The sequence below is a fragment of the Frankia nepalensis genome (genome assembly GCF_016786325.1).
In the GTDB taxonomy this organism is placed as follows: domain Bacteria; phylum Actinomycetota; class Actinomycetes; order Frankiales; family Frankiaceae; genus Pseudofrankia; species Pseudofrankia nepalensis.
In genome coordinates this window covers 1-44,242 of the sequence record NZ_JADWYU010000147.1, presented here as the reverse complement: position 1 = coordinate 44,242, position 44,242 = coordinate 1, and the positions used below count along the sequence as shown (strand labels likewise).

Below are 44,242 nucleotides of genomic sequence, written 5' to 3'. Positions count from 1 at the left end.
GCGCCGGCCGAGGACGTCGAGGACGCCGGGCTCGGTACCGCCGCGCGGGTCGTCGACGACCCGGCCGAGATCACCCCCGCGGGGGTTAACCCGGCGCCGGGCGGGGGGGGCGGAACTCGCCGACGCGAGCGCGCTGGTTCGTCGCGGAGTCCGGGACCTGACCAAGTTCTGCCTTTTCCCGGCGCGGTTCCTGTACACGGCGGCGACGGGTCACGTCGGGCGCAACGAGGCCGCGGCCGACTGGTACATCGCCGGGAACCGGCCCGCCGCCGAGCTGGTGGCCTCGGCGATTCGGTGGCGGACCGAGGGCTGCGAACCCGAACCGGCGGCGCGGGCGGTGGCGGAGCACCTTCCGGCGCTGTACCGGGAGTTCATCGACGACTACCGGCCGCGCCTCTCGGTTCTCGGCGAGCACGGCCTCTCTGATCGGCTCGCCGACTGGGGCCGGCGTCTACCCGTCCCCGGGCGCGCGACGCAAGGCGCTCACCACTCGTGCGGCAAATGAGGAGGAAAGCAGATGAAGAAGATCCACGACTATATTGTCGAGCACCAGTGGCGCTTTGGTGGCCATCCGTTCTTCGTTCGCCTGGAACGACCGGCGCCCCTGTCCGAGATCCTTCCCTTCCCCACTCTGCTGACGTTCTGGGTGATGGGGTTCCAGGACGCGCTGCGACTGAACGCCGGGATGATGACGGAGCCTCGTTTCCAGGCCATGGCGCGCCAGCACGTCCGTGAGGACAGCGGTCACGACCTCTGGTTCCTGCGTGATCTGGAGCTGATCGACGGATCGTTGCCGGACCTGCGCATCCTGTTCGGCGAGGAGCACTGGGCCGCCCGCGAGATGACCTACGGACTGCTCTCCGACCTCATTCTGGCGGAGGACGACGTCGAGCGCACCGTGGTCGTACTCGCCATCGAGTCCGTCAGTGAGATATTTCTGGAGCGGATTGTCCCGTACTTTCAGGGTGCCGGTGTCGAACGTGCGCTCCGATACTTCGCGACGAACCACTCCGAGGTCGAGAAGGACCACGAGCTGCGGGATCTCGACACGCGGGAGATGCTCGACGCGATCGAGCTCTCCCCGTCGGCCGAGGCTCGGTGCCGGAGCGCGGTGGACCGCTGCTACGCGCGTTTCGAAGATCTCTTCGACCGGATCGACAAGAAGATCGAGGAGTGCCTGGCCGCCGGCGGCGGGCGCTACGACGAGCGCGCCGCCCTCGTGCGAGACGCCGCCCGGGCCACGCACCGGCCCGGCCGAGAGCCCGTGGGCCACCCGGCGCGGTGAGCCGTCCCGGAAGCCGTGCCGTCATGCGCGAACTGAACGGATCGAGTAGCCACCGCCCATGTGAGTTCGCGCGAATCCTCACATGGTCGCGCGAAATGACCTTCCGAGAAACGCCGCGACGAGGGGTGAGTTCCTTGGGTGCCAGCTGGGCGGGACGACGTCTGACAGCCGCGGCCGCGCTGACGGCCGCCGCGTTGGTGGGAGGCGGTGATGCCGGAGTGGCCGCCGCCGGCCACAGCCCGGGCGAGCTCGCTGCCGCCAACGAGGCGATCGAGTCCGCCCGAATACCGGGAACGGTGTGGTACGTGGACGACGCGCGGGCCGTCGTCACGCTGGTCGTCGACCCCTCGGTCGGTGACGGCGACGTCGCGAGAATCCGGGAGCGGGCGGGAAGCGCCGCGGCGGCCATCACGGTCGAGCGCATGGACAGCCGCCTGGTCGACTACGTCGCCGGCGGCGACCCCGTCTACCTGGCCGCCGGCCGGTGCACGCTGGGATTCAACCTGACCGGTTCGTGGAACCAGTACTTCCTGACCGCGGGGCACTGCGTCGACCCGAGTTCCGGGGCCGCCGCGTACACCGACGCGGCGTTGTCGACCGTCGTCGGGCTCCCGGTGAAGTCGAACACCATGCGGGACTACGGCCTGATGGCTCACGCGAACCCGGCGGTGGCGCAACCGGGCACCGTCGGCGCCGTGGACGTGGCCGGCGTGCTGCCGCCCGTTCCGTCGATGATGCAGGTCCTGCTCGGCCTGCCGGTCGCGCACCACGGTGGTGTCAGCGGCGTCCGTGCGGGCAAGGTGACCGCTGTGAACGTCAGTTCAGCGAGCATCGCCGGCGGCCTCCGGAAGGGACAGATCATGACCAACATCTGCGGCCAGCCGGGTGACAGCGGGGGGCCGCTGCGGACGAACGTCGGGGGCGCCGTCGAGCAGGCGGTCGGCGTTATCTCCAACGGGCCGATGACCCTCGACTGCTCCGCGCCCGGAAACAAGAAGAGCTTCACCCTGTACGCGCCGGTCGTCTCGGCGCTGGCGGAGTACGACGAATACGGCCTCAGCGTCCACTGAGGCGTCGCGGCCGGCGGCCCAGAGAATCGGCGCGATCGCCACCAGCTCGGTTCCATCGGCTGCTCGTTCCGAGGTACGTGATCGGGCCGGTGATGACGGCGTGGCGCATTCGTGTGAGCGGTGGCCCACCGTGCCCCGGTGGGTCACCATTCCCGTTCGGTCCGCGGCGGTCGCCGTCACCCGCCGAGGAGCCAGAGCGCGGCCGGGCCCCTGGACAGCGCGATCGGCTTGTACGCGGGCGGCTCATCGGATTCCAGGCGCGCGTTCGGGAAGCGCTCGGTGAGCAGCTCGAGGGCGATGCCGAGGATGAGCCTGGCCAGCGGGGCGCCCACGCAGATGTGGATTCCGTGGCCGAAGACCAGACGCGGCGCCTCGGCACGGTCGAGTCGGAACTCCGCCGGGGACGGGACATGCTCGGGGTCGTGGTTGCCCGACGGGAAGAGCACGACGACCCGCTCGCCCGCGCGGATGTCGACCCCGGCGAGTGTCACGGCACGAGTCGCGATGCGGACGACGCCCATGGTGGGACTGTCGTAACGGAGCCCTTCGGCGACCAGACGGTCCAGGGCGACCTCGCGGCGCGCCACCGCCGACCAGAGGGCGGGCTCGCGCAGCAACGCCAGGATGATGTTCGCCAGCGCGTTCGCCGTGGTCTCCCAGCCGGCGAGGACGAGACCGAGGGCGTTGTTCGCGGCCTGGCCCGGGGTCAGCCGGGTCCCCTCCACCTCGCGGGTGGCCATGAAGGTCAGGAGATCGTCACGGGGGTCGGATCGACGCTCGGCGAGGATGCCCTCGATGCGCCCGAAGCCCGTCATCAGCCGGGCGCCGACCTGCGACAGCGTCGCGGGGTCGACGAACGCGTGGCCGACGAGGATCACGGTCGCGTCCTGGAGCCAGGTCCGCAGCTCGTCACGGATCTGCTCGGGGAAGCCCACCACCCGCATGAGGACCGCGAGTAGGGCGGGATCCGCGAACTGCCCGACGAGGTCGAACCGCGTGTCCGGCAGCGCGGCCACGTGCCGGGCGATGACCTCCCGAATGGCCGGCTCCAGCGCGGAGATCATGCGCGGGCTGATGCCCTCATGCACGACGCGCCGGATCGGCCGGTGCCGCGGGGGGTCGAGCGTCAGCAGGCTCGAGTTCTCCCACAGGTAGTCGGACGCGCGTTGCGCCTCCGGTGGCAGGGTGGTCGGCCGGGGAACGGGCTCGGCGGAGGAGAAGGTCTCCGGATCGGCCGTGACCGCCCTGATGTCGTCGTGGCGGGTCACACACCATGATCCCATCGCCGCGGAGAAGAACACCGGCTCGGTCCGCCGGGCCTGCTCGAAGTAGGAGTAGGCATCCGCGATGTCCGGCCCGAACGCGTTGAAGGTGCTCAGGTCGTGCCGCGGCTGCTCGGTCCAGGTGTCCTGGGTGGTCATCGGCTGCCCTTCGTCTGGAACCAGCTCCGGCCCGACCGGCCGGCACGTGCCGCGCCAGTCAACGGGTTCCCGAGCCTCCGGTCGTGAGCAGTGGCTACTCAAAGACGACCGCCGCCACCGCGGCGCTCGCGGGGACAGCGTCGTCTAGCCGGCGACACCCAGTGGGCGGCTCCAGGGCCGCTGGTCGGAGCCGTGTTCGCGCGTCGTCGCGACCACGATTGGTGGAGGAGCCCTGCGGCGGCGGTACGCGCTCTGCTGGCATACGCGCGAGCAGTACTGGCGCCGCCGCCCCGTCGCTGCCACCTGGACGAGGTCACCGCACTCCGCGCAGGCCAGGCCGCGGCCTGGCGGGGCCGCGGCCCCCTCCGCCATCGCCGGTGCGCGCGCGCCGGCGGCCGGCCGCGCTTCGTCGTCCGCCTGCCCACCGGGAGCCGGGGGGACATCCTTGCCTGCCGGGTGGAGGAGGCGGCCGTCGGCGGCGACGAGACCGCCGCCCGGCGCGGGTGGCGGGAGCAGACCGAGTCGCTGGGCGCGCAGGACGGCCGTGAGCCGGTCGGTCACCCCGAGCTTGCGGTACAGCCTTTCCAGGTGCTTGCCGACGGTCCGTTCGGAGATCGCCAGCCGACGCGCGGTCGCGCCGGCGGTCAGCCCTTCGGCGAGTGCTGCCAGGACGACGGCTTCGCGTGGCGTGATCGTCAGTTCCTCGGCGGCTCGCGCGCGGGGTGATGCAGGTGGCGGCTCATACCCGCGAGCAACGGCGCGATCCGGTTGGCCACGTCGAGGTCCTGGTCGCTGAAGTCCCGATCGGCTCGCAGGAGCGACAGCCCGGTCGAGACGCGCCCGGGGATCTCGGCCAGCGGGATGTTGAGGTGGTTCGCCGCGCCCATCATCTCCCGCATCCAGGCGTGGGCACCGGTGCGCCGCCACTCCCGTGAGGACACCAGGTCGGTCACCCTCATCGTCGGGTGTGTTCCGGTGGTGAACACATGGTGGCTGAAGGGATGGTCGGCGACCAGGTCGCCGGGCATCGCCGAGCCGCGGGGCATCGTCAGCGCGGCCGGATCGGGCAGCATCTCGATCACCGTGCCCGCCCGGGCCGCGATGTTTATCTCGATCACAGCGGCGACGTCGGCCCCGAACAGCGAAACCTGAAGCTCCTGGCAGACGAGCCGCCAGACGTCCTCCGGCTGGTGCGCCGCGAAGACCACCTCCGCCAACTGCAGCATCTGGTCGTAGGCACGAGCGGGGACCCGCGGCATCCAGACACACCCCGTGAACGCGTCGGCGAGCGGACCACGGCGCTTCCGCATCCGTGGTCCCCTGATACCGCATTGACGGGTGCCGTGTGCGCACAACGCGGCCGAAGTGGCACGGCTCGCGCGGCGGGCGGCGCGACCCGAGTGCCGCCCGTCGGCGGCCGCCCGCGACGCGGCGTGTTTCGTCACGCGGACTGGCGAGGCGTACGTAGTTCAGCGAATACCTTGCGCGCGCCCAGCTGGCCTACATTCGGCACACATCGCGGCCGGGGCGCCGGACACACGGACGAAGCGTCCCGGGCGCGGCACGCCGGGCACCGCGACCGCGAGCTCGTCCTCGTCAACGTGGACACGGCGAACCAGGACCTCGAGCCGCGCCGCTCTCGCGTCGGCGCACCCAGGAGGAGGAGTGTGGTGTCGGGGCCATCGGCGACGTCATCCACCGCGACACGAACGGCGGCGGACGACCGGGTTCCGCCGCCGCTTCGGCGTCACGGCGGCGTAGCGATCACAGGAGTCGGTGTCCGAACGCCAGCCGCGCCCTCGGGCGGGCCGACCGGGCGCTGGCCGCTCACAGGGCGCGACCGGGAACTCGCGGCGTTCCGGCGGACTGTGCGGGATCCTGGCCGGGCGGCGTTCTGCGCGAGCGCCGCGGAAGGGGTGGGCAAGACCAGGCTTGCCGACGAGTGCCTGACGTGGGCGGCTCGGGAGAACCTGCCAGTGCTCAGGGTGGCCGCGAGCCGCGCGGCGGCGAACCTCCCGCTCGGGGCGCTGCGCCATCTGGCGCGACACGGTGCGGCGACTCCCGGCGACGGGCCGCCGCCAACCGTGGCTCCAGGCGTGGACGCGGCGGGTGTCGGCGGGCCGAGCGCCAGTCCGGGGCCCGACGTCGTGGCCGTCATGGCCGAGGTCCGGGCGGCGATGCGCGCGGTGTCCGGACGGCGGCGTCTGATCCTGGTCGTCGACGACTTCAACCTGCTGGACTCCGCCTCGGTGTGCCTCGTCTCCGAGCTGGTCGCCGCCGGCGAGGTCTTCCTGACGGCGACGCTGCGGCGGGGTGAGGAGCCGGTCCCTGACCTGCTCGAGCGGCTGTGGTCGGGTGATCGGGCGGAGTGGATCGACCTCGCGCCCCTGGAGCGCGCCGACGTCGACCTCCTGCTGGCGCGGACCATGGGCGGCCCGGCGACGGCGGACACCTGCGCCGTCCTGTGGGAGGCGAGCCTGGGAAACCCCCTGATCCTGCGGGAGCTCGTCCTCGGAGCGCTCCGTGGCGGCTGCCTCGTCGTCGAGGAGGGCGTGTGGCGGCTGACGGGCGAACCCGCGCCGACGCCCCGGCTGCACGGCCTTGTGGAGGGCACGCTCGCGGCCGTCACCCCCGCGGAGGTCGACCTGCTGGAGCGCCTGTCGGTCGTGGGCCGGCTCAGCATGGCGGCCCTCGGCGCGGCCGGGTCGGTGGAGGCCCTGGAGTCGCTGGAACGGCGGGGCCTGGTCCAGGTGCACCAGGACGGCCGACGTAGGCCGGTGACGCTCGCGCACCCGGTGTTCGCGCGCTCGATCCAGGACCGCATGCCGCGCGCCGCCGTCGAGCGCATCCTCGCCGAGACCGCTCGGCACACGCGCGCGACCGGCGCCCGGCGCCGGGACGACGCCCGGGAGCCCAGCGCGCCGTCGCTTCGCCCAGCGCCTTCGGCGTGGTCCGAGCCCCTGCCGGCTACGCCGCCCGCCTCCGTCTGGTCGAGCTCGCGAGGATCGACTCCGGCGGAGGCGAATCTCGCGCGGACAGCCGCGATGTCGCCGCCCGAACCGTCAACGCCACCCAACGCCGTCGCGGTCCCGGCTGTCGAGGCGGTCTGGGACGTGCACCGGAGAGTGTCCGACCTGCTGGATCGCGGCCAGGTGGGCGACGCGGTGGCGGCGGGACTGCACGGGCCGCGCCTGGCCGCCGAGGCCCGCGCGAGCGCGGCCCACGTCGCCTGCGCCGACCTGCTCGGACGCTGCCACCTCGCCGCCGGGCGTCCCGTCAGCGCCATCCGCTGGTTCCGGGAGGCGGCGGTGATCGCGCGCGTCGGCGAACTGGAGGCGGCAGTCGAGCTCGTGCACAGCGGTCTGGCCCTGGCGCACGCCTATCTCGGTGACGAGGCCGAGGCGTCGCGCGCGCTCGAGCGCGGCGGCGCCCCGGCCGGCCGGGGGCTGAACGCCCGAGCCCACGCCTGGCATCTGGCGCTGCGTGGGGACTCCCCGGGCGCGATCGCGTCGCTGCTCGCCGCCGCCGACGCGGACGACGCCGACGGTGATCCCCGAGCGGCGGCCGAAGCCCTGTACGACGTCGCGCGCCTGGGCCGGCCGGCGGACGTGGCCGCGCGCCTCCAACGCCTGAGCGAGACGGCCGGCAGCGCCCTGGTCACCACGGCGGCTCGGCACGCGGGCGCGGCGGCGAGCCGTGACGCGGCGGCGCTCGCCGCGGTGGCGACGGAGTTCGAGGCGGTCGGGGCGTATCTGTTCGCGGCGGAGGCCGCCGCGGACGCGCAGCGGTGCCCGTGCGACCCGCGCCGCCGCGCGGCACTCGTCGCGCGGGCCGCGACGCTCGCGCAGCGGTGCGAGCACGCCCACACCCCTTCGATGCTCGGCCTCGCCACGGTTGTCCCGCTGAGCCGCCGGGAACGGGAGATCTGCGCGCTGGCGGCTCGCGGTCTGAGTAGCCGCGATATAGCCGCCCGGCTGGTGCTGTCCATACGCACGGTGGACAACCACCTCCAGCGGGCGTACCGAAAGCTGGGGGTGACGCGACGCGACCAACTCGCGGACGCGCTCGCCCTGCCCTCCGCACCGAGGTAGACAACCGCCCTGTCATGGGTTCCCCCGGCCGTCACCGCGGGCCGGGACCGGCCGGGGACGGCACGGCCACGAGCCGATGCTCGGGACCGCGCTCGACGCGGGCACGGACCTCGGGCGAGTCGAACCGCGCGTCGGTCCGGCGGGTCGCGGCCGCCCAGTCCGCTATCGTCCGGACCGGGTCGAGCGCCGCGCGGCCACCGGTCCGCCGGGAGATCCGCGACCTGGTCCTACGTCTGCCCGGGAGAACCCGACCTGGGAACACCGCGGGATCCACGGAGAACTCGTCGGGCTGGGCCATCGGGTGGGAGTGGCCACCGTGTGGCGGATCCTGCACCGAGCCGGCGTCGACCCCGCGCCACGGAGAGCCGACACCTCCTGGCGCGCGTTCCTACGCGCCCAGGCCTCCAGCATCCTGGCCTGCGACTCCTTCACGGTCGACACGGTCCTCCTTCGACGGATCTACGTGTTCTTCGTCGTTGAGCACGCAACCCGACATGTCCACGTCCTCGGCGTCACGCGGCATCCGACCGCGGCCTGGGTTACCCAGGCCGCCCGGAACCTGCTTATGGACCTCGAGGAGTCGGGCCACCGGTTCCGTTTCCTCCTTCGCGACCGCGACGCGAAGTTCACCGCCTCGTTCGACGCCGCCTTCACTGGCGCCGGCATCGAGGTCGTACGCACCACCACAGGCACCCCGGGCGAACGCAATCGCGGAACGCTGGATCGGCACCGCCCGCCGCGAATGCACCGACAGGCTACTGATCGTCTCCGAACGACACCTGACGTCGGTACTCGGCAGCTACGTCGAGCACTTCAACTCCCACCGACCTCATCGGGTACTCGGCCAGCGCCCACCCGACCCGCCAGCCCCGACCGCCCCAGCCGTGGGGACCACCGTCCGACGCACGAACATCCTCGGCGGCCTCATCAACGAGTACCGCAACGCCGCCTAACCACACCCCCAGGCAATCAAGCGTGCCGCGAAGGGCCAGCTCACAGGCCGAAACAGAATTTCGGAGCCCCACAGGCCCGAAAGTTGCGGGTGACCTCGACGACGGTGAGTCGCTGGTACCGGGCCTGGGAGACGGGCGGGACGGCGGCGCTGCGCTCGGTCGGGCCGTTGTCGGCGTGCCGGCGCGGCGGGAGTCCTGATCACGGAGCCCGGCGACTGCTCGCGCGGGCCGGTCGATGGCGGCCGCGGCAGTACGATCCGACTTGGGGCCAACACGGCCAGTCGTATCGCCAGCGACTTTTCGAGAGAAATCCATTTCGATCAGGAGAGTACGGATGACAGGAATCGACCTGAACCGGGCCGCCATCGAGTCCGCACAGCTCCAGAACGGCTACGCGTGGGCCATCGACACGCGCGACTGGGATTATTTCCGGACCCTGTTCACGCCGGACGTCGTCGCGGCCTACCCGAACGAGACGTACCAGGGAATGGACAGCTGGCTGGACTTCTTCATTCCCTTCCACGACACCTGCGCCTGGACCCAGCACATGATGACCAACCACCTGGTGGGATCCGACGGCGACGGGGTGTGGGCCACCTGCTACGGCCAGATAGCGTGGACCTTCCAGGGCCAGCCGGATCGCCTCCTGCGCGCCGGGGCCGTCTACCGCGACCGGCTCGTGCTCCACGGCGGCGCCTGGCGCATCGCGCGCCGTCGGCTGGACCTGGTCCTCACCCAGGTCGCCACCCCGCTGCCCGCGGGCGTGACGCTCCCGATGTCCGTCCTGGACGTCGCTGACGTCTCCTGACCACGGTCGCGCGCGGACGGCCGCACCTTGTTCTCCAGGGGCCCGTCGGGGACCTGGTCGCCGGCGGGGAGCCGCTGGAGCCGGAGTACGACGTCGTCACGGAGATCTGGTACGACGACCTGGCGGCGTTCACCGACGAGCAGCGCGACGCGCGTCAGCGCCCCGAGCTGGTCGCCGCCGTCATCGCGGACGAGAAGGTCCTGTTCGACCGGGCCAGGACGCGTGCCGCCTTCGCCGAGGACCGGGTCTCCGACCTCACGACCGTAGAGGTAGCTGAGTGGTCAGGGTAGCTTTGGCGTGGAGCCGGCCGTGCCTGGCGGCGCGGAGACAAGGCCCAGCCGGGTCATGTCGTCGAGGCATTTGTGAATGAACGCCCGCGTCAGGTGGGGGATCTCCGGGCCGACCGGCAGGTCGCGGACCGCGGCCTGGAACCGCGTTGTGGCGACCATCGGCTCCGCGGGCCGGGGCTGGCTCATCGTCCCGAGCACGGTGAGGGACGAGTGTTGGCGCTGGGTCTCCGGCAGGGCCTTGATCTTGGTCTCGAAGCGCTCGAACCAGGTGGCGTAGTCCGGCACCCGCTCAACCGGATAGCCTGCGTCCACGATCCAGTCGACGAACGTGTCGAGTGAGATCCCGTCGTCCGAGTGGTGGTTCAGGGCGTGGTAGTTGCGGAAGCCGCCGTGTGACTGGGCGCTGATTCCCACGATGGCCGCGGCGACAAAGTCGACCGGGAGGCCGTCGTAGTGCGCGCACCCGGGCGCGCCGGTGTCGCCGAGCGGGTAGAAGGAGGCTGGGGCAAGGCCGGTGAGCACGATGCTGGTGAGCAGGCGGGTGAAGACATCGGGCACGTTGATCTGGCCGTGGTAGGTCCGGTGCGCGAGCATCATGTCGCCGCGGAAGACGTTCACCGGCAGGCCGACGGCGCGGTGCGCGGAGAGCAGGACCTGCTCCGCGGCCCATTTGCTCGCGCCGTAGCCCATGCGGTAGTGATCCAGATCGATCTCATCGAGAAGCGGAGCGTCCTCGTCGCGCGAGACGCCGCGGTCGAGGAGGTAGGTGGTCGCGGCCGAGGAGACGAAGTCGAACCGCTTCTGCCGGTGAGTCAGCGCTAGCCGGACGAGTTCGGCGGTGCCGGCGACGTTCGGGCCGAACAGAGCCTCGTACGGAAGGACATGGTTGACCAACGCGCCCGGGTGCACGATGCGGTCGACCTGGCGCGCGAGACGGTCGAAGGCCGCGGCGGGCAGCCCGAGACGGGGTTCCGCCACGTCGCCGATGACGACCTCCAGCCGGCCTTCGCTCAGTGCGGCGAACCTCTGGCGCAGGTCCGGATCCGTGCCGAAGCCCGCGGCCAGGCGGTCCCAGGCGGCGGCCTCGTCGGTCGCGCGCACGAGGCAGATGAGCCTTCCGCCGGTGGCATCGAGGCGTTCGAGCCACTCGAGACACATGAAGCGGCCGAGGAAACCGGTGGCGCCGGTGAGCAGCACACAGGTCGAGGTGGCTGGCGGCGGTTCGCTCGGTGCCTGCCTGAGGACGTCTGCATCGAGGAAGGCGGAGATGTCCAGGTCCGCGGCACGCAGGAGTCGGCCGCGGGTGCCGTGGACGCGCTCGAAGGTCGCCAGTCGCCCGCTGGACTGGTCGAGAGTGGACTCGATCAGCCGCGTCCAGGCCTGAGGGTTGCCCGTGGGGCTGAGGATCGCGTTGACCGGGACCTCGACGCCGAAGATGTCCCCTAGCGTCGTCGAGAAGGCCGCGGCGCCGAGCGAGTCCCCGCCGAGATCGATGAAGCCGAGCGATGCCGCCGGATCGATGTCCTCCACGCCCAGTGCGACCTCCAGCGCCCTGACGACCTTGTCCAGGACGCTGGTGGCGCTGTCGAGTTCCTTGAGGGCGGCGAGGTTCTCGGTCTGTCGGCGCTCGAGGTCGGAGTAGAGCTGCTCGAGGCGGTCTCGGTACCTGGCCTCGAGGGCGGGACGCATCCTTTTGTGGACGCTGGAAAGCAGCCCGTTCTCGTGCGTGAACGGTTCATGCTCAACAATGAAGTCGCGCGGCACCTCGAACGATCGGAGGCCCTCCTTGGCCGCGATGTCGCGCAACTCGGACCGGATCAGGTCCCGCACCGACGTCTCCGTGGGGTTGTCGCCGAGCCGGTCACGCATCACGTCTGGATTGGGAACGACGACGGCGAGCACATAGGAACGCGCGGAGTTGCCGTAGACGAAGATCTGGTCGATGAGTTCGCTGCCGTTCTCGAACGTCGTCGCCAGCGCGCCGACGGCCACGAACTCGCTCTGGGCCAGCTTCAGCACGTCGTTGCGGCGGCCGATCCACTCGATCTGGTCCGGTCCGCGTTCCTCGACGATGTCACCGGTGCACAAGTACCCGTCGGCGTCGAACAGGGCGGCGGTCGCCTCCGGGCGCTTGAAGTAGCCGGGTGTGGCCCGCTCGCTTTTGACGCAGAACTCTCCCCGGGGATAGGGCTTGTCCGTCCGGAAGTAGCCGAGCTCGGGAACGTCGCGCAGCCGGTAGTCGGTGACCGGGGGACGCAGGACACGTCCCATGACCGCCATGGTGCCTGCCTCGGTCGAGCCGTAGCCGCCGCCGAGGCGCACCTGAAAGCACTCCTCGATGAACTGCCGCACCTGGGGGGTCACGGGCGCGCCGGCGCCGCCGATCGCGCACACCCGGTCGCCGAGGAACTCGGTGCGCACGGCTCGCATCGCCTCGGCGCGCGCCGAGGCGGCGTGGGCGCCCTCCGCCACGCGCCGGACGACCTCGCTGAGGAAGTGCTGGTAGATCAGGTCGAGGATTCGCGGGAAGACCGAGACCTCGGTCGGGCGGGTCAGCCGGATGTCCTCGAAGACGGTGGAAAGGTCGCTCCTGGCGGTGATGTTCACCCTGCCGCCGTGCGCGAACGCCGAGTAGATCATGTGGCGGCCTGCCATGTGGTTCAGCGGGGCGAGGGCCACCCGGACGACGGGACCGGGCCGCTCACCCGGGTCCCACTGCGCCGCCGCCGTGTGCTCGGTGACGATGACGCCCTTGGGAGTGCCTGTGCTGCCTGAGGAGTGGATGAGCAGGGCCATCCGGTCAGCGCCGGCGGCGGATGGGGGAGGAGGCTCCCAGGCCGGTAGGTCCCTGCCGGCGGCGATCAGTTCGTCGAGCGTGACGAGCCGGGCGCGCGAGCCGTTGCTCGCGAGCTCGTCCCGGGCGGCGGCGAGGCGCTCACGGTCCTCGTCGATCCGGGCGTCGTGACGGAGCGCGATGATCGTGTGGATGGAGGCCTGCGTGCCGGCGAGCGTCGCCGCCAGGTGGAGATCGGTCATCTCCGCCGCGACCGCGGTCGGCGCGGTGTCCGCGATGATGCCCCGTAGGTCGGTGGTGGCGAGCGTGGCCTGCAGGGGCACGCTCACCGCGAGCTGGTAGGCGACCGCCAGGTCCACCGTGACGTAGTCCGCGCTGGCGAAGCCGAGGATGCAGACGAAATCGCCGGGTTCCACCCGGTATCGCGGATCATCTCGCCACGCCGCGGCGAGGTACTTGATCCGACGATGAAGCTCGCTATACGTGATCGAGTCGAAACCGGGCTGGTGGACCCGGCGGGCGCGTCCTGCGTCGTCCTGGACGACCTCGTACCGCCGCTGGCCCAGCGCGGAACGTCCGGCATAACCGTCAAGCACCGTCGCGATGATCTGTTGGTAGGACAGGCCCGGGCGGCGGGCGGCGGCGGTGACCTCCGGATCGGGACTCAGTGCTCGCAGCTCGTGGTCCGCCTCGGCCATCTCGGCCAGGCGTTCGGCCGGACGCCGCACATCCGTCACTGACATCGTCTTCCTCGTCCCCAGTTGGACCTGCGATTTCGACAGCTACTGGTGTCCCTGGAACCGGCGAGCCCCACAGGGGATGGGTATCCGGCCGTGGCGGACGACCCTCCGGTCGCCCTTCAGCTGGAGGCCGCTGCCGGGGCAGCCGCTCCTGCGCATCCCAACGGCCCTGCGCATCCCAACGGCAGCGGTCCACTTCCTCCGCCGCGGCGACGAGATTAATCATACTGACGAGGTTGATTCTGGGTCAAGCGCGGACGTAGCCTGCCGGCGTGATCTCCTCGGACGAGCCCAACGCCCCGGTCGTCGGTGACGCCGTCGGCGTCGAGCGGGCGCCGCCGGGCGCATGCCGCCGGCACCGCCACCCCGAGCCACCCGCGGGCCGCCCGGGGGGACGACGGTGCCTGAACCCGCCGCGCCGCCACCGCGGCGGGCGCGTCAGGCGAGGCGGTCAACTCTCCATGCGTCGTACTGGGAAGCGTTCCCGCACCTGTTCCTGCGACCACGTCCAGAGCCGCTCGACCGCCTCGGGGTCCGTCGCGTGAGGGGCCGCCATCGTGACCGCGCAGTCGGCGACATAGCTGCCGGAAGCCACACCTTCGACGGTGGCGGCCCAGGCGATGGTCGCCGCGCCCTGCGCGATTGACTTCACCGTCGCCTCGGACCCGGCGGGTCGGTTCTGTACCGCCGCCTGATCGGCCTCGCCGAGGTGACGGTACAAGTCTGTGGCGACCATGCCCGGGTGCACGGCGTACGCCGAGTAACCGTGACGTGCCAGGCCGAGCGTGAACAAGATGTTCGCGGTCTTCGACTGTCCATATGCCTCCCACTTGCGGTACGGACGACCGAGGTAGTGCGGGTCGTCCCAGTTCATGCCCGACACCAGGTGGCCGCGCGAGGCGACGTTCACCACGCGGCCGTCAGCCGCCAGTCGGGGGGCGACCAGCGCGGTCAGCAGGAAATGACCCAGGTGGTTGGTCCCGAGCTGCAGCTCGAACCCCTGAGCGGTGCGGCCCAACGGAGTGGCCATGACGCCGGCGTTGTTCACCAGCACATCGATGCGCGGCCATCGCTCGAGCAACCGGGCAGCCCCCGCGCGGACACCCTCGAGCGTGGCCAGGTCGAGCGTGATCAACTGGCCCGAGCGGCCGGTCACACGGAGTGCCTCGCCGCAACGAGCCGGGTCACGAACCAGCAGCACGACCTCGGCACCACGGGCCGCGAGCGCGCGAGCCGTCTCGAGCCCGAGGCCACCCGACGCTCCGGTGACGGCCATCACCTTGCCGCGCAGGTCGACGTCCTTCAGGACCTCGTCCGTGGTAACTGCGTCCGGCGTCACGGATTGCCCTCCTCGTGAAATAGAGCACGCACCGAGAATGTCACTCACGGTGCTGAGCGGAATGAAGACGGGAGCGTATTCGGCTCCTCGCGCGGCGTTAAAGCGATGTCACGCCACGACGCTACCGCGGCACTCTCGCTGCGGCCCTCCCACGTCGGAGTCCATAGATATTCCCATGATGGTCCGCGTGCAGCGACGTGCCTTCCGGCTCAGTCGGGCCGCAGGGCTCGCAAGAACAGCCGGACGGCGTCCTCCACGCGACGTCGCTGCTCTTCGGGGCTGTGCTGGATCCCGAAGGACGCCATCCGCGCCGGGGTTACCGCCACCATCCCGAGAAAATGTTCAGCAGCCAGGTCGGCGTCGTTCACCTGAATCGTCCCGGAAGCAGCGTGCTCACGCAACAGATTGGCGACGGCCTTCTGGCGTGGCCACATACGGTATGTCCGGCGAGCGACCTCGGGGAACCGATCCGCCTGCGCGATCGCCAAACGGGTGAGGGCGACCATGCGGGGATCGAGGACCCTGCGCACGGCTGACTCCGCGACCGCCAGCAGCGCGGCCTCAAGATTTGCGGGAAGGCTGACTTCTCCCGGTTCAGGGATTGGCCAGTCGGGCCGTTCCGTAGCCCAGCTAAGCACGGTGGCGAACAGTTCCTGCTTGCTGCGGAACCTCGCGTAGAGCGACTGCTTGGTCGTGCCGGCGAGCGCGGCGATCTCGTCCAGCGAGGTGGCTTCGTATCCTCGCTCCAGAAACAGCCGCAGGGCTGCCTCCTTGAGAGCCGTGTCGAGCCGTGCCGCCTCCGCGCTTGTCGGGCGCCCACTGCGACGGGCGGAGGTCGACGAGGATGCCATCACGTGGCCAGTCTGACAGGCTCCGCGGGACTTACAGGGAGTTACCCGCGCGAGATCTGAGCGTCAGACAGGGCGCCGAAGTGGTCACCCTACGTAGGAAGGCAACCGCGGGACATGAGGCGGTGCTGGGCCGGCGCCCATCGCCTGCCTGCCGTGCTCGCCGGCGATGTCGACGCTGGCCAGGCTGTACGCGCTGTTCTCGTCGGGCTCGAGCGCCGGCACGTCTGGCCTGTTGGAGTGACGGCACACCCGACCGCCGCCCGGGTCCCGCGGCAGGCCCGCGACCTCACCTTGCAGGTCGGCGACCGCCAGCCCGACAGGCTCCTAGGAAGTCCGGCCGGCTGTCGGGCGGAGCGAGGAGATGTCCCTGGCTATAGCCGATTCCGGCGTCCCGAACGGTGGCGAGTTCGCCGGGTTGTGCTGGTGGTCAGCGGGAACGCGGTCTGATCAGGCCTTTGCCAGGTGGCGGCTGATGACCAGGCGCTGGATCTGGTTGGTGCCTTCGAAGATTCTGCATGACCTTGGTCTTGGAAGATCGATATATACTTTGAACTGCGATGATGCCTCGGAAGGGGCGACGGTGGTTACGCGCTTCCCCGTCCGAGCCACGTGCTCGTGCGGGGCCGTGGGGAAGACCTCGACGTGCGTGGCCGGGCGCCGCCACGGGCGAGCGCGGCCTCTTCGCCGTCACGGGTCGTGTCCTTGTGCGGGACTCGACCAAGGCCGTCCGGCGGTTGGCCGTTGGGCCGTCGTGCCGCGGGGCGTTTCCTGAGGCCACGAGCTACGGCACTGTTGGTCCTGCGCGCCGAAGATCCTCGCGCCGGGTTTGGCTCCGTGGCCCAGGGCGGTGCTGATATTGAGCTCGTGAGGCGCTGGCCGTGGGGTTCAAGCCGGAGGGGAGAATCGAACCATTACCCCACCACCGGTCGTCCTGTCCGGGGAGTTCGTTCTCGCGGCTCATCCCTGAACACCGCGTTGCCGGCCAGTCCTCTTCCTTGATCCTTTTGTGCCCCGCCCCGCGGACGCTCTGGCCAGGCAACCAGTCCGACCCAGCCCTACCGGACCAGCTCGGTGCGACAGCGCCGGCCAGCGAAGGCCCGCCGGTGGCACGTCAGCGAACGGGACGTGAATTGTTGTGCCCGCCGGCTGGCTCGGTGGTCGTCATCGACGTCCCCGGTCGCTCCGCGACGTCGGTGTCCGGGCTGGTCAACGCCGTGATGGCGACGGCTGGGGACGCCGTTGGCGGGACCGCGGTGGCAGGTCCGCGCGGCGGCGCTCGCCGCGTTGGGCCGCTTCGCCGACGCCCTGCCCGCGGCCGACCGGGTCCGGCTGCGGCTCGTCCTGCCCGCGGGAACGGAGGAGGGGGCGGCCGCTGGGCGCGCCGCGATAGCGTGCCCGCTGACCTAGGGGAGTGTGTATGAAGTACCGCAAGTTTGGTCGAACCGGCGTCGAGGTGAGCAGCCAGTGCCTGGGCGCGATGATGTTCGGGGTCATCGGCAACCCTGACCACGACGAGTGCGAACGCATGATCGGCCGGGCGCTCGACGCCGGGATCAACTTCATCGACACCGCTGACATCTACTCTCGTGGCGAGAGTGAACAGATCGTCGGCCAGGCGGTCAAAACGCGACGCGACGACGTGATCATCGCGACCAAGTGCTTCAACCCGATGGGCGCGGACCGCAACCAGCGCGGCGGGTCCCGGCGATGGATCATGAAGGCGGCCGAGGACAGCCTGCGCCGGCTCGGTACCGACTACATCGACCTGTACCAGGTTCACCGGCACGACTGGGACACCGATCTCGAGGAAACTCTCGGTGCGCTCACCGACCTGGTCCACCAGGGCAAGGTGCGATACCTCGGCTCGTCGACCTTCCCGGCGGACTGGATCGTCGAGGCGCAGTGGGCCGCCCAGCGTCGCAACAGCGAACGCTTCGTCAGCGAGCAGCCGCAGTACTCCATCTTCGCGCGGTCGGTGGAGCAGGCTGTGCTGCCGGCCTGCCTGCGGCACGGCATCGGGGTGATCCCGTGGAGCCCGCTGTCCGGGGGCTGGCTCACCGGCAAGTACCAGCGCGGCCAGGCCGAGCCGGCCAGCTCGCGGTACGCCGCCGGTAGCGTGTTCGCCCAGGGCCGTACCATCTCCGGCAATCCGGATTCCGAGGTCAGGTTCGACGCGGTCGAGGAACTGTCGAAGATCGCGGCGGCGGCCGGCCTCTCGCTCACTCATCTGGCGCTCGCGTTCGTCGACCGCCATCCGGCCGTCAGCTCGACGATCATCGGTCCCAAGACCCTTGAGCAGCTCGACGACGTGCTCGCCGCCGTTGACGTCGTGCTCGACGACGCCACCCTCGACGCGATCGACAAGGTGGTGCGCCCTGGCACCGACATCGCCGGCGTCTTCCACATGACCGGGGACCCGTCACTGCGTCCCGAGCTTCGTCGCCGGCTCGTCACACAGGCATGAAGCACGTCTGGCGCCGTGTGGCCGGATCGGTCGCAGACGGGCGCGGCGCGGTGTGCGCTGGGCCTGGTGGGCGGCGGCGCTGACCGGCGGCCGAAGGCCGTGGCCGCGGCCTCGGTCGCCGAGGCATCAGGTCGACGTCGCCCGCGAGGTCGAGACCGCGCTAGCGCGTGTCCGCCGGTTCCGCGGCGCGGCCGGGACGCCGACCGGCCGCGGCGAGCAGCGTCGGGTCGAAGCCGTCGAGGCCGGTGACGGTGAGCGCCACGGCGTCGCCGGCGCCGTCAGCGAGGAACTGGATCAGGTTCGCCCAGGCCAGCCAGGAGGCCCGGCGCCGCTCGCGGGTCGACGCCTCGTCGGCGGTGCCCGGGCCGACCCCGACGGCACCCGGCCCCGAGCCCGACCCGGTGCCGATCGCCTCGGGGCCGTCGTCGACGAGGACGAACGCGGAGAACACCCGGGCGGCCAGCCCCGCCCGGTCGTCGACGACGAGGGTGACGGGGCAGCCGGCGTCGTCCCGCGCCCGGATGACGTTGATCTTCCCGGCTCCGGCGGGCAGCGGCGCGCCACGCAGACTCGCGCCGATGGCGGCGGCGGCTCCGCTGCCGTCGGCGGCGAGGACCCGCTCGACGCCGGGGGTCCGCAGCAGCCCGCCGAGCGCGGCCTGGGCGCGCACCCGCCACAGGCTCGGGTCGGGGTCGGCGAGGAAGGCGAGCAGCTGGTCGACGGGGTTGACCCAGACGAGCCGGTCCAGCTCGTCGGCCGGCCGCGGCGGGCTCGTCACCGCGCGGTAGTACACCTGCGCCTGCTCCTGGGCCGGGCCCTGGTAGGGCGGCCGGGGCGGCGCCGGCACACCCGCCGCCCTGGCGCGCCACTCCTCGACGTCGTTCCAGGTGAGCTGGTAGACCCACACCCCACGGGCGCGCAGCGCGCTGTGCCTGTCCGCGTCGTCCGCGAGCTGGTGGCGGCCGGCGCGTGCGTCATGGCCGAAGCCGTCCAGGTAGACGACGACCTGGACCGGCGGCCCGCCGAGGCGGGTGAGCTGCACACCCGCCCGGCTGGCGGCCACGCTGGGCCTCAGCCGCATCCGCCAGTGGGTGACGCTCCTGGCCGGGCCAGCCAGGCGCAGCTCGGCGACCCGCGTCCCGTCGGGGAGGTCGGCCTCCATGGTCACCGTGCCGGGGGTGTCGGCGCGGGCAACCCAGGCGCGCAGGCCGTCGAGGAGACGCGTCCGCGGATCGCCCTCGAACGCGCCGCGCGGCGAGCGCCCGTCGGTGGGGGCGGAGCCCCCGCCGACGGTGGGCGTCGCGGCTGCCGTCGCTTCCTCGCCGGACAGGGACTCGGCTGACAGGGCCGCGCCTGGCAGGGCGTAGTTCGGCAGCAGGCCCAGGTCGACAAGCGTCGCGTGGGCCGCCGCGCGGGCGGGGTCGCCGCCTGGCCGTGCCTCCCACGCCTGTTCCGCGGCGGCGACGGCCTCGGCCAGCCCGGCGACGGCGTAGGCGCGCAGCTCGGTGGCCGCGTCCTCGCCGACGAACGAACCGCCTTCGGCGTGGAGCTCGCCGCCGTCGTCCCCGACGGCCGCGAACAGGGCGAGGAACCGCTCCACCTTGCCCGCCCCGGCCGTGAGGGCCGCGGCGGTGAACTCGGCGAGCCAGCCATCCGTTCCGAACAGCGCCCCGGCGAGGCGGGGCAGTGGGCGCGCGCCCGCCAGCCGACCTCGGGCGGCGAGGTCGACCAGGTGCGCGACGTACTGGCGGCGCAGGATGTCGATCGCCGACAGGAACGTCGCGGGCGGGGTGCTCCCGCGGTCGACCGGGAACGCGGCACGTGGCACCGGGTCCGGACCGGGCAGCGACGAGTCGCGCCCGGCGGGCACCTCGTCCGGTGCCAGCCGGTTCTCGCCGACGACGGCGCCCGGCTCGAACGGGACGCCGAAGATCTCCTCGGCGAGGGCGCGGATCGCGTTCGCCGCGTCCTCATCGACCGTGCCCGCGCCGAACGTCCCCGCGCCGAATGCCGCCGACGTCACCACCGGGCACACCAGCCCCAGCGGTCGGCCGGGTCGGGCAGCGGCGGTGACGGCACCGAGGCGTCGCAGCAGCATCGCGATGTCGGCGCGTCGCGCGCCGTCCTCGAGGTGGATCTCGTTCAGGACGGCGTAGGCAAGGCTCTTCGACTGCCACAGCGGGACGTCCTCGGGGCGCTGCAGCAGCCGGTCGAGTATCGCGCAGGTCGTGATCAGGACGTCAGGGACGGCGCGGCGAATCGCGGCGTGGTCCGTCAGCACCCGGCGGTAGTTCTCCGCCGAGGTACCGCCGAGGTAGAGACCGGCGGTGACGGAGGCCAGCGCCTGGCCTTGGAGGAATCCGTCGAGGCGGCCCGCCTGGCCGGTCGCCTGGGTGCTCGTCGGGCAGAGCAGCAGCGCCTTCACACCCGGCTGGCCGGCGGTGCTCGCGAGCCGGCAGTGGTCGAGGACCGGGACGAGGAACGCGTCGGTCGTGCCCGGGCCGGTGATGAGCACGGTCGGGCACGCCGGTTCGTACTTCGTCGAGAGACGCTCGAACGCGACCGCCTGGTGGGCGTCGGGCGTGAGGCCCTCGGGGATCCAGTCGAGGTGCTCCCGCCAGCCGCCCTCGACCAGCGAATCGGACGCCGCCAGCGGCTCCACCCCGCATCCCCTTTCGCCGCCGTTCAACCGTCGTTGACCGCCAGGACCAGGCAGCGAAATGGTACATACCGTCCGAGCGCCCCGGCCTGGCGGTCGACGGAGCCGGCAACGTGTGCATCGCGAACCCGCGGAGGTCGGGGATAACCGCGATCAGTCCGGACGGACAGGTGCCGCGGGAGTTCGTGACGCCAGGGCCCGACACGTATGTCACCAACATCTGCTTCGGCGGCCATCTGCTTCGGCGGCCTGGACGGCGACACCGCGTTCGTCTGCTCGGCCGGACGGGGAGTTCTTTACTCCCTCCAGTGGCCCTGGCCAGGCCTTCGTCTCAACTTCGCGCGCTGAGCGCCGACGCCGGACCCGACACCGCCCGGCTGCTGGCCATACGCCTGCGCGGGCAGTGTTCCGTAGACGGCTCTGGCTCAAATTCGGTGGTAACGCGGAGTCACCGCACACCGCAGCCCCGTGCGTGCCGCGTATGTCGGATATCGGCTCGTTTGGAGATGTCGCCGTGGCGGTCGAGGGACTCGGAAACGATCACCAGGCATCTGGTTCGGTCGTGTTCGCCGCCTGCCGCGTCGACTGCGCCTGCTAACAGACGGTCACCACCGAATTCGAGCCAGAGCCCCGTAGACGGTGTTTCCGGGGGCTTGATGAGTAGGTCTCGGCGGACGGCCTCGCCGGATGTCCAGCCGATCCTCCAGCTACGAACAGAGACCATGGGATGGTCTCCCGTGCGACCCTGGAAGGCGCCCCTTCATGTCCGCCAACGACGCGCATGCCAAGGCGGCAAGGCCCTGATGGTGAGAATCGCGCGAGACGTAGGCACCGGGCTCCCGGGACCGCGGCCGGGGCCGAAAGGGCGCCGAGCCGCGGCCGCGGTGCTCCGACGGGTGACAGGCGGAACCTCGTGGTCGGCACGGATGCGTCCACGCGTGGGCTGACCGCCGCCGTGCCGCGGCCGCGGATCGCTCCGGAGCGCCGGATCGTCTATGAGGCAGCAGCAGACGCGGCCTGTGTCGGTGGTTGACCCGCGCGGCTAACCTGCGGCCGTGAACCCGTTGCTGCGCATGCTTCTTGGCATTGGCTCGGGCCGGCTACCCGAGCGACTGCGCGCCGAACTCGCCGCCGAAGGGCTGGTCCTGCTGGAGGAGGAATTGACCGGGTCGGTCACACGCCGCCGTTACCGGGCACCGGGCGAGTGGTCGTCGTGGAGCAAGGAGGCCGCCTCCGGCGCTATCGCGATCACGGCCGGACGTCTGGTGGTCTGGGCCGGCCGGTTCAAACACATCGACGTGCCGCTGGCCCATCCGATCCGCGCCACGATCGAGGTGGTGGTCGACCGGCCGGGCCGAGTGTGCTTCGCCTATGACGCCGGGACAACCAACCCGTCCCGGTCCGGTCGAGTGGAGGTCCGGCTGCGCACGGCGCAGGCCGGCCGGGTCGCCCAGCTCCTGGCCGCCGACGAATGAAGGAGAAGGTCATACTGGACGAGAAGGGAGCATAGCGGCTCCGGTGAGACGGAGGACTCGTCATGGCGGATGCCGCCGGGGTGGAGCCGCTCGAGGACGGCGATCCGACGGAGGTCGGTTCGTACACGCTGTCGGGCCGGCTTGGTGTTGGCGGGATGGGCAGCGTCTACCTCGGCCGCTCGGCCGAGGGCCGGCCCGTGGCGATCAAGGTGATCCGGCGGGAGTTCGCCCGCGACCCTGATTTTCGCGCCCGTTTCCTGAGCGAGGTGCAGGCCGCCCGGCGGGTGGCCAGGTTCTGCACCGCGGAGGTGCTCGACGTCGACATCGAACGTCCGGAGCCCTACCTGGTCACCGAGTATGTCGAGGGACCGACGCTGGCGGCGCGGGTGCGCCAGGATGGCCCGCTGCCGCCGGCCGAGCTGGAACGACTGGCGGTCGCGGTCGCAAACGCGTTGACGGCCATCCACGCCGCCAACGTGATCCACCGTGATCTCAAACCCGGCAACATCCTGCTGTCGCCGTCCGGGGCCAGGGTCATCGACTTCGGGATCGCTCGCGCGATGGAGTCCGCGACCGTGCATACGTTGGGCAGGATCGTCGGGACGCCCGCGTTCATGGCGCCCGAGCAGGCTCTGGGCCTCGAGCTGACGCCTGCGGCGGATGTCTATGCGTGGGGTGGTGTGATGCTCTACGCGGCGACTGGCCGTAAACCGTTCGGCGACGCGGCCACCCCGGTGGTGCTCTACCGAGTGGTGCACGACGAGCCGGACTTCACCGGCCTGGACGACGGGTTGCTGCCGCTGGTGAGGCAGGCCATGAGCAAGGATCCGGCGGCCCGGCCGAACGCCCACGAGCTGTTGCCGCGGCTCGTCGGCGGGTCGGCGGTCCAGGCTGGTGCCGCCCGGCCAGTCGCGCCGGTCGCCCTTGCCGCGGGTGCTCTCGTGGCGCCCGCGTCGACCCCGTGGACCACGGCTCGTCCCGAAGCCGAACGCGGCACGGACGACCAGCCTGGCGCGGGTTACGGCCTCGCCGGGAGTTCCGGTGACGGTGTCGTCGGGACGGCGGTCGTCACGAACGACCAGGTCCCGCCGGCGGGTGTCCCGACCGCGGCAACGTCCTCGTACCCGCCGGCACCAGGAAACCCGTGGTCCGAACCGAACCGCGGCGCCGCTGGCGGTCGCGGCCGGGTCAGCCGCCCGCGGGGCGGGTCGCGGGACCGGCGCGTGGCGGTGCCGGTCGCCGCGGCCGTCGCGGTGGTCGTGGCGCTGGTGGGCGTGGTCGTCGCGCTCGACCCGTTCGGTCGGCGGGACGGAACCAAGCCGACCGTCACGACCAGTCAGAGCAGTGATGCGGTCAGCCAGGCCGGCGAGGTCGAACAGCCGGCTTCGGGCGGGCCGGCGGGCAGCGGACCGGGTGCCGCCGAATCGTCCGGCGGCGCGCGCACCCAGCCGGCGCAGCCGCGGGACTGGTTGGTGTTCAAGCGTTACGACGGCGACAGCTCGATCAACGACAGCCCGATCGTCGTCGTCGACCCCGACGGCAACCAACGACAGATCGGCACTGGCGACAGTCCGGCCCTGGCGCCGGACGGCAGCCGTGTCGCCTACGCCACCGTGGACGGGCAGATCGTGACCGTCCGTCCGGACGGAAACGACCAGCGGCAGCTCACGAACCTCAGCGACCGGGCGGCCGAGTATCCGGCCTGGTCACGGGACGGCACGCGGATCGCCTATTTCCACAACACCGGGGGGCTCTACCTGATGGGCACCGACGGCGCGGGCGGGCGCCGGCTGGCCGACGTGGACGGGCTCGAACCGTCCTGGTCACCGGACGGCGGCGAGATCGTGTTCCGTGACCCGGACCAGCAAACGCTGAACGTCGTCTCGACCGTCGACGGATCGGTGCGTGTACTGACCGGGACACCGCGTGCCGGCACGATTCCCGTCGAGCCGTCGTGGTCGCCCGACGGAGCAACGATCCTGTTTGGGACCGCCGCCGGCGGGATCTACGCGATAGCGCCTGACGGCACCGGGCTGCGCGAGCTGGCCGGTGTGCACGCCTGGCATCCGACCTGGTCGCCCGACGGTCGGGTGGTGTTCGTCAGGGACGCCGCCGTGGACCGCTTCTTCGCGACACGCGGGCCGGTCGAGTCGATGAAGGCCGACGGGTCGGACGGCCGGCCGGTGGGCTCGATCATCGCGAGCGGCCCGGTCCACTGGGCGCGCGAATAGTCGGCTCGCGCGCTTGGAGGACTCTGTTGTTCTACGCGGTGACGCTGCGACGCCGAAGTCGAGTCTTGCGAGGTGGCTGGCCCGGGCCGGTCGAGCGGCGTGCCGGTCCACCAGGCGTCCAAACCTGATCAGGTTGAGGGCGGTGGCGGCGACCTCTCCCTCGTCGTCGGAGGTTCCCCGGCCGCGCCGGCCGGCACCGGCCTCGACTGGTCCGGGTGGGCCGTCCGATGACGAGTTGCTGGCGTGGGCGCGGCAGCACCAGCGCCAGATTTCCGCGCCCCGCCGGCCGGGTAGCTGCGCCTGCGGCATCGGACAGGGGACGGGTGACCGCGGGCCCGAGCGTCGCCAGACCTCTTCTCAGGCCGTCCGGTCGATCCTTCCGAGCGCGCACTCGACGCCGCTGATGATGTCGTCGCGGGACCAGCCGATTTTCGGCTTGTCGGCTTCGGCGCCGGGTTGGAGTAGTCCTGTTCGCGCGGAGGATATGCCGGTGACGGCCCTGTCCCGGGTGCTGGTGAAGGTGACTTCGATGGTGTAGCTCTGAGCGGTCTGGGTGGTGTTGGTGACGACGACGACGGCGGTGGGGAGGCCGGACTCGTGGTCGACGGCGCAGGACGCGAGCCACGCCTCGGTGCCGGGAGGCGGAGTCAGGCGTGTCGCCGGGGGTGTGTCCGGGTGGACTCCGGTTGAGGGCCGTCGGCGGCCGGGGGCGGGGGTCCGTGATGTCGGCTGGCCAGTTGGCGGTGTTCGCCTCGGGGTCGCGCGGTGTCGTTCCCCCGCAGCCGGCGCCGAGGAGTACCAGGAATGCGAGAACGGCGCCGAGTCCGAGTTGCGGGACGCGGCTGGCTGGGCGGGGGCCGCGGACAGGTTGCCGGCGTCGGTGCATGGGATGTATTCCCAGTCTCGGAGGTGGGTGTTTCCGGTGATGCTTCGGTAGCTGACGTCGACGACGGCGTCCCAGCCGTCGGTGTCGGGGATGGGCGCGGGTGGCGGCTGGTTGCCTGGTCAGATGGCGGGCCGCGGCCAGGTCCCGCTTCTCCGAGGCGAGCACGTCGATGACCTGGCCGAACTGGTCGATTGCTCGGTACAAGTACGTCCAGCGACCGGCGACCTTCACGTCTCATCGGTGAACCACCTGCTGCCCGGGCTGTGGCGGCTCGGCCGGGCGGCGTCGATCAGCGACGGGGTGAACCGCTGCAACCACCTGTAGATCGTGACGTGGTCGACCTCGAGGCCGCGTTCGGCTAGTAGTTCCTCGACGTCGCGGTAGGACAGGGCGAACCGCAGGTACCACCGTACCGCCAGAACGATCACCTCGGGTGGGAAGCGGAACCCGGCAAACTCCGAGGCCGGGACCACAGGTCGTACACGCCGACGACGCACTACTCGATCATGCCTGACCGGCCAGCTTGACCGCCGTCCCCAGCGAACGCAACAGTGCCGGTAGAAGTCGGCGAGGGCGCCCGTGATCGCGGCGCGTTCGAGCCATGCCGCCACGGTGTCTTCGCCGGCCCAGGCCATAAACACCGCCCCGATCGCGGCGAGTAGCGGCGAGCGGTCGTCGGGGCAGCCGATGCTGGCGGCGCGTGGTTCCGGGCCGCGTCGGGCGACGAGATGACGTCCCTGCCGGCAGTGGCGCTGACCCCCACCTCCGCACCGAGTTCGGCGGCGAGCACGCCGGCCTGCTCGATCGAGGTTTCGATGGCCGGGTGCTGTTCGAGGGCGGCGAAGCCGGTCGCCGCGAGGGCCGGGCCCAAGACATAGGTCCGGTGCACCGGGTCCCGTACGACGAACCCGAAGTCGCAGAGCACAGCCAGGGTGGCGTGCGCCGAGGCGATGTTCATTCCGAGGTGCTGGACCAGCTCGCTGATCATGAAGCCCCGCGACGGGTGCGCGGTAGCGAACCCCGACCAGGTCATGGGCTTGACTCCAATACGAGCTTTGCTATAGCAATACTCTATGGCGCTTTATCGGGACGTGTCGTTGTGGGCAGCGACGATGGTGACGCGGGGATCGGTCTGGATCTCGCCCAGGGCCCTGGTCTAGGCAGTCGGGATGGATGCGGTCCCGCAGCCGCTCGAAGGGCGCCATGGCGCGCGTCCTCGCCGTCGAGGCCGCTCGCACCTGCGATCCGGCGGGGTCCGCGACATGGCTGTGACCGGTTCTGCCGTGAGCCGTGCCGTCGTGTTCAACGGGGACGAAACCTGGGAGCTACGCGAGCTCCCGGTGCCGGACCCGCAGCCCGGCGGGGCGGTCCTGCGGGTGGAGGCGACCGGTCTGTGCCACAGCGACGTCGACCATTTCCGCAGCCACGTCCCCACCTCGTGGGGCGGTGCGTTCCCCTCCATCGCCGGCCACGAGATCGTCGGCCGGGTCGAGAAGACAGACCTGGCCGCGGCCCGCCTGGACGCGCCGCTGTGTCCCGTCGCGACCACCCGGGTCTCGCGGTTCTTCTTTATAGCAGATTCCGAACGGACCCCCATCCCACTGCAGGAGTTCGGCGGCGCGAGGGGCCGACTCGCCGAGCTCTTCGGACCGCCAGCAGAGAGCTGACGGAACCGTGCGGAACGGAAAGAAAGGAAGACCATGACGTTGTTATCGGGTCGATCCAGGGCGATAGTGTGCGGAATCGCACTGTCAGCGGTGGCTGTTTTATCTGTCACCTCTGTCGCCCAGGCGGAGCCAGGGAAACCAGTCCGGGAAAGAATCCTTGAGATCAACATGACCAACACGCCGGATCTCAAGGAGGGACAGCCGGCAGTCGCCATCAACCCGAAGAACCCCAGGAATCTGGTCTTCACCTCGACGGTCTTCCAGCCGCATCCGGGTCTCTATCCCATCGGGGAGTGCTTCCTCGCCTACTCCCAGGACCGGGGCCAAACCTGGACGCGGGTGCCCTGGCCCCTCGGCGACCGGCCTCAGTGCGGCGAACCGAACGTTGCCGTCGATGCCAAGGGAACCTTCTACATCCTCAACAATCAGGTCGGCCCTGACTCCACGGCCAACCAGACGAACAGGGTCGTGGTCTCCCGGTCGCTCGACGGCGGCCGGACGTGGTCCGGCCCGGTGACGACGCCGCTCGTGCTCAGCGGCGCGCCGAAGCTACGCGTGGACACCGCGACCGGCAAGGTCTACGCGGTGGGCGGCCTCCAATGGCAGTACCCGAGCGCGGTGTCCGTCAGCGCGGACCGCGGTCAGACCTGGGGCTCGCCCAGGCTGATTCCCGGCCCCCAACCCTGTGTCGTGGTGTCTCCGCAGGCTCCGCCCGCCTGCGGCTACCCAGGTCGTGAGCTCGCCGTCCACGGCGGAATCCTGGTCTCCGCGAGCCAAGAGAGCGTAGTGACGCTGCACGTCAGCCGCGACGACGGGCAGACCTGGACCGACCTCCCAGTGACCGGCGGCAACGGGACCCCGGTCCCGGCAGGAAGCGGACCGCTCCTGCCGGTCCCGCAGCAGCGAGGTGCTGCCGACCCCATCCCCTGGGTATCGGCCGACCCATCACAGTCCGGGCGATTCGCCGTCATGGTCCCCAGGGGCGGCAACCTCGAGGTATACGTCACCAAGAATGCCGGTAAGACCTGGACCGGACCAGCCGTGATCGCCGCCCCAGATGCCCAGCGGCCGTGGATGGACTTCGGCCCGAATGGCTATCTGGGCGTGATGTGGAGGACATCCGCGGTCGACGCGTTCTCCGTCGTCTCCTTCGATCACGGACGATCGTTCAGCGCACCGGTGAAGGTGAACCGCGAAACCGAGCCGGCCGCGCACGCTGGACCTCCCGGTGACCGCTGGTCCTGGATCGCCCTGGACGACAACTACGCCTACGTCACCTGGTCCGACGGCCGAGACAACGACCTGACCGAACTGGACGCGATCTTCAGCCGGGTTCCACTTAGTCTTTACCGCAAGCCCGGACGCTGAGCCGGCGCTCTGCCTGGGCCGGCCGGGTCGACCTGCGAGTCCGGGTCGACCCGGCTGCCCGGACAGAGATGATTGATCCCAGTGCGACGCCCGGATTCGCCCGCCCGGTGGGCGGCCTCGGTCGGTTGGGCCGCGCCTATTCCAATTTCACCGCCCCATTGATAGCCTGAAGATCTGCTTACACTCAGATTGGGCGGCGCTCTCGTCGATCGAGTGGAGGAGCACCCGAGTTCCGTAGTTGGTGGTCACACGAATGCGGTGATCATGGGGTTGATGCGATGAAGGAGCGGGGCCTCCGCTCCTTGGTGACGGCCCCCGGGTAGGCCGGGGGTTGTTGCCATCGTCACTGGACGAGGAGGCCCTGTGGCTCTGGAACTGTCGAGGGAAAAGACGCTGATAACCCACGCCCAGACCAGGCGTGCGCGGTTCCTCGGCTATGACATCGTGGCCCAGCACTCCGATACCAAGATCGCCCGGGGTCGCCGGTCGGTCAACGGAGCAATCGGGCTACGCGTCCCCCCGGAAGTGATCAGAAACAAATGTGCCCAGTACTGCCGGCACGGCAAACCCGCGCAACGGCCACAGATGCTTGACGACACCGACTACACCATCGTGTCGAAATACCAGGCAGAGTACCGGGGCGTCGTCCAGTACTATTTACTCGCCGGAGACGTCCACCGGCTCCAGAAACTGCGCTGGACCATGGAAACCTCCATGCTCAAGACCCTGGCAGGCAAGCGCAGGTCTACCGTCAACACGATGGCCCGCAAGTACAAGACCACCGTGAAGACAGACCACGGACCACGCACCTGCTTCCAGGTCACCGTCCCGCGCAGCGACGGAAGGAAACCACTGGTCGCACGATTCGGCGGCATACCGCTACACCGCCAGCCCACGGCAACCCTCGAAGATCACAAGCCCGTCCTGGGCGCCTCCCGCGGCAACGAGCTGATCCACCGGCTCCTCTCGGGAGCCTGCGAGATCTGCGGGTCAACGGACAAGGTGGAAGTCCACCACATCCGCCACCTCGCAGACCTCGACAAACCAGGACGACGCGAAAAGCCGGCCTGGGTCCGGCTCATGGCCATGCGACGGCGCAAGACACTCGTCACCTGCCGGCCATGCCACGAAGCCATCCACGCCGGACGACCCACCACGCAACCCACGGCATAACCGCTGGAGAGCCCGTTGCGGTTAACGCCGCCCGGCGGGTTCGGCGGGGGCCGACGGAAAAGGACCCAACCAGGGCACCTCGCCGGCGGCCTACCCGACTCTGTGGGAGCCCGGGGGTGCGATCCCCCCGGGCTACCCGACCAGGCATAAGGACCAGACACCAGCACCCGCGGCAGGCAAACGCTGCCCACGCCGGGGACCGGACCACCCGCCGCGATCTGGCGCCCGCAGCCGACCCAGCCCAAGGGCCGAATCCTCACCTCAGCGTTCCTGATCGTATATTGGGCACCCACAGGCATGGCAGGAGTAGCGCGATGCCTTGGCCGCTCCCGCGCCCGGCGACGCAACGTTACTGTGCAGATTCCACTCGGTTGCGTCCACCCTGCTTAGCCCGGTAGAGCGCCCTGTCAGCGAGCTCAATGCAGGGGGCCAGGTCGTCGCCGGGCATGGGGGTAATCGCGCTGAAGCCAACGCTCACGGTGACGATGGGGATTGCAGCCAACGGGTGCGGTTCGGCGAGTTCCGCGACGGCGGCGCACAGGCGCCGGGCCAGCCGAGCGGCGGCGTCGAAGTCGGTGCCCGGCATCACGGTGGCGAACTCCTCACCGCCGAAACGGGCGACGAGGTCGGTTGCGCGAATATTGCCGGCCAGGCAGGCGGCGACGCGTTGGAGGCAACGGTCGCCGGTGGTGTGTCCGAAGTGGTCGTTGTAGAGCTTGAACTGGTCGATGTCGATCATCGCGACGGCGATGGGTGTGCCCTGGCGGATAGCCCGTTGCCATTCGGCGCTGAGGACCTCGTCGAGCCGGCGTCGGTTGGCCAATCCGGTGAGCTGGTCGGTGACCGAGAGTTGTTCGAGCCGCAGGTTCGCCGCAGCGAGCTGCTGTGTCCGTTCGGCAACCCTGCGTTCCAGGGAGGAATAGAGCTGGGCGTTGTCGAGAGAGACAGCGAGCTGTCCAGCGATGAGCGTGATTCCTTCGAGGCGTTCGGTGGTGAACGCGCCGCGGATCATCCGGTTCTCCAGTAGCAGCATCGCGCGCAGCCTGCCCCGGATGAGGACGGGCATCGCCAGCACCGAGCATCGGTCCAGGTCAAGGCAGTAAGGGTCGCGCGCGAACCGGTCGTCACGGGTGGCGTCGGGAATGACGAGTGGTTCATGAGTCCGTTCGGCGTACCGGATGATCGAGAGTGGCAGCAGGCGCCGCCGGCCGGACTCCGTGGGGGAGGCGGTGCCTGCGTCGCTGCCCGGCACGAACCAGTCCTGCCGCTCTTCGTCGAGAAGCAGCAGATGGACGCTGGTGGCTCCGGTCATCGCCGAGAGGATGCCCGCGACCCGGGTCCGTAGGCCCTCGATGCTCGTCTCGGAGCTGAGGGCCTGGGAGGCGGCGACGATGCCGAGCAGGTCGATGGAGCCGGTGGTGATGGTGGAGCGGCGGGCAGCAGGAACCGCCGGTGGTTGCGCCGGCCCCTCGCCGGCGGGATCGGGACGTAGCGTCGGATGGGCCCAGTCGAGCTGGCTGACCTTCGCGGTCGCGCCCCAGTCCAGATACTGGCGGCGGGCGGCCGCGAGCAGGGTGCTTCCAGCCGCCACCATGCCGCGCGAGAAGTGGAACTGGGCGGCGCGTTCGAGGATCAGCGCCAGGTGCCATGGGCGCTCCCGGACGGAGGCCTCGCATTGTGCCGCGTCAAACGAGTACTCCGCCTCCAGGAAGTCGCCGACTGCCCAGGCCCGTTCCGCTTCCACCAGGCGCAACAGGTGCAGGAAGTTGTCCGGCGCGTCGGCCGCGCGCGCGGCCAGCCAGGCGACCTGCTCGTCCAGCGCGGCCACCAACGCCGGTCGCTGGTCCGGCTGCGCGGTGGCGCGGATCTGCCAGGCCAGTTTCATGGCGCGCAGAAGCCGCGCCCTCCCCGCGTCGTAGCTGGCTTCGATGACCGGCAACAACGGCAGGACGGCTTCCGTATGCCGAGCAAGCTCGGCTGGTTGATCGAAGATCAGCGCGGCCAGGGCCAGGCAGAGATGCAGGTGAACAGCGGCAAGTGGGTTCGCGGACAGGACGCTCAGTGCGGCCGCCTCGTCGGCCGCCGACCTGACCAGCTCGCCGCGCATCACCTGGGCCAGCTGGCGCCATGGCCACAGTGCCTCCTCGGCGGGACCGTTGCTGGTCCGCGTGGCGAACGCCAGCGCGGCATCGAGCTGGCCGACGAAGACGCCCAGCGACGGCGCGCAGTCCAGCAGGTTGGTCGTCAGAACGTAATGTGCCCAGCACGCGCTCTGCAGGTTGCCGCTCTGGATGAGATGCTCCAGCGTGCGACGTGCCTCGGATACGTTGTCCTCAAGCGGGTCGAACCAGTGGCCGGTCCCGATCAGGTACAGGAACTCCGCCTGCCAGATCTCCGGCTCGAAGCCGCGCGCCGCTCCGACCGCGACGAGACGCCGCATGATCCGATGTCCGGTCCGATAGTCCTGCCTACGAGCGACGGCGACAAACGCTGCGGAGCCCGCCGGGCCGAGCAGGGTGGCGTCCGGGCCGTGCCGTGCCCACACCTGAAGCGCCTGCAAGATCAGCCAGGCCATCATCGCCCGATCAGCGAAGTGCGCCGGGGCGATGAGCGAGTCGACGACCCGGAAAGCGTCAAGTGTCGATCGGTCGGAGCCCCCCGGCCGGCGAAGATCGTCGGTTTCGCTGGTCGCGTCGATCCACCGATAGACCGCCTCCAGCCCGCGGTCGATCTCCGTGTCGAGGTGGGCCCGGTCCGGGACAGCGAGGCCTAGCTGGCGCAGGTGGCCGAGGCCGAGTCGCAGCGCCTCCTCGTAGCGGCCTCGGTTGGTGAGGCTTCTGACCTGTGCCACGGTGGCGGACGTGTGCTGCCTCGGGCGGGTACACAGCCCGCAGATGATCTCGTAGACCTCGTCGGCCTCCTCCAGACGGCCCAGGCTGTACAAGGCGGCGTGTCGGCCGATGTGCACCGCGATCAACTGGCTGGTGTCGGTCGGCTCGATGACCGTCACGGCCGCGGTCAGGAATCTCTCGATCAGCGGGAAGTTGCTGAGCACTCCCGCCTCGTCGGCCGCGCGCCGGAAGAGCCCTGCGATCAGCTGCCGCTCCGCGGGGTCATGCACGGCGCCGATGACAGGCAGGTACTGCTCTGCGGTGACGGTGACGAACTCGTCTCGCTTGGCGAGACGGCGAGCGAGACGCAATCGCCTGGCGCACAGCACCGGCGCCGGCAGCCCGCCCAGGACGGACTCCCGTATCCGGTCGTGGTGAAAGCGCACGCCGAGCTGGCCGTCGGACTCCAGCACCAGTAGGCCGTCCGCGAACGCGGGGCCGAGCCGCCGCTCGATCTCGCCCACCGCCAGCCCGGTCGCGGCCTCGAGGACGTCCAGTTCCACCCGGCCCGCCAGGCACGCCATGACCGCGAGCACCTCTCGGGTAGCGGATGGCAACGTGGCCACGTGCGCGGCCAGCAGTTCGGTCACGTCCACGTGCTCGAGGCGGTCGCGCAAGATTGATATATCCCATCGCCAGCCGCGGTCGCCGCGGACCAGCACGTGCTCGTGGCGCAGCGCGTTGAGCAGCTCCACCGTGTCGTATGGATTCCCTCCGGTGGAGGGCGCGATCAGCCGCGCCAGCTCGGTGGCGGGTTCCGGGGCCAGGCGCAACAGATCGGTCACCATGCCCGTCTGACCTTCCAGTGACAGGTTGCCCAACCGCAGGTGACGAGGACCCCCCTGCTGTCGCCGCCAGCGGGCGAGCATCGGCGCCAGCGGATGGGTGGCGTCGACGTCACACTCCCGGTACGCGCCCACCGGCAGCAGCCCCTCGATTTTGTCCTCGCTGGCGACGAGCAGGTCAACGAAGCCCAGCGGGGTCCGTCCAGCCCATTGCAGGTCGTCGACGAAGAACACCACCGGCCGTTTTGGGGAGGCGACCGCGCGCAGTATCCCGAATCCGGCACGCTGGGCCCGCGCCTGCGCGGTCGTCGGATCCCCAAGCTCCGGGGGGACCTTTAGCAGCACCGCCAGCTCCGGAATAACGGCGCTTACCAGCCCGGCGTTGGGTCCCAGTTCGCGGAGCATCCGGTCCCGCAGCTCGGCCAGGTCGTCCTCCGACTCGGCGAGTAACAGCCGGCCCAACGCCCGAAGCGCCTGACGAACTGCGTCGTACTCCTGGTCAACGCGATACTGGTCGAACTTGCCTGACACGAACCAGCCGTCGCGGCCGGCCGCGATCGGCCGCAGCTCGTTGATGAGCGACGTCTTGCCCACCCCCGGCGCGCCGCCCACGAGGACCCCGCGGCAGCGGCCCGCCATCGCCTCTGTGAAGGCCACGGCCAGGTCGCCGATCTCATTGTCTCGCCCCGCAAGCCGGGACGGCGTCAGCGGCCGCGCCGGAACATCATGCGCGCCGGGACGCCCCATGGCGACACCCCGACACACCAAAGAAAGATCACGAGCCAATCCGTCGGCGCTCTGATAGCGATCGTCCGGCTCCTTCGCCAGTAGGAGCATGATGATCTCTGACAGGTCGGCTGGCAGCTTTGGATTAACGGTCGCCGGAGGTGTCGGTACCCGCGTGAGATGGTCGTGGATGATCCGCAGTGGATCATCCACCCCGAACGGCGGTGCGCCGGTGGCCAGCTCGTAGAGCGTTGCCCCAACCGCGTACAGGTCGGCGCGCTGGTCGACCACACGGCCGGTCCGGCCAGTCTGCTCCGGCGCCAGGTACGGCAACGTCCCGACGATCGCGCTGGGGTGGACGAACCCTGGCTCGACCACCGTGCAGGTCGTAGCCAGCGCGAAGTCGATCAGGTAGGGCTCTTCCTCGTCCCTACTGACCACGATGTTCGCTGGATTGATGTCCCGGTGCACCACGCCCCGGTGATGCATCGCCGCCACGGCGATGGCGAGCGATCGTGCCAGATCGGCGAGCGCGGCCGGTTCCAATGGCATGGACAGCTCGGGCACGGCGGTGCCATGGACATCGACCAGCAGGATCGACCCGGCTGACACCGACCGCGGCATCCCGGCCGCCACCTGCACGATCCCGTCGACACCGGACAGCCGTTCGAGGGTCTCGACCTCATGCCGCAGCCGCCGCTGGGCGTCAGGCCCCAGCGGCTCCTTTTTGATCACGCTTCCGAACGGGAACACCAACCGAGTGATCCGGACCCGCTCCGACTCGTGAAGTAGCTCCACCCGCTCCGCCTCTGGCGGATCCTGGCTCGTTGCCATCGATCAAAAACCCATCTACCAATCGTGCGCGGTCACATCCTGCTCACCCACCAGCCTTCCCCCGATCACGACCCCGCAACTCGGGCGGTGAGTGCGGGCCCGTGCGTCAGAATTCGCGAAGCAGGGCAAGTGGGACTACCACGGTGATCGTGCCGCGGGCGCATGCTTCATCGCGGCTTGCTCCATCGGGAGGTGGCCGCGGGCTTGAGTCGCCGCGGGCCCGTCCGATAGCGCCAGCCGGCGCGTGACTGTTGGCGGTCGACGATCGGCAGCAGGCGACCGCCGGGCTGCCAGTCCGGTTTGCCGCGACGCTGGTGATGCCTCATCTCGGTCCAGAGGCGACGGCGGATCGGCGACGGGAACCTCGCCGCTTCCTCGGCTTCTTCGCGCACGTGCTGCACGAGGTTGAGATAATAATGTCTACGACGGAATCTCATCGGACTCAGCCATTCGTGATGGACGTGGCACACGGCACTACAACAGCTCCAGATAACGCTCGCGAAGAGAAGCAGCCGCCGCGCGGAGCGCAATACCTCCACCGGCCCGCCGTTCACAGCGAGTTGCCGGCTACCCAACAGAAGGGCGACCACCGACAGGTCGACAGCGGGCGCCACTATTAAATAGCCCTCGATTTCCGCGCAGCTGCTGAGGGCCTGCTGGCAGGCGATCCCCACGGGGACAGAGTCTCCCTGTGTCCTTCCTGGTCGAGGTCGTGTGTTGAAGGCGTTTCAGGCTTCCTGAAGTCCTACCGTCGCTGCCGATCGTCCTGCTGTCGTGGTGAAGGTGAGGGACGCGGGTTGGGCCTCGCAGTCGACACGGCCAACCCGATCCTGGATCTCCTTGGCCAGCGCGGCGCGAACGGCCGAGCTCGCCGCCACGCGCCCACGGCTCAGAGCGGGCGCTACACCGTGGGAAGTTGGCGAGGCGGGGCGGAAGCGGGCTGGACGATCCCGGTCTCGTAGGCGAACACCACCGCCTGCACCCGGTCCCGCAGTTCCAGCTTGGACAGGATCCGGCCGACGTGGGTCTTCACGGTGGCTTCGGCCAGGACGAGACGGGCCGCGATCTCGGAGTTCGACCGTCCACTGGCGACCTGCGCCAACACGTCGCGCTCCCGCTCGGTGAGTCGGCCGAGTCGCTCGTCGGCCTGCCGCCCGCCACCGGCGGCCCGCGCTCCGTCGCCGCTGCCGGAATGGTCCTCCGGCCCTGGCAGACGGTGCGCGAAGGCGTCGAGCAGCCGCCGAGTGACGCTGGGCGCCACCACGGCATCGCCCGTGGCGACGGCCCGGATCGCCGACAGCAGGTCGGCGGGCGGAACGTCCTTGAGCAGGAACCCGCTGGCCCCGGCCCGCAGGGCGGCGTAGGTGTATTCGTCCAGGTCGAACGTCGTGAGGATCAACACCCGGGAGGCCGGCCGGGAGGAGACAATCCGCCGGGTCGCTTCGATGCCGTCGATGCCTGGCATGCGGATGTCCATCAGGACGACGTCTGGTCCGGTACGCACGGCGAGGTCGATCGCCTCCTCGCCGTCGCCCGCCTCGCCGACGACGACGACATCGTCCTGGGCCTGTAGCACCAGTCGGAAGCCCATCCGCAGCAGTGGCTGATCATCCACCAGCAGGACCCTGATGCTCATCGTTCTGTGATCATCCTTCTGCCTGTTTCGAGGCGGTCACCAGCGACCGCGCACACATGGCCAGCTCCTGGCCCTGCTCACGCGGGCGGTCGGATCCGTTCACGATGCTTCACGTTCCTCGACGGGCTGCTGGGCCAGCTGGCCGTTGACCCGGGCGGTCACACGCCAGCCGCCGCCCTGGCACGGCCCGGCTGTCACCGTGCCGCCGTGGACCGCGGCGCGCTCGCGCATGCCGACGAGTCCCTGTCCACCTCCGCGGGGGCCGGTCGCCGGGATGGCGGCGCCGCGTCCGGTGTCGTCGACGACGACATCCACGCCGGTGTCGTCGAAGGCCAGCCGTACCGCGGCAGTCGCCGCTGGTCCCCCGTGCTTGAGCGTGTTGGTGAGCGCCTCCTGCACCAGGCGGAAGACGGTGAGCTGGACACCGGGCGCGAAGGCACGCAGCGCGCCCTCGATCTGGAAGCTCACGGGAAGCCCGGTGCGACGCACCTGCGCGATAAGGCCATCGATCTGTGTGATGCCAGGCTGTGGGGCCGTGGCCCCGGTTGACCGGTCGTCACGAAGCACCCCCAGCAACCTGCGCATCTCGGCCAGCGCCTCCCGGCCCGCCGCGGACACCGCTCCGATCGCCTCCGACGCCTCGGAAGGTGAGTGGTCCACCGCGAACGTCGCCCCGTCCGCCAACGCGACCATCACCGCCAGGTTGTGCGCGATGACATCGTGCATCTCGCGGGCGATCCGGGCGCGCTCCGCGGCGGTCGCGAGCTGGGCCTGCTGGTCCCGCTCCCGCTCTAGCCGGGCGGCCCGGTCCAGGAGAGCGGCGACGTAGGCCCGCCGCGTCCCGACGTTGAGGCCGAGCACGCCGGCGAGGGTCACCAAGGTGATCATTAGCGTCGCGGCGCCGAGCGTCGACGTCTGCGGGTCGGTCGCCCACCTGAGCGTCGCGAGCACCACGCCTACGGCGAGCACGCCGGCCGCCGCCAGGATCGTTCGTCGGGAGCATCGCGCGGCGACCGTGTAGAAAGCCACCAGCAGGGCCAACGCGCCCTCGCATGGCAGGTCGAGCAGCCACTGCGCGAGGGCGAGCACGGCAATGACCGCGAAGACCCCTGCCGGCGACCGCCGCCGCAACGCCAACGGAGCGAACATCACCACCGTCATGGCCGTGGCGCCTAGCCCGGCCGCCCGGGTCACCAGACCCGGCAGGGAGAACGCGATGAGCAGCAGGGCCAGACCCGTGTCCAGCGCGGTCGGATGAGCGCTCAGCAGCCGCCCGACCACGGTCGACCGAAGCCGCCCGAAGACAATGCCAGGCTGGTCCCGCGGTACCGCGGAGCCTGGCTGGGATCGCGCCCTGCGCGATCCGGGCGGGGCGGGCGGGCGGGCGGCCGTCGCGGCTGGGTTCTGATCCGGTCCGGCACCCGCGTACCGGCCGCGAGTCCATGGTGGGACGGCGGTGGGAACTGCCATGTCTTCCATCGTGCCCTCGGTGCGACGGGTACCGGACGCCCAGCGACTGGTCCGAGACCCGGCCAGGCCCGCGAAGCCCTTGCCCGGCTGGAATGATCCGGCCGGGCGGTGGCGAGGGTGCGGCAAGGCTCACGCCTCAGGCGTCTCGACGGCGCAGGCCAACCGCGGCGGCGGCGAGCGTGACGGCCACGTACAGCAGGAGAGTCAGGAACCCGCCACCCGGCGAGAGCACATCCGGGTCCGGAAGTGCCCGCATGACCGCGTTGCCGGCCATGGAAGGCAGATAACGCTCCAGGCCGTCCAGGCTGTCCGGCAGGAACGAGACGACCATCGGTATCACCAGGACCAGCCCGAACAGGCCTGCGATCGCTCCGGGCGTGCTGCGCAGCAGCGCGCCGAGGCCGAGGCCGAGCAGGCCGATGGCGGTGACGTAGAACGCGGCGCCGACGACCCCACGGAACGCCCCGGGGTCGGCGAGAGACAGGTCGATGCCCTTGGTCGACAGGATCGCCTGTCCCACCAGGAACGCCACCAGCGCCGTGACCAGCATCAGGGCGAACGCGAGCAGGCCGAACACGGCCGACTTCGCCCACAGCACCGGCAGCCGGCGCGGCACCGCGCTCAGCGTCGCCCGGATCATCCCGGTGGAGTACTCGCCGCTGACCACCAGCACGCCCAGCACGCCGATCGCGAGCTGGGCGAGGTTGACCCCGAGGAGGGTGAGCGAGGTCAGGTCGTGGTCGGCGCGGTCGGCCGGTGACATGTCATCCCACCGGCCGGCCAGCGTCACGGCGAACACGACGGCGAGGCCGACCGTCATCACGAAGGCGGCGAGCAACGTCCAGACCGTGGACCGCAAGGAGATGATCTTCGTCCATTCCGAGCGTGCCACCCGCCGCCCCGTCACCCCGATCCGGCGACGCGCGCGGACCGAAGAAGGGCGGCCTGCGCCCGCCGGGCCGTGGGCCCGGCTTCGACGGCCCTGGCTCGGAACGGAGGGCGCGGTTCCGTCGGCGGTCGCGATCCGGGTCATGCCGCCACCCCCGCGTGTGCCGCGGACCGCCGGCCAGCCGACGCGCCGGCCGGCGCCGGCGCGTTCGTCGCGTGGTACTCGACCGCGTCGCGCGTCAAATCCATGAATGCGTCCTCCAGCGACACCTGGTGGCGGGTCAGCTCGTACAGGGCGATGCCGCAGGCCCGCGCCGCCTCCCCGATCTCCTCGTTGGTCCGCCCGGTGATCTCGAGGGTGTCCTCGCCGGTGGCCGTGATGGTTACTCCGTGCCCCGCGAGCGCCTCGCGCAGCGGGATCGCCTGCGGCGACCGCACACGTACGGTGTTCGGGGACGCGGCGGCGATGAAGTCCGCCACCGAGGTCTGGGCGATCAGCCGTCCCCGGCCGACCACCACCAGGTGTGTCGCGACCAGGGCCATCTCGCTCATCAGATGGGAGGACAGGAACACGGTCCGCCCTTCGGTGGCGAGCTGGGAGAGCAGGTTCCTGATCCACCGGATGCCCTCCGGGTCGAGCCCGTTGACCGGCTCGTCCAGGATGATCGTGGCCGGGTCGCCGAGCAGCGCCGAGGCGATGCCCAGCCGCTGGCCCATCCCCAGCGAGAACCCGCCGACTCGCCTGCCGGCCACGTCGGTCAGGCCGGCGAGCCCGATCACCTCGTCCACCCGTCGGGCGGAGATCCCGTGGGTCTGCGCCAGGGCGAGCAGATGGTTGCGGGCGCTGCGGCCGGTGTGCACCGCCCGCGCCTCCAGCAGGGCGCCGACCTGGCACAGCGGGTCGGTCATGTCCTGGTATCGGAGCCCGTTGACCCGCACCTCGCCGCGGGTCGGCCGGTCGAGCCCCAGGATCATCCGCATCGTGGTCGACTTCCCGGCGCCGTTCGGGCCGAGAAAGCCGGTCACCACCCCCGGCCGGGCGGTGAAGCTCAGGTCCTCGACGGCAACCTTCTCCCCATAGCGCTTGGTCAGCCCGCGCGCCTCGATCATCAAATCCTCATCTCGTCGTCGGTGCTTCGTGGACGGTTATCACGCTAGGAATCCAGAGCCCCGGTGCCGACAGCCCTGAGGGCGAACTTCAAGATCGGCGCGCTACGCCGCAGGTCGTACCTGCTACAACCACGGGAGTACTCCGGGCCGCGCGAGGCACACGCTCCTGACCGCCAGATTTACGGGCGATCGGCGGGAGTCCCTGGCGTATCCGCGGCGGCGGCCTTACCACGAGGGCCGCCGAACGCGCCTGGCGCGCGCGGCGAGCAGGATGGCCCCGAGCATGGCGACAGCCAGCCCCGCGAAGGTTGTGCTCCACATCTCGCCGCGCAGGGACCCGGTTAGCTGGTCGACGACGGCCGCCGCGGCCCGGTGCAGATCACCGTCCGCCATCCGACCCAACAGCGCTGACCGTCCGACGTTCAGGAACAGTGAGAAGACCGTCATCACGGCGGCGACACCCACCCCAACGATGATCATCATCCGTTGGCGGTGTACGGCACTTAGGACAGCCCCGGCCAGCGTCACCAGCGTGAGCAACGGAAGCCAGAACGCCGCGCGCGCGAGCCAGTCGGCAGCCAGCCTAGCTCGGCTGATTCCACTGATCTCGGTCAGCCGGACCGGAATCGACAGCGAGCCAAGATGGTCTTCGGGGAGTCCGAAGACGGCCAGCTTCTGCGCGACGGCGGCGACCACCGGGCCGAGATCGAGGGTCAGAAGACCATCCTCGTCCACCGCGATCAGGTTTCCAGGACGATCCTCGAGCACCGCTACTAGGTTGGCGTGCGCGACTCTGTTGATGTCAATCCATACGTTTCTGAACGCCTCGCTGCGAACGAAGTCGAGCACGACCCGGTGCGTGATCCCTTCGGCTCCTCCAGCGACCGCTTCGGCTACCAGGCCGGTGATCGAGCGAGGATCCTGCGCGCTGGTCCGCTGCTCGAGCTGTCTGCCGACCGCCTTGGCCACTTGGGACGCGACCGCATCCTGAATCGCCGGGTCGTCCGCCAACGGCCCGACAGTCCTGAGGTAGGCGTTGGTATCGAGGACCTCGCCAGCCACCCACCGAGCCACAAGAGACGTCACGCAGAGAAGACCGCCAAGGATGCAGAGGACCACAACGCCCGCCGTCCGGCCACGGCCCGGCCGCCGGCGCCTCCCGCCGCTGTTCGTGATGTTCGTCGGCGAGGCAGGCATGGCGCCGATCGCGTCCGGTCCGAGATCGATGCGGGTCCTGGATACCGACGGCCCGCTGCCCGGGATGCCCTTTACCGGACCTGGTCGTGGATCTGCGCGCGCGCCATAGGTCGCCGAGTTTCCTTCCCAGTCGTCCCTGACCCGCGGCGTCGAAAACTTATCCGCTTCCTGAAAGGACATCGACAGCCTCCGTCTCCTCTGGCTGTCGAGGCACGCAAACAGCCGTCCGTAGTGAGAGAGGCGAGAAATGTGAGGCCAGACCTCTCCGGTCGATGACTCCTACCTATGGCTAGAAGACCTCCTGGAGGATGTCCTGCGTAGGCGAACCTCGCCGGTGGATGCCCAAGCCTTCCTCGACCACGCGACTCGCGTCCGTGCAAGTCCTCAATCCACCGGCGACCGCAACGCCGCCGCCTCCACGCCTCTCGTGACAGTCACCATTAACACTGACCACTACACGGCGCGCATGAGACCGTGGTCTGATCTTTCCCGCACATCTACGACCTCAGGCGTACGCCCGGCGACGCGGTACCGCTGGGGCAAAGCCTTCTGGACGGCTTCGCGGTTCAGAGAGCCGGATGCCCGGGAACGGTCCACCGTGACCGCGTCGAAACGCATCAGCCACTGGTTGTCCGTCTGCCTGACCGTCCACGCCGTGGCCTTGGCGGGCAGGCCGACCTCGAGCGGTCCGTCCAAGCCGGCGGCGCATGTGGTCGCGGCCACCCGGTCGATCGAGGTGAGGTCGGCGGCGGCAGGGGCCTCGCCCGTCCCGTCGTGGTGTGATAACCCGAACCGGCCGGCGTCTGCGCCCGCTCGACCTCGGTGGACAGTCCGGTGGCGCGGCAGTCCAGAGCATCGACGGCGCGGTACAGCTATCGCCACAGGTCTGCGATCTTGACATAGGTGTTGGGTCGGGCCGAGGCGCGGTATCCAGTCTTTCGGCTGGTCCGTTTCCTCGACCCGCCCGCCGAGCCGGACGTGACCCGACCCGGCCAGAAGATCACCGGCCGGGTCGACTGCGCCGACGGCCGGTGCCCGCCAAACTGACCAGCTGGGCATCAACGCCCACATGGGCACGCTGTTCGGCCTGGCCAACCAAATCCTGCTCGCGGTCCTCGCGATCGGCCTGCTCTGTGTCCTCGTATAGGGCTACCGGATGTGGTGACAGCGCTGCCCGACCCGCGCTGGCCGAGCCCGACCGCTGGGTACGCCGCCCGCCCGCGGCGGCTGGCGCCACCTGCCCCGGCGGATGTCGGTCGCGGGCCTCGTCGTGACCGTCGCCGTCGGCTGGGCACTGCCGCTGCTTGGCCTCGGCCTCTGCGCCTTCCTCGCCCTCGATCTCGCAGCGGCCAGGCTCACCCGTGCTCGGGCACGCTGGCAGTCCGTGAGACAGGCTCGCCGACCCGCGGTATCAGGCTAGAACTCGACCCGATGATCGAGTTCTAGGCCCACCGACACTGCATATACGCATAGCTCGCGAAAATGCAGGTAGGGCGTCTGTGGGGTGATGGTTCGCGTCGGCCGGGTTAGTTGAACCGCTCCTTCAAGCGCAGGTCCGATGGCACGGGCGCGCGGGCTTGGTCTTTGGGGCTCGGGGGGTATACATGGGTGGCCTTCCGTCCCATGGTTACTGGCGCCATGGGGCGGAGGGTGCGCACGCGCGGCCGCTGCTTCGACCACGACCACACGCCGCCTAATCCGAACCTGCGCACGCGCTCGTGGTCACCGCACTAGACAAGGCTCTGCCCTGGCGGCTCGCTTGCGCGCAAACGCGCAGATCATCGCTTCAATTTTCCCATCCGCTGGCAGTCGCATCCGCAATCGTGCGTATTACGTCGGGGCTCAAATTTGCAATGGCGGCGAGAGGTAGCCTTATCCAGGCTCCGACGCCGAGGGCTAGCGCAAGAAATCGAACGGCCGATTTAAAATGGTCGGCTTGGGCGAGCATCCCGGCCACGTCGACCAGCACCCGGGCTTGGATGCCAGGGTTGGCGATGCCGCGGGTGAGCTGCTCGGCGCGGGCAAGCTCACCTGCCCGGGCGAGCGCTCCAGCCACGTCGGTCAGTACCCGGACCCGGGCGTCCGGTTTGGTGATCCGGCGGGCGAGCCTCTCGGCGTCGGTGGCTAGTGTCTCGTGATTCTGTTTCCTTTACATCCTTCGATCTTCCATTAGAATGATCTTGTGGAGTTGGACGGTGAGCAGAGGTCCGAACTGGCGGCGCTGGTCAACAGCCGGGACGTGGCGGCGAACGTGGCGACCCGGGCGCGGATCGTGCTGTGGCACGCCGACGGGCTGACCAAGGCGCGGATCGTGGAACTGGCTGGGGTGTCGCGGCCGACGGTGGACCTGTGGCTGGGTCGCTACGAGACCGACGGGGTGGCCGGCCTGGTCGACCGGCCGCGCGGTGCCGGGCGTGAGCAGATGCCCCCGTCGGTGCGGGCGCGGATCGTCGCGCTCACCCGGACGACGCCGCCGGCGGAGACCGGGCTGTCGCACTGGTCGAGCCGGGAACTGGCCCGCTACGTCACCCGGACCGCAGGCGTGCCGGTGTCCTGGCACTACGTGGCGAAGGTGTGGCGCGCCGAGCGGCTCCAGCCCCACCGCCAGGGCACGTTCAAGCTCAGCTCCGACCCGGAGTTCGCCGACAGGGTCGCCGATATCGTCGGGCTCTACCTCGACCCGCCCGCCGCCGCGGTCGTGCTCCGCGTCGACGAGAAGACCCAGGTGCAGGCGTTGGACCGCACCCAGCCGCTGCTGCCGATCAGCTTCGGGGCCACCGAGAAGCGCACCCACGACTACGTCCGCAACGGCACGACGAACCTGTTCGCCGCCCTGAACACCGCCACCGGGCAGGTGTACGGCGAGTGCCGCCCGGTCCGCGACGGCGCCGCGTTCCTGGCGTTCGTGAAGAAGGCCGTCGCCCCGCACGCCGGCCGGCCGGTCCACGTCGTGCTCGACAACCTGTCCACCCACACCACCCCCGACGTCGAGAACTGGCTGAAGGACAACCCGCACGTCCACTTCCACTTCACCCCCGTCGGCTCATCGTGGCTCAACCGGATCGTGCGACACGAGGTCGCATGAGAACAGTGGTACTCGTTGAGGAGGTTCGACTGATGTCGAAGACGTAGGACCCGGT

Annotated in this window: 32 protein-coding genes and 5 pseudogenes; 18 read left to right on the top strand and 19 right to left on the bottom strand. The window is 70.3% G+C overall.

Annotation, left to right across the window (positions count from 1 at the left end; translation table 11 throughout):
• From I6A81_RS23050 to I6A81_RS23040, 3 genes and pseudogenes are all read left to right on the top strand, one after another.
• Nucleotides 1-505 (top strand): annotated as a pseudogene (locus I6A81_RS23050) (hypothetical protein); the annotation flags it as partial.
• Between the two features lie 12 nt (nt 506-517).
• Nucleotides 518-1,285, top strand: a complete 768-nt coding sequence (locus I6A81_RS23045; RefSeq protein ID WP_202999651.1) for a hypothetical protein — start codon at nt 518-520, stop codon at nt 1,283-1,285.
• Nucleotides 1,286-1,419: 134 nt separating this feature from the next.
• A complete protein-coding gene (locus I6A81_RS23040) occupies nt 1,420-2,355 on the top strand; it encodes a S1 family peptidase (protein WP_202999650.1) in 936 nt (311 codons plus the stop codon).
• Between the two features lie 176 nt (nt 2,356-2,531).
• Here the strand turns inward: I6A81_RS23040 and I6A81_RS23035 are convergent, their stop codons facing one another.
• From I6A81_RS23035 to I6A81_RS43775, 3 genes are all read right to left on the bottom strand, one after another.
• The gene (locus tag I6A81_RS23035; RefSeq protein WP_202999649.1) at nt 2,532-3,776 is read right to left on the bottom strand and encodes a cytochrome P450; all 1,245 of its coding nucleotides are present in this window, start codon (nt 3,774-3,776) and stop codon (nt 2,532-2,534) included.
• A gap of 144 nt (nt 3,777-3,920) precedes the next feature.
• A complete protein-coding gene (locus I6A81_RS46305) occupies nt 3,921-4,424 on the bottom strand; it encodes a LuxR C-terminal-related transcriptional regulator (RefSeq protein WP_407661348.1) in 504 nt (167 codons plus the stop codon).
• Nucleotides 4,425-4,471: 47 nt separating this feature from the next.
• Entirely contained in the window at nt 4,472-5,086 is a 615-nt protein-coding gene (locus tag I6A81_RS43775) for a hypothetical protein (protein ID WP_238441543.1), read from the bottom strand.
• Between I6A81_RS43775 and I6A81_RS23025 the strand changes: the two genes are divergently transcribed.
• Complete coding sequence (locus I6A81_RS23025; protein WP_307874846.1) at nt 4,967-7,867, top strand: LuxR C-terminal-related transcriptional regulator; 2,901 nt, start codon at nt 4,967-4,969, stop codon at nt 7,865-7,867. The two genes, I6A81_RS43775 and I6A81_RS23025, sit on opposite strands and share 120 nt — an antisense overlap.
• Nucleotides 7,868-7,898: 31 nt before the next feature.
• On the opposite strand, the gene I6A81_RS46300 is transcribed toward I6A81_RS23025, so the two are convergent.
• Nucleotides 7,899-8,201: a hypothetical protein gene (locus I6A81_RS46300; RefSeq protein ID WP_203006179.1), complete on the bottom strand. Its 303-nt coding sequence runs from the start codon at nt 8,199-8,201 to the stop codon at nt 7,899-7,901.
• A 54-nt stretch (nt 8,202-8,255) separates the two neighbouring features.
• A complete protein-coding gene (locus tag I6A81_RS46295) occupies nt 8,256-8,615 on the bottom strand; it encodes a hypothetical protein (protein ID WP_407661349.1) in 360 nt (119 codons plus the stop codon).
• Here I6A81_RS46295 and I6A81_RS46290 point away from each other — a divergent pair.
• The 3 genes from I6A81_RS46290 (at nt 8,521) to I6A81_RS23005 (ending at nt 9,918) form a co-directional block, all read left to right on the top strand.
• Complete coding sequence (locus I6A81_RS46290) at nt 8,521-8,820, top strand: integrase core domain-containing protein (RefSeq protein ID WP_407661347.1); 300 nt, start codon at nt 8,521-8,523, stop codon at nt 8,818-8,820. The two genes, I6A81_RS46295 and I6A81_RS46290, sit on opposite strands and share 95 nt — an antisense overlap.
• 334 nt (nt 8,821-9,154) lie before the next feature.
• Nucleotides 9,155-9,628, top strand: a complete 474-nt coding sequence (locus I6A81_RS23010) for a nuclear transport factor 2 family protein (protein WP_203006169.1) — start codon at nt 9,155-9,157, stop codon at nt 9,626-9,628.
• Nucleotides 9,625-9,918 (top strand): EthD domain-containing protein, encoded by a 294-nt coding sequence (locus I6A81_RS23005; protein ID WP_307874847.1) that lies wholly within the window; start codon nt 9,625-9,627, stop codon nt 9,916-9,918. Before I6A81_RS23010 ends, I6A81_RS23005 begins: the two co-directional genes overlap by 4 nt.
• Here the strand turns inward: I6A81_RS23005 and car are convergent.
• The 4 genes from car to I6A81_RS22985 all read right to left on the bottom strand — a co-directional run bounded on the left by car (nt 9,910) and on the right by I6A81_RS22985 (nt 15,864).
• Nucleotides 9,910-13,455, bottom strand: coding sequence for a carboxylic acid reductase (gene car / locus I6A81_RS23000; RefSeq protein WP_203006170.1), 3,546 nt, complete (start codon nt 13,453-13,455; stop codon nt 9,910-9,912). The two genes, I6A81_RS23005 and car, sit on opposite strands and share 9 nt — an antisense overlap.
• 448 nt (nt 13,456-13,903) lie before the next feature.
• Nucleotides 13,904-14,791, bottom strand: a complete 888-nt coding sequence (locus I6A81_RS22995) for an SDR family NAD(P)-dependent oxidoreductase (protein ID WP_307874845.1) — start codon at nt 14,789-14,791, stop codon at nt 13,904-13,906.
• Nucleotides 14,792-15,000: 209 nt separating this feature from the next.
• Nucleotides 15,001-15,642, bottom strand: a complete 642-nt coding sequence (locus tag I6A81_RS22990; RefSeq protein WP_203006177.1) for a TetR/AcrR family transcriptional regulator — start codon at nt 15,640-15,642, stop codon at nt 15,001-15,003.
• An 84-nt stretch (nt 15,643-15,726) separates the two neighbouring features.
• Nucleotides 15,727-15,864: a hypothetical protein gene (locus I6A81_RS22985; RefSeq protein WP_203006171.1), complete on the bottom strand. Its 138-nt coding sequence runs from the start codon at nt 15,862-15,864 to the stop codon at nt 15,727-15,729.
• A gap of 1,017 nt (nt 15,865-16,881) precedes the next feature.
• Between I6A81_RS22985 and I6A81_RS22980 the strand changes: the two genes are divergently transcribed.
• Together I6A81_RS22980 and I6A81_RS22975 are read left to right on the top strand one after the other, a co-directional pair.
• On the top strand, nt 16,882-17,049 hold the full coding sequence (locus I6A81_RS22980; protein WP_203006172.1) for a hypothetical protein: 168 nt from the start codon (nt 16,882-16,884) through the stop codon (nt 17,047-17,049).
• 10 nt (nt 17,050-17,059) lie between these two features.
• The gene (locus I6A81_RS22975; RefSeq protein WP_203006173.1) at nt 17,060-18,106 is read left to right on the top strand and encodes an aldo/keto reductase; all 1,047 of its coding nucleotides are present in this window, start codon (nt 17,060-17,062) and stop codon (nt 18,104-18,106) included.
• 160 nt (nt 18,107-18,266) lie between these two features.
• Here the strand turns inward: I6A81_RS22975 and I6A81_RS22970 are convergent, their stop codons facing one another.
• Nucleotides 18,267-20,768 carry a DEAD/DEAH box helicase gene (locus I6A81_RS22970; RefSeq protein WP_203006174.1) on the bottom strand — a complete coding sequence of 834 codons (2,502 nt, stop codon included), beginning with the start codon at nt 20,766-20,768 and terminating at the stop codon, nt 18,267-18,269.
• A gap of 110 nt (nt 20,769-20,878) precedes the next feature.
• Between I6A81_RS22970 and I6A81_RS46285 the strand changes: the two genes are divergently transcribed.
• From I6A81_RS46285 to I6A81_RS22955, 3 genes are all read left to right on the top strand, one after another.
• A complete protein-coding gene (locus I6A81_RS46285; RefSeq protein ID WP_203006175.1) occupies nt 20,879-21,712 on the top strand; it encodes a hypothetical protein in 834 nt (277 codons plus the stop codon).
• A gap of 108 nt (nt 21,713-21,820) precedes the next feature.
• Entirely contained in the window at nt 21,821-22,240 is a 420-nt protein-coding gene (locus I6A81_RS22960) for a hypothetical protein (protein WP_307874844.1), read from the top strand.
• 62 nt (nt 22,241-22,302) lie between these two features.
• The gene (locus I6A81_RS22955) at nt 22,303-24,471 is read left to right on the top strand and encodes a protein kinase domain-containing protein (RefSeq protein ID WP_203006965.1); all 2,169 of its coding nucleotides are present in this window, start codon (nt 22,303-22,305) and stop codon (nt 24,469-24,471) included.
• A gap of 1,012 nt (nt 24,472-25,483) precedes the next feature.
• Here the strand turns inward: I6A81_RS22955 and I6A81_RS22950 are convergent.
• Both I6A81_RS22950 and I6A81_RS22945 read right to left on the bottom strand, forming a co-directional pair.
• Nucleotides 25,484-25,854, bottom strand: a pseudogene (locus I6A81_RS22950) (IS6 family transposase); the annotation flags it as partial.
• Complete coding sequence (locus I6A81_RS22945) at nt 25,854-26,390, bottom strand: IclR family transcriptional regulator (protein ID WP_238430781.1); 537 nt, start codon at nt 26,388-26,390, stop codon at nt 25,854-25,856. The pseudogene I6A81_RS22950 and the gene I6A81_RS22945, both read right to left, overlap by 1 nt.
• Nucleotides 26,391-26,640: 250 nt before the next feature.
• Here I6A81_RS22945 and I6A81_RS22940 point away from each other — a divergent pair.
• The 3 genes and pseudogenes from I6A81_RS22940 to I6A81_RS22930 all read left to right on the top strand — a co-directional run.
• Nucleotides 26,641-26,871 (top strand): annotated as a pseudogene (locus I6A81_RS22940) (alcohol dehydrogenase catalytic domain-containing protein); the annotation flags it as partial.
• A 186-nt stretch (nt 26,872-27,057) separates the two neighbouring features.
• Nucleotides 27,058-28,392: a sialidase family protein gene (locus tag I6A81_RS22935; RefSeq protein ID WP_203006966.1), complete on the top strand. Its 1,335-nt coding sequence runs from the start codon at nt 27,058-27,060 to the stop codon at nt 28,390-28,392.
• A 369-nt stretch (nt 28,393-28,761) separates the two neighbouring features.
• A pseudogene (locus tag I6A81_RS22930) lies at nt 28,762-29,565 on the top strand (HNH endonuclease); the annotation flags it as partial.
• Between the two features lie 349 nt (nt 29,566-29,914).
• Here I6A81_RS22930 and I6A81_RS22925 read toward each other — a convergent pair.
• From I6A81_RS22925 to I6A81_RS22895, 7 genes are all read right to left on the bottom strand, one after another.
• The gene (locus tag I6A81_RS22925; protein ID WP_203010295.1) at nt 29,915-34,801 is read right to left on the bottom strand and encodes a diguanylate cyclase; all 4,887 of its coding nucleotides are present in this window, start codon (nt 34,799-34,801) and stop codon (nt 29,915-29,917) included.
• A 167-nt stretch (nt 34,802-34,968) separates the two neighbouring features.
• Nucleotides 34,969-35,475 (bottom strand): hypothetical protein, encoded by a 507-nt coding sequence (locus I6A81_RS22920; protein ID WP_203007297.1) that lies wholly within the window; start codon nt 35,473-35,475, stop codon nt 34,969-34,971.
• A 227-nt stretch (nt 35,476-35,702) separates the two neighbouring features.
• Nucleotides 35,703-36,437 carry a response regulator gene (locus tag I6A81_RS22915; RefSeq protein ID WP_203007294.1) on the bottom strand — a complete coding sequence of 245 codons (735 nt, stop codon included), beginning with the start codon at nt 36,435-36,437 and terminating at the stop codon, nt 35,703-35,705.
• A 99-nt stretch (nt 36,438-36,536) separates the two neighbouring features.
• On the bottom strand, nt 36,537-37,718 hold the full coding sequence (locus I6A81_RS43770) for a sensor histidine kinase (RefSeq protein WP_203007293.1): 1,182 nt from the start codon (nt 37,716-37,718) through the stop codon (nt 36,537-36,539).
• A 325-nt stretch (nt 37,719-38,043) separates the two neighbouring features.
• Nucleotides 38,044-38,766, bottom strand: coding sequence for an ABC transporter permease subunit (locus I6A81_RS22905; RefSeq protein WP_238438422.1), 723 nt, complete (start codon nt 38,764-38,766; stop codon nt 38,044-38,046).
• Between the two features lie 170 nt (nt 38,767-38,936).
• Nucleotides 38,937-39,905: an ATP-binding cassette domain-containing protein gene (locus I6A81_RS22900; protein ID WP_203007292.1), complete on the bottom strand. Its 969-nt coding sequence runs from the start codon at nt 39,903-39,905 to the stop codon at nt 38,937-38,939.
• A 225-nt stretch (nt 39,906-40,130) separates the two neighbouring features.
• Entirely contained in the window at nt 40,131-41,282 is a 1,152-nt protein-coding gene (locus I6A81_RS22895) for a hypothetical protein (RefSeq protein WP_203007291.1), read from the bottom strand.
• An 889-nt stretch (nt 41,283-42,171) separates the two neighbouring features.
• Here I6A81_RS22895 and I6A81_RS46280 point away from each other — a divergent pair.
• The 3 genes and pseudogenes from I6A81_RS46280 to I6A81_RS22885 all read left to right on the top strand — a co-directional run.
• A complete protein-coding gene (locus I6A81_RS46280) occupies nt 42,172-42,249 on the top strand; it encodes a hypothetical protein (RefSeq protein WP_323132754.1) in 78 nt (25 codons plus the stop codon).
• A 789-nt stretch (nt 42,250-43,038) separates the two neighbouring features.
• Nucleotides 43,039-43,230 (top strand): hypothetical protein, encoded by a 192-nt coding sequence (locus tag I6A81_RS22890; RefSeq protein WP_203007290.1) that lies wholly within the window; start codon nt 43,039-43,041, stop codon nt 43,228-43,230.
• Nucleotides 43,231-43,284: 54 nt separating this feature from the next.
• Nucleotides 43,285-44,166: pseudogene (locus I6A81_RS22885) on the top strand (IS630 family transposase); the annotation flags it as partial.
• Between the last annotated feature and the right edge of the window lie 76 nt (nt 44,167-44,242).

Excerpts from the sequence above, each read along its gene's own strand:
- I6A81_RS23045 (WP_202999651.1), top strand. The coding sequence starts at position 518 with ATGAAGAAGATCCACGACTATATTGTCGAGCACCAGTGGCGCTTTGGT.
- I6A81_RS23035 (WP_202999649.1), bottom strand. The coding sequence starts at position 3,776 with ATGACCACCCAGGACACCTGGACCGAGCAGCCGCGGCACGACCTGAGC.
- I6A81_RS43775 (WP_238441543.1), bottom strand. The coding sequence starts at position 5,086 with ATGCGGAAGCGCCGTGGTCCGCTCGCCGACGCGTTCACGGGGTGTGTC.
- I6A81_RS23010 (WP_203006169.1), top strand. The coding sequence starts at position 9,155 with ATGACAGGAATCGACCTGAACCGGGCCGCCATCGAGTCCGCACAGCTC.
- car (WP_203006170.1), bottom strand. The coding sequence starts at position 13,455 with ATGTCAGTGACGGATGTGCGGCGTCCGGCCGAACGCCTGGCCGAGATG.
- I6A81_RS22990 (WP_203006177.1), bottom strand. The coding sequence starts at position 15,642 with ATGGCATCCTCGTCGACCTCCGCCCGTCGCAGTGGGCGCCCGACAAGC.
- I6A81_RS22975 (WP_203006173.1), top strand. The coding sequence starts at position 17,060 with ATGAAGTACCGCAAGTTTGGTCGAACCGGCGTCGAGGTGAGCAGCCAG.
- I6A81_RS22955 (WP_203006965.1), top strand. The coding sequence starts at position 22,303 with ATGGCGGATGCCGCCGGGGTGGAGCCGCTCGAGGACGGCGATCCGACG.
- I6A81_RS22945 (WP_238430781.1), bottom strand. The coding sequence starts at position 26,390 with ATGACCTGGTCGGGGTTCGCTACCGCGCACCCGTCGCGGGGCTTCATG.
- I6A81_RS22935 (WP_203006966.1), top strand. The coding sequence starts at position 27,058 with ATGACGTTGTTATCGGGTCGATCCAGGGCGATAGTGTGCGGAATCGCA.
- I6A81_RS22925 (WP_203010295.1), bottom strand. The coding sequence starts at position 34,801 with ATGGCAACGAGCCAGGATCCGCCAGAGGCGGAGCGGGTGGAGCTACTT.
- I6A81_RS22915 (WP_203007294.1), bottom strand. The coding sequence starts at position 36,437 with ATGAGCATCAGGGTCCTGCTGGTGGATGATCAGCCACTGCTGCGGATG.
- I6A81_RS22900 (WP_203007292.1), bottom strand. The coding sequence starts at position 39,905 with ATGATCGAGGCGCGCGGGCTGACCAAGCGCTATGGGGAGAAGGTTGCC.
- I6A81_RS22895 (WP_203007291.1), bottom strand. The coding sequence starts at position 41,282 with ATGTCCTTTCAGGAAGCGGATAAGTTTTCGACGCCGCGGGTCAGGGAC.
- I6A81_RS46280 (WP_323132754.1), top strand. The coding sequence starts at position 42,172 with ATGGGCACGCTGTTCGGCCTGGCCAACCAAATCCTGCTCGCGGTCCTC.